The sequence below is a fragment of the Pseudomonas sp. IT-P171 genome (assembly GCF_949767765.1).
Lineage (GTDB): Bacteria > Pseudomonadota > Gammaproteobacteria > Pseudomonadales > Pseudomonadaceae > Aquipseudomonas > Aquipseudomonas fluorescens_B.
The window spans coordinates 115,344-170,989 of the sequence record NZ_CATKQN010000004.1; the positions used below are offsets into that span (position 1 = coordinate 115,344).

Genomic DNA, 55,646 nt, shown 5'->3' on the forward strand with positions numbered 1-55,646 from the left:
ATTCGAGCCAGTTGCGTGCCTGGCCGACGAGGTCGAGGCCGACATTCATCAGCGCCAGTTCTTCTTCAAGCGCCGGGGCCTTGCCGCACCATTGGCACAGGCGCTGGCCCTGGATCAGGGCGCTGTCGCCGAGGCGCAACAGGTATTCGATCAGATCAGTCTTGGTGTTCATGGTCGACCTCACATGTGCCCGACTTCGGCCGGCAGCTCGTAGAAGCTGGCGTGGCGGTAGACCTTGTCGTCCGAGGGGTCGAACAGCGGGTCTTTTTCATCCGGCGATGAGGCGGTGATCAGCGCCGATGGCACCACCCACAGGCTCACGCCTTCGCTGCGACGGGTGTACAACTCGCGCGCGTTTTCGATGGCCATGGTGGTGTCGGCGGCGTGCACGCTGCCCACATGCTTGTGGTTGAGGCCGTGCTTGCTGCGCACGAAGACTTCGAAAAGGGTCCATTCGGACATGGCGGTGTCTCCAGATCAGGTGGTCGAATCAGGCGGCGTTCTTGTTGTGTTTTTTGCGAGCGTGTGCGACCGCGGCTTCACGGACCCAGGCGCCGTCTTCGATCGCCTTGCGGCGGGTGGCGACGCGTTCCTGGTTGCACGGGCCGTTGCCCTTGAGCACTTCGTAGAACTCGCTCCACTGAATTTCGCCGAAGTCGTAGTGACCGCGCTCGGCGTTCCACTTCAGGTCCGGGTCGGGGCAGGTGCAACCGAGCAATTCGAGTTGCGGGATGGTCTGGTCGATAAAGCGCTGGCGCAGTTCGTCGTTGCTCTGGCGCTTGATTTTCCAGGCCATGGACTGGGCGCTGTTGGGGGAGTGTTCGTCGCTTGGACCGAACATCATCAGTGACGGCCACCACAGGCGGTTGATCGCGTCCTGGACCATGTCTTTTTGTGCCTGATTGCCGTGGCGCATCATGGTCAGGAGGATTTCGTAGCCCTGGCGCTGGTGGAAACTTTCTTCCTTGCAGATGCGCACCATGGCCCGGGAGTAGGGGCCATACGAGGTGCGCTGCAATACGACCTGGTTGACGATCGCTGCGCCATCCACCAGCCAGCCCACAGCGCCCATGTCGGCCCAGTTCAAGGTCGGGTAGTTGAAGATGCTCGAGTACTTGGCCTTGCCGCTGTGCAGCTTGGCGATTTTCTCGTCACGGTCGGCGCCGAGGGTTTCCATGGCGCTGTACAGGTACAGGCCGTGGCCCGCTTCGTCCTGAATCTTGGCCATCAGTTGCAGTTTGCGTTTGAGCGATGGCGCGCGGGTGACCCAGTTGCCTTCGGGCAGCATGCCGACGATTTCGGAGTGGGCATGCTGGGAGATCTGGCGGATCAGGGTCTGGCGATAGGCATCAGGCATCCAGTTTTTCGCTTCGATCTTGATTTCTGAATCGATTTTTTCCTGGAAGGCACGTTCCTGTTCGGACATCTCCGAGAGGTCTTTGATGCGCTTTACGCCGGTTTCTACGAGCTGTGCGTACATGGGGGTCTCCCGCCTTGAATCTGAATCGAGGGCATGGAGAACTTTATAAGCGATACAGAATTTAATATCAAACAGAAAATATAGTGTCGTATTATTTTTTGTATCGCTTTGGGGGGGAGGGGGTGGGTGTACATATCCGTTTCTTCGGTAACGGCGGCTATTGGTTTCGCCCTTACGGCGAGTCACTTGGAGAAGCGCCAAGTAACCAAGCGCTTTTGCCCCTTTCGTTCGGTGCCTCGCTTAGGCTCGGCATGCCCTCCTTCCGGTCCTGCTCCGTGGGCCCACCGCCCATGCAACCGAGGCGGCCTCCCGGCCGGCCAGGCTCTTCGGATGTGTACATTCCCTGTGGGAGCTAGCCTGCTAGCGATGGTCGCCAACGATAACGCGTGCTGTCTGAATGAACGCAGTGTCTGAGCCTCCATCGCTAGCAGGCTAGCTCCCACAGGGGATTGTTGGCGGGCATGACATGGGCGTTCACCGCCGATGATTCTGAAGAGCTGCAGGCCGGCTATCAGGCCGTCATCGCTGGCAAGCCAGCTCCCACAGAGCCCGAGTACACCCAAAAAAAAGCCCCGCAAAAGCGGGGCCAAAAAGGGTGCAGCAGTCATGCCTTCGGGCGCTTGTCCATCACGTGACAAGCCTTGCCCTCAGAGCGCTTGATCGAATGCATCGGCTGCAAGACGATCCGCGAACTGATCCCGATATACGTCTTGATATGCCGACTCAACTCGCCACAAACAGCCTTCTGCTGTTCATCGTTCAGGTGCTGGTGTTCAGCCTTGAGCTCGACATGCACATCAACGCTGTCCAGGTTCCCATTGCGATACAGGTGAATCTCGTAACACTCTGAAAGCTGTTTGGTTTTCAGCACCTGCTCTTCGATCTGCGTCGGGAACACGTTCACCCCGCGAATGATCAACATGTCATCGCTGCGCCCGGTGATCTTGTCGATCCGCCGCATCGGCCGCGCAGTCCCCGGCAGCAAGCGCGTCAGGTCGCGGGTGCGATAGCGGATCATCGGCAGGGCTTCTTTGCTCAGCGACGTGAACACGAGCTCGCCCATCTGCCCGTCCGGCAGCACTTCACCGGTGACCGGGTCGATGATTTCCGGGTAGAAGTGGTCTTCCCAGATCGTCGGCCCGTCCTTGGATTCCGCGCACTCCATGGCGACACCCGGCCCCATGATTTCCGAGAGGCCGTAGATGTCCAGTGCGGTAATGCCCAAACGGTTTTCGATGGCGCTGCGCAGTTCGCCGGTCCAGGGTTCGGCGCCGAAGATGCCCAGGCGCAGGGCCAGTTTGTGCGGGTCGATGCCCTGGCGCTCGATTTCATCGGCGATGTTGAGCATGTAGGACGGGGTGACCATGATGATGTCCGGCTGGAAATCCTTGATCAGTTGCACTTGCTTTTCAGTCTGGCCACCGGACATCGGAATCACCGTGCAGCCCAGGCGTTCGGCACCGTAGTGCGCGCCGAGGCCGCCCGTGAACAGGCCGTAGCCATAGGAAATATGCACTTTGTCGCCCCGTCGGCCACCCGCTGCGCGGATCGATCGAGCGACTACGTTGGCCCAGGTGTCGATGTCGTTCTGGGTATAACCGACGACGGTCGGTTTGCCCGTGGTGCCGCTGGACGCGTGCAGGCGCACCACGTCGTGCATCGGCACGGCGAACATGCCGTAGGGGTAGTTGTCGCGCAGGTCGGATTTGGTGGTGAACGGAAACTTCGCCAGATCTTCCAGGCATTTGATGTCATCCGGGTGTACGCCCAGCGCATCGAAGCGTTGCCGATACAGCGGCACATTGTTGTAGGCGTGGTTCAGGCTCCAGCGCAGGCGATCCAGCTGGAGCTGACGAAGTTCGTCGATGCTGGCGGTTTCAATCGGGTCCAGCACTGGATCAAGCACGGCTTTGGCAATTGGCATGTTCATAACTTCACTCGAATTATTTTTGTGTTCCAGCCCGGCCTCAGCCGGGCTTTGAGTGCATGCCCCAAGGATACCTCTCGGCTCCCCGGGAATCGCGATTCTTTAGTCGGACAGACGCTCGATGATCAGCGCGATGCCCTGGCCGACGCCGATGCACATGGTGCACAAGGCGTAGCGGCCTTGACGTTCTTCCAGTTCGTGCAGGGCGGTGGTCACCAGGCGTGCGCCGCTCATGCCCAACGGATGGCCGAGGGCAATCGCGCCGCCGTTCGGGTTGACCCGCGGATCGGTGTCGCTCAGGCCGAGCTCACGCAACACCGCCAGGCCTTGCGCGGCGAAGGCTTCGTTGAGTTCGATCACGTCCATGTCCGCCAGGCTCAGGTTGGCCAGTTCCAGCACCTTGCGCGTGGCCGGCAGCGGGCCGATGCCCATGATTCGCGGCTCGACGCCGGCAGTGGCCATGGCGACGACCCTGCCACGTGCTTTCAAACCATGGCGCTTGGCGATTTCCGGACTGGCGAGCAACAGTGCACAGGCGCCGTCATTGACCCCGGAGGCGTTGCCGGCAGTGACGCTGCCCCCTTCACGAAACGGTGTGCCGAGCTTCTGCAGTTGCTCAAGCGTGGTGTCGCCGCGCGGGTGTTCGTCGTGCTCGACGACTTTGGCCGGGCCTTTGCGCTGGGGGATCTCGACTGCGACGATTTCCCTGGCCAGACGCCCGCTGGCCTGTGCCGCGCTGGCACGCTGCTGGCTGCGCAGGGCGAAAGCGTCCTGGTCGGCGCGGGAGATGTTGAACTGCTCGGCGACGTTCTCGGCGGTCTCCGGCATCGAGTCGATGCCGTAGGCTTTTTTCATCAGCGGATTGACGAAGCGCCAGCCGATGGTGGTGTCGTAGAGCTGCGCGTCCCGGGAGAACGCCTGCTCGGCCTTGCCCATCACCAACGGTGCGCGGGACATCGATTCGACGCCGCCGACCAGCATCAGCCCGGCCTCGCCGCAACGAATCGCCCGCGCCGCCGTGCCGATCGCATCCAGCCCGGAACCGCACAAACGGTTGAGTGTGGTGCCCGGCACGCTGACCGGCAGTCCGGCCAGCAGCGCCGACATGCGCGCGACGTTGCGGTTGTCTTCGCCGGCCTGGTTGGCGCAGCCGTAGATCACATCGTCGACCGCGTTCCAGTCGACCTGCGGGTGACGGCGCAGCAATTCACGCAACGGCACCGCGCCGAGGTCGTCGGCGCGCACGCCGCTCAAGGCGCCGGCATAGCGGCCGATCGGGGTCCGCACCGCATCGATGATCAAGGCGTCATTCATTCGGGGTCTCCTGCGCGAGCACTGTGCCGCGCACTTTGTAGGATTTGCCATGGAACAGGGCAATCAGCTGGCCCAGTTGGTTTTCAATGCGCACGTCGTAGTTGCCGGTGCGACCGGAGCGGCTTTGCTCGGTGCAATCGGCGGTCAAGGTGTCGCCCAGGCGTGCCGGGGCGATGTAGTCGATGCTGCAACCGATGGCCACCGTGGCTTCGTTGTAGCTGTTGCAGGCAAAGGCGAACGCCGAGTCGGCGAGGGCGAACAGGTAGCCGCCGTGGCAGGTGCCGTGGCCTTGAATCATGTCGGCGCGCACGCTCATGCCGACGCGGGCGCAACCCGGAGCGGTCGAGAGTAGGCGCATGCCCATCGCCTGGCTGGCGGTGTCGCGCTTGAACAGCGTTTGCGCGCAGGTGCTGGCCAGATTCATCGCTTCATGGTTAGTCATGGAAAGTCCTCCCTTCGGCAACGCGGCGGCGCAACAGCAGCGACGGTCGATAGCGTTCTTCGCCGTAACTGGCTTGCAGGTATTCCAGCACGTTGAGGATGTGCGCAGGGCCGATGGCATCGGCCCAGGCCAGCGGGCCTTGCGGGTAATTGACCCCGGCGCGCATCGCCAGATCGATGTCGGTGGCCGAGGCCACGCCTTGCAGCACGGCGTCGGCGGCTTCATTGGCGAGCATCGCCACTGTGCGCAAGACGGCGAGTGCCGGGCTGTCGCTGAGTAAGCTGACGGTGAATCCGCCCTGTTGCAGCAGCGCAACGCCGTGTTCGAGCGCATCGGGGCTGATGCCGGCCGAGCAACTGATCGCTATTCGAGTCGACTGGCCGAAGTCGGCTACGAGGTCGAGCAGGATCAGATTGCGCAAGCCATCTTCTTTAGCGCGCTGGCCGGCCATGCGCCCGTCGCTCAATGCGAGCACGGCATCACCGACTCGCAGCAAGCCTTGTCCATCGCGCTGAATGACGTCGATCCGGTGTTTGCGCAATCGCTGGATCAGCGCGTTGGCGATGCCCAGATCACCTTCGGCCGTGCAGGTTGCGACGGTCTGTTTGCTGCTGATGAATGTCGGCAGTGGACGCTCCGCACCTTCGGCATAGTTGTAGAAACCATGACCGCTTTTGCGACCGAGACGCCCGGCCTCCACCAATTCCTTCTGAATCAACGACGGCAGGAATCGCGTGTCGCCGTAATAGGCGTCGAACACCGAACAGGTCACGGCATAGTTGACGTCATGGCCAATCAGATCAGTCAGTTCAAACGCGCCCATCGCAAAGCCCCCGGCTTCGCGCATCAACGCATCCAGCGTCGCACAATCGGCCACGCCCTCCTGCAGCAGGCGCAGGCTTTCGGCGTAGAACGGGCGAGCGACGCGGTTGACGATGAAGCCCGGTGTCGAGCGGGTGTGTACCGGTTTCTTGCCCCAGGCGTTGGCGGTGTCGTAAAGACACTCGGCCAGCGCCGGGTCGCTGGCCAGACCCGAGACAATTTCCACCAGCGCCATGACCGGCGCCGGGTTGAAGAAGTGCAGGCCTAGCAAGCGTTGCGGATGACTCAGCTGCGCAGCGATGCTGGTGATCGACAGCGAAGAAGTGTTGCTGGCCAGAATGCAGTGCTCACCGCAGATGCCTTCCAGCTGACGAAAAAGAGCGCGCTTGACCTCGAGGTTTTCGACGATGGCTTCGATGATCAGCTCGCAATCGGCCAGCGCTTCGATGGCTTCCACCGCCTCTAAACGCGAGACCGTTGCCTTCCGTGCTTCGTCCGACAGCTTGCCTTTCTCGACACGCTTGACCAGTTGCCGGTCAATGCCGTCGATGGCCTGAGCGGCAGCGCCCGGACGGTTGTCGAGCAACAGCACCGGATGACCGGCCTGTGCCGCGACCTGAGCGATGCCTGCGCCCATGGCCCCGGCGCCGATCACCGCGATGCGCGCGTTGGTGTTCAGTGCGGTCATGACTCAGCGCCCCTTGAAGCTTGGGCTGCGTTTTTCCATGAAGGCGCTGACGCCTTCACGGTAATCCTCGCTGCGCCCGGCCAAGCGTTGCAGGTCTTTTTCCAGCTCCAGTTGTTCGTCGAACGTGTTGCTCAGGCTGGCGTTCAGGCTGCGCTTGATCAGCGCCAACCCATACGTCGGTTGTGTGGCCAGATGGCGGGCAAGCGTCAGGGCTTCATGGCGCAGGTCGGCATCGTCGACCACGCGATAGATCAGCCCCCATTGCTCAGCCTGCTCCGCCGTCAGGCGATTGCCCAGCAGGGCCAGTGCCTTGGCGCGGGCCATGCCGACCAGGCGTGGCAGGGTCCAGGTACCGCCGGAATCGGGGATCAAGCCGATCTTGCAGAAAGCCTGGATGAAGCTCGCCGAACGCGCCGCCACTACCAGGTCGCACGCCAGCGGAATGTTCGCGCCAGCCCCGGCCGCCACGCCGTTGACCGCGCAGATCACCGGCAGCGGCAAGTCACGCAACTGGCGGATCAGCGGGTTGTAGAACTTCTCGATCGACTCGCCCAGATCCGGCACGGCACTGCCCGGCGCGACATTGCGGTCGCTGAGGTCTTGGCCGGCGCAGAAGCCGCGACCTTCACCGGTCAGCAGCAAGACGCGCACGTCCGGGTTCTGCCGGACCTGTTTCAGCGCTTCTTTCACTTCGCCATGCATCTGCGCATTGAAGCTGTTGAGCTGGTCTGGCCGATTGAGGCTGAGCAGGGCGACGCCGGCCTCGATGGAAAACAGGATGTGTTCGAAGTTCATGGTCTTGGCGCTCTCTGAGAGGTCGTTCGAATTCATTGGCTGACCGGGTTACTGCCCGGTGAAGGTCGGTGTGCGTTTTTCCTGAAAGGCCCGAATGCCTTCGTCGCGGTCACGGGTGCCGGCGAGCACGGTGAAGGCGTGGCGTTCGAAACGCAGGCCGCTGGCGAGGTCGGTGTCCATGGCCTTGAGCAACGCCTCCTTGGCCAGGCGCACGGCCAGCGGCGCTTTTGCGGCGATGCTGCGGGCGACCTGCAGGGCGCGTTCGACAGTGAATTCCGGTTGCGTCACTTCGCTGATCAGACCGGCGCGTTGGGCCTGGCGGGCATCGATCGGTTCGCCGGTCAGGACCATCTGCATGGCCATGGATTTGCCCACGGCGCGCAACAGGCGTTGGGTGCCGCCAGCGCCAGGCATGATCCCGAGGTTGATTTCCGGCTGGCCGAAGCGGGCGTCTTCACCGGCAATGATGATGTCGGCGTGCATCGCCAGTTCGCAGCCACCGCCGAGGGCGAAGCCGTTGACGGCAGCGATCAGCGGTTTGTTGAAACGGGTGATGGTTTGCCACGACGCCTGGCGCGGGTCGTCGAGGATGCCGACCAGATCGCGCTCGGCCATTTCCTTGATGTCGGCGCCAGCGGCGAAGGCCTTGCGGCTACCGGTCAGGACCACGACGCGGGTGTCGGGATCGGCTTGGGCGGTGCTCAGTTCATCGGCCAGTTCACCGAGCAATTCGGTGGTCAGGGCATTCAGCGCTTGCGGACGCAGCAGGGTAATCAGGCGAACGCCCGGCTCGATGATCTCGACAGCAAGGGTTAGAGGCATGGCGGATGCCCTCACGGTGCACGCTCGGCTGTAATGCCGGCTCATTATTGGATCGGCGCGGTAGGCCGGTTTTGCTCGAGTATACCCGCAACGTGATACGCAAATGCAATAGTAATGTCTAATTAATGTGTCTTGTTTGGGGTGGTTTGATTTGCCAGTTAAGGTTTTGATTAAATTCTAAACTCGCTGAAGTCGCCGTTTTTATTGGCTTCAGCTTTGGTTTTTGCGCGTGCGGGAGCGCCTCGCATCGCGGGATTAATAAGTGATACGGTTTTTGTGCTTTGTTAAGGTAAAAGCGATGTGATACAAACTGATCCAGTATCTGCATCGCTTTATGAAAAGGAACGTCCCATGACCTGCTACAGCCTCGATGGCTTGACCCCGGTGGTTGATCCCACTGCTTACGTTCATCCGTCAGCCGTTTTGATCGGTGATGTGATTGTCGGTCCCCAGTGCTACGTCGGGCCGCTGGCCAGCCTGCGCGGGGACTTCGGCCGGATCGTGCTGGAGGAGGGCGCCAATCTGCAGGACACCTGCGTGATGCACGGTTTCCCGGACAGCGACACCGTGGTCGAACGCAACGGTCACATTGGTCACGGCGCGGTGTTGCACGGGTGCCGGATTGGCGCAGATGCACTGGTGGGGATGAATGCGGTGGTGATGGACAATGCGCGCATCGGTGCTCGCTCATTCGTCTCGGCGGCCGCGTTCGTCAAGGCGGGATTCGAATGCCCCGAGCAGTCGCTGATCATGGGCGCGCCGGCCAGTGTCAAGCGCAGCCTCAGCGATGAAGAGGTGTCGTGGAAACAGGCGGGTACTCGCGAATATCAGCAACTGGCCAGGCGTTGCCTTGAGCAGATGCGCGTCTGCGAGCCGCTGACCGAACCGGAACCCGACCGCCCGCGCATAAGCGACAGCGGCCTGCGGCCCAAGGGCAGCGTCTCTTGAACGCTGATCCCCTTGTGGGAGCGAGCCTGCTCGCGATTGCGGAGTGTCAGTCACCATCATTGTTATCTGGCACAGCGCAATCGCGAGCAGGCTCGCTCCCACAGGGAGAGGCGCATTCGGTATATTCCTTTTCTTTTTTCAGCTCGGTACGCCCATGTCGTCCCTGACACCCTTGAACCACCTGATTACCCGCTTCCAGGAACAGACGCCGATCCGCGCCAGCTCCTTGATCATCACGCTGTACGGGGATGCCATCGAACCCCACGGCGGCACGGTGTGGCTGGGCAGTCTGATTCAGTTGCTCGAACCCATCGGCATCAACGAACGGCTGATCCGCACCTCGATTTTTCGCCTGACCAAGGAAGGCTGGCTGACCGCCGAGAAAGTCGGGCGTCGCAGCTACTACAGCCTGACCGGCACCGGTCGCCGGCGTTTCGACAAGGCCTTCAAGCGCGTCTACAACTCCACCGTTCCGGCATGGGACGGTTCGTGGTGCCTGGTGATGCTCACGCAACTGACCCAGGACAAGCGCAAACAAGTGCGCGAAGAACTGGAGTGGCAAGGTTTTGGTGCGATCTCGCCGGCGGTGCTGGCCTGTCCGCGCAGTGATCGGGCCGATGTCAACGCGACCTTGCTCGACCTTGGCGCCCAGGAAGACACCATCGTTTTCGAAACCACCGCGCAAGACGTGCTGGCCTCCAAGGCCCTGCGTCTGCAGGTACGCGAGAGCTGGAACATCGAGGAGCTGGCGGCCCATTACAGCGAGTTCATCCAGCTGTTCCGACCGCTCTGGCAAGCGCTTCGCGAGCAGGAAAACCTGCAGCCGTCCGACTGCTTCCTGGCACGGGTCCTGCTTATTCATGAGTACCGCAAACTGCTGTTGCGCGACCCGCAGCTGCCGGACGAATTGTTGCCCGGCGATTGGGAAGGGCGCGCCGCCCGGCAGTTGTGCCGCAATATTTACCGGCTGATCTACGCCAAGGCCGAGGAATGGTTGAACAGCGCACTGGAGACCGCCGATGGTCCGTTGCCGGATGTGGGCGAAAGCTTCTATCGGCGTTTTGGCGGGCTTAAATAACCCGCTTGTTGTCGAAGGAGCGTCCCTGTTCAGGAGAACCCGTGGATTGGCGTAGATAATAAAAACAAGCCTGCGTGAGGCCCGACATGATTTCTTCAATTGCACAGCGCCGTGATGGCTTCGATCAGTGGATTCATCAGATCAACCAGATCTGTGGCGCCTTCAACGCGCAGCCTCTGGGTGACGAGTTTGCCGGACACATTCGCGAGCACCAGGACGGCGCGCTGAAGCTCAGTTTTGTCGATGCCCGCCAGGCTCGGCTGTACCGCACGCCTCAGGAAGTCGCGGCGGGCGAGGGTGGCAAATACTTTGCGGTGTTCCAGCTCGATGGCACCGCCGGTATGGCCCAGGGCGACAGCAAGGTGTTGCTGTCGGCCGGGGATATCACGCTGATCGACGCCTCGCGCCCCAGCGACTTTACCTACAGTGAAAACTCGCGGCAGTTGTCCTTGATTCTTCCCTCGCAACTGGTCGAGCAAACCCTGCGCTTCAGTCAGGTCAAGTGCGGCCACCGGATTGCCGCGACATCGCCCATCGCGATGCTGTCGCACCGTCTGATTCTGGACGCCACGCACCAGCAATGCCTGAGCCGGGCAGAAAGCGAAGCGACGCTGGAGGCGATTGTCAGCCTGCTGCGTCCGGCCATCAGCCACAGTGAAGCGTGCACGGATGTGCAGGAGCGCCTCTTTCGCAAGACCCTGGGCTTTATTGATGAGCACATCCGCTCGGAAGACCTTTGCCCCGAATGGCTGGCGCGAGAAGTGGGCATGTCGACGCGTGGGCTGTACCGGATGTTCGCCAGGAAGGGCCTGGTGGTGGCGCGGTACATCAAGAATCGTCGGCTGGATTTGTGCGCGGAGTCCCTGCGCCAATCGCGCACGGAGCAGAAGTTGTCGGTGCTGGGGTATTCGTGGGGCTTTTCCGATTCGAGCTACTTTTCCACGGCGTTCAAATCGCGGTTCGGCATTTCGCCCGGTGAATACCGCAAAAAACACGCCTGAGATCCAATTGAATAAACACCTAACCCCTGTGGGAGCGAGCAAGCCCGCCCCCACAGGGTTGTGTGTGTCTTATTTCGGCGCGTTGAGGTTCAACGTCGGCGTCTCATCAAAGAAATTCCACGGCTTCAACAGCACATGCACCCACTCGGTCGGCATGATCGGCCATTCTTCCGCGCGGGCGATGTGCGTGGTGCCGGTGGTCAACCAGACCACATCATCGGCGTTTTCGATGGACTGATTGTCGTGGGTGAACTGCCCAAGTCCCGCGTCCTTGTCCGAACGGTTCGGGTATTTGCCTTCCGGGTACTTTTCTTCCGGGTTGTAGCGGGTCACCCACAGTTGTTTGTCCATGAAGCTCAGGCGGTGATAGAGCCATTCATCCTTGCCGAAGTTAGCACCCTTGGCCACCGGGTGCGTGCCGCCCGCATACGGAATCAACTGATAGGAAACCGGGTTGCCGACTTTGTTTTCCTTGCTGAAGTTGGTCAGCAGGCGAACGGTCGAGGGGTCGAATTTCTGCGCGGCCTGCTGTTCAGTGCCGACCACTTGTTGCTCGGTCTGCATGGTGCTGGTCCGCGGTCCGCCACGGTCGTTCGGGGCCACCACCGGGTTCACTTCCACCAGTGAGTTGTTTTCACCGTCGACGTCCATGTCGAGGCGGAAGTTGTAGATGTGCTGGTGCGTGGTGCCGACGATGTTGTGGTCCAGCAGCGTGCCGTAGCGCGTGTCTTCCTTGGCCGTGGCTTCATGCATGGTTTTCGATTTAACTCCCTTGACCGCTTCGATCCCGGTGGCGCCGGCGTCGATGCCGATGGTGCCGTTCTGCTGGAAAACCCAGTCGAAGATGTAGTCGTAGTTGCCGACGGTGCTGATCCAGCGCACCACCAGTTCTCGCCGTTCGGTGCTGAGGTTGGGCTGGCCCATTTCCTGGTGTTTGTATTCCGGGCCGGCGTAACGCTCGAACACCGCCATGGCGCGGGGAATCGAGGTGGGTGCGCCGGTGTAGTCGGCAATCGTGGCGTCCAGCAGCACGGCGTTTTCCGGCGCGTCCTTGCCGCGCGCAATCGGCGAGGTCAGTGTGCCCATGCCGTAATCGCCCGAGTCGAGATAGGCCTTGAAGTACCACCCGCCATCGGGGTCGCCGTAGGGCACGATCATGCCGCCGAGCGAACCTTCGTACATGATTTTGCGTTTCTTGCCCTTGTCGTCATACGTGACCGTGGACAGGATCGGACCGACCCGGGAATCGAGGCGAACGTGGAAATCCCAGTTTTGCCAGTGAATGCTGTTGCCGGTGATGGTGTAGTTTTTCCCCTCGGGCTCGGTAATTTCCAGCGGCTTGACCGACGTGCCCTTGCGCCCGCGCCCGTCATACGGCGTGGGTTTCATCGGCACCGGAATGACCGCGTCGTCTTCGATCTTGATCAGCTTCTTCTGTTCCAGGTCGACAATCGCCACCAGACCCTCGATCGGGTGCGCCCAGTAGTTACCGTCACCGGTATTCAGATAGCTGACGATTTTCAGCAACCGCTTGTCCTGCGCCAGGCCGTCCTTGCCGTCGAAGTAACCGACCGTCAACGGCGTCGCCACGACCTTTTTCACGTCGGTGATCCCGCGTTTGGCCAGCGCCTGCGCATAGTCGGGGCTCGCTTCGATGGCGGATTGCACCGTCGCGAAGTCATCCAGCAGGACCATGCCGTGGGCGCCTTCGACGGGTTTCCACGACTTGAGCGTCTTGCTGTCGAGATCGACCAGGCCCTCGATCACATGCTTGCCGTCGAGCACCACGATGTTGGCCTGACGCGGCTGGGCGACGTTCTGCCCGGTGTAGACGAAATTCCACACCTGCTCCTTCGGCGGCTCGTTGACCGAGACTTCGGTGAAACGGAAACCGGGTTTGTAGTGCTCCGATTGCCTGATGATCTCGACAGCGGTCTTGATCTCGTCCGCGCTCAGCGGGTTGAGCGGGTTGGGGCGTGTCTCGACGACAAACGTCTTGTCCAGACCGGACTGGAACACCTGATTGATAAAGTCCTTGGACATGAAGGCGATCTTGCCCTTGAACACCACCGGCACGCTCAGCTCCATCCGTTTACCGTTGAGCACCGCCACTTTGCTGCCCGGCTTGACCTTGAGATAAACGCCGTCCTTGGCAATCACGAACAGATCGGCGTAGTCGTCCCATTTGACGGTTGCGCCAAACTCTTCAAGACCCGATTGCAACGGCACCATTTCAGCGGCGCCACCGTGGGCACTGGCCTGGTTGACCCAACACGGCAGGCCGAGCGTGGCAAGGCTGATGGCCAGCGCGAGGCGGGCGAGGGGTTTTCTTTTCAGTGAGGCAAAGGAGGTGAACATGTCTGGGGTTCCTGGACGAAAGCCGATGACTGGCATTAGCACACTTTGCTACAGCCAGTGACTGGCTTCTTTTGGATGCCTGCCAGAATCCTTTGGCTCCGTGCCTAAATCAACTTTCCCGTTGATCTGCCTCGGATTGGAATCCATTGCTTCCAGTTAATAGGAAGCATTACTATTCACGCCCCATCTCCACAGCACACCGCAATGTCCCCCAAGCTGCCCCGCAGACACGGCTTTTTCGAGCATTACGAAGAGTTGGTTGGCACCTGGACCCGTCGCCTGAGAAATCGACAGCAGGCCGAGGATCTGGCCCACGACACCTTCGTGCGGTTGCTTGAGTCGGATTCGGCGGTGGTGGCGCAGCCTCGGGCGTATTTGCACCAGACTGCGCGCAATATCGCGGTGGATGGTTATCGGCGTGAGGATCGACGGGGTGCCATGGAGTCGGAGGCGATCGATCACAGTGTGTCGTCGTCCGGCGACCCGGAGCATTTCATGCAGGCGATCCAATTGGCTGATTGCATCGAACGGGCGCTGGCCGAGCTGCCGGTCAATTGTCGCAAGGTGTTTGTCTGGCAGAAGATCGAAGGCCTGACCCAGGCCGAAATCGCCGAACGCCTGGGACTGTCCAAGAACATGGTGGAAAAGTATATGATCCGCACCCTGCGGCATCTGCGCGACCGCCTCGACGGACTGCAATCATGATGTGCGTTGGCTTTTGCAGGAGCTGGCGAAGCCTGCGATCCTTTGATGTTCGGCGATTTCAACACCGCCATAAGATCGCAGCCTTCGGCAGCTCCTGCACGAAACAAAGGCGCCGCGCCTTCTCACCCCCAGCCAAACAGGAACTTCCATAATGGATACTCGTGATTGTGCGTGCGGGCAAACAACGGTTCGCGATGAGGCGGCGCAGTGGTTTGTGCGTTTGCAGGAACCGGCCGTCGACGTCGAAGAGCGTCGACGTTTTGAGCTTTGGCTGAACGAGCACTCTCAGCACCGCGATGAATTTCAATTGCTTCAGGGCCTGTGGACCGCCGCAGACCTGGTGCCACGTGCGCGACTGCAAGCCTTGTGCGAAATCCCGCCGGTGCGCCGCAAACGTCATCCGCTGGTGCGTTATGCCGTGGCGGCCAGTGTACTGGCCGTGGCGCTCGGCCTGGGACTGTTCAGCGGCTTGAATCAACCCACGCCTTACACCGCCGAGTTTTCGACGGCCCTGGGCGAACGTCGCCAGGTGGCGTTGCCGGACGGTTCGGTGATCGATCTGAACAGCCGCAGCCGCCTTCAAGTGCGCTATGAAAAAGGCCATCGAGACATTGAGCTGATGGAAGGCGAGGCGATGTTCAGCGTCGCGCACGACAGCGATCGGCCGTTCGTGGTCGAGGCGGGCAGCGGCAAAGTCACGGTCACCGGCACCCGCTTCGATGTGCGTCGCGGCGTCAGCGACACCCGGGTCGTGGTGGAGCAAGGCACGGTCAAGGTTCAGGGGCGCGGTGCGCCCGACAACGAATTCATCAGCCTCACTGCCGGCCTCGGTACACGTGTCGACGCCCAGGGCACCGTCGCGGCGGCGTATGCCGTTAACCCGGCGGAACTGACCGCCTGGCGCAGCGGCAAACTGGTGTTCAACAACGCCAGCCTTGCCGAAGTGGCTGAGGAAGTGTCGCGCTATCGGGAGAAACCCCTCACCGTCGGCAACGACAAAGTCGGCAATCTGCGCCTGACCAGTGTGTTCAAGTCCGACAATACCGACGCGCTGCTCAAGGCCTTGCCGAACATCCTGCCGGTATCCGTGCGCACCCTCGATGACGGCAGTCAGGAAATAATTTCACAATAAATTCAGGTTTTTTTCGAGTTCATCGTCTTCTAGCCTAACTGCAACTGGTTTGCATTAACAAACGCATACTCTTGCGATCCACAGGGCTAGGTTCGACGTGAAAAAAAACACCGCTAAAAACAACGCTGCTCGAAACAACAAACGTCCTTGGTTGCCGCTGGCCCTTGCGCTGGCGGTCAACGTTGCGCTGCCTCAGGCCTTTGCCGCCGATGCCATTCACATTCCGGCGCAACCCTTGGGTCAGGCGCTCAGTGAACTCGGCCAGCAAACCTCGTTGCAGGTTTTTTTCAGTCCTGAACTGGTCGCCGGTAAGCAAGCCCCGGCGGTGGATGGCAACCTCTCGCCGGAACAGGCCTTGCGCCAGTTGTTGCAAGGCAGCGGCCTCGAGTATCAGATCGACGAGGGGGCGGTGACCCTGACCCAGGCGTCGACTCCCGCCGCCAACGGCCCGCTGGAACTGGGCGTGACCGACATCAAGGTGGTCGGCGACTGGCTCGGCGACGCCGATGCCGCCGTGGTGCAAAACCACCCCGGCGCGCGTACGGTGATCCGCCGCGAAGCCATGGTCGAGCAGGGTGCGATGAACGTCGGTGACGTGCTCAAGCGTGTGCCCGGTGTGCAAGTGCAGGAAGCCAACGGCACCGGCGGCAGCGACATTTCCCTGAACGTCGGCGTACGGGGCCTGACGTCGCGCCTGTCGCCACGCTCCACGGTGCTGATCGACGGCGTGCCGGCAGCGTTTGCCCCTTACGGCCAGCCGCAGCTGTCCATGGCGCCGATCTCCTCGGGCAACCTTGAAAGCATCGACGTGGTTCGCGGCGCCGGTTCCGTGCGCTACGGGCCGCAAAACGTCGGCGGTGTGATCAACTTCGTGACCCGCGCCATCCCGGAAAAAGCTTCCGCCGAAATCGGCACTACCCTGGAAACCTCCCGACACGGTGGCTGGAAACACATCGATACGGCGTTCGTCGGCGGAACGGCGGACAACGGCATCGGCGTGGCGCTGTTGTACTCGGGCGTGAACGGCAACGGTTACCGTGAGCGCAACCAGGGCAACGACATCGACGACGTGATTCTCAAGACCCATTGGGCACCGACCGATGTCGACGATTTCAGCCTCAACCTGCATTACTACGACGCCAGCGCCGACATGCCCGGCGGCCTGACCCAGGCGCAATACGATGCCAATCCGTTTCAGTCCGACCGCAACAACGACAACTTCAGCGGACGTCGCAAGGACATTTCCTTCAAGTGGACGCGGCAGATCGATGACCGCACCCAGGCCGAAGTGTTGACCTACTACTCCGACAGCTTCCGTGGCAGCAACATCGCCGCCCGCGATCAGCAAACCCTTGGCTCGTTCCCGCGCACTTACTACACCCTCGGCATCGAACCGCGGGTGTCCCATGTGTTCGACGTCGGCCCGACCACCCAGGAAGTCAGCGTCGGTTATCGCTACCTCAAGGAAGCCATGCACGAAGAGGCCAGTCGTCTGGCGCTGGTCAACAACGAGCCGGTCGTGACCAAGGCCTCGGACGGCCATGTCTATCAGGACCGCACCGGCGGCACTGAAGCCAACTCGGTGTACATCGATAACAAAATCGACGTCGGCAACTGGACGATCACGCCCGGTATCCGTTTCGAACACATCAGCACCGACTGGCACGATCGCCCCGTGCTCGACACCGCCGGCAAGCGCGTGCAGGAAAAGAATCGCAGCATCGAAAGCAACGAGCCGCTGCCGGCCTTGAGCGTGATGTATCACCTCTCCGATGCCTGGAAGCTGTTCGCCAACTACGAAACCTCGTTTGGCAGCCTGCAGTATTTCCAGCTCGGCCAGGGCGGCACGGGTGACGAACCCGCCAATGGCCTGGAGCCGGAGAAGGCCAAGACCTACGAGGTCGGCACGCGTTACAACGATGACGTGTGGGGCGGCGAAGTGACGCTGTTCTACATCGACTTCGATAAAGAGTTGCAGTACATCAGCAACGACGCAGGCTGGACCAACCTCGGCGCAACCACGCACCAGGGCATCGAGGCTTCGGTTCACTACGACATGGCGGCACTGGACCCACGGCTCGACGGCCTGACCGCCAACGCCGGGATCACCTACACCCGCGCCGTTTATGAAGGCGAGATTCCCGGCTTCAAGGGCCGCGACCTGCCGTTCTATTCGCGCCAGGTTGCGACTGCCGGCCTGCGCTACGACATCGACCGCTGGACCTATAACCTCGATGCGTTTGCCCAGTCCAGACAGCGTTCGCCGGGCGTAGCGGTGAATGCCAATGGCAGCTTCACCAACAACTACATCACCGAAGGCACTGCCGACGGCCAGTACGGCGACATTCCGGGTTACGTCACCTGGAACGTGCGGGGCGGTTATGACTTTGGCGCGCAACTGTCGAACCTGAAGGTCGGTGCCGGGGTGAAAAACATTTTCGACAAGCAGTACTTCACCCGCTCCAGCGACAACAACTCGGGCATGTACGTCGGCGCGCCACGCACGTTCTTTGTGCAGGCAAGCGTCGGCTTTTAATGCACGAGCGATGATTAACCTGTGGCGAGGGAGCTTGCTCCCGCTGGACTGTGCAGCAGTCCCATTTTTCGGGGCCGCTTCGCACTCCGGCGGGAGCAAGCTCCCTCGCCACAATTAATCGCAGTGCTTTTCAGACCTTCAACACTTTCCCGCCGATAGCGACGGCCACCAGCAACAGCGCCATCAACCCGAAGGCAAAACTCAAGCTGCTGCCGTGGGCGATGAACCCGATCACCGCAGGCCCTGCCAGAATTCCCGCATAACCCAGTGTTGTAATGGCCGGCACTGCCACGCTTTCCGGCATCACCGTCTGTTTGCCCACGGCGGTGTACAGCACTGGCACGATGTTCGAACAGCCAGCCCCCAGCAGTGCATAACCCACCAGCGCCAGCTCCCAGCTCGGTGCGAATGTCGCGAGAAACAGGCCGCCGGCGGCCGTCAGCCCACCCAACACGATCACCCGTGTCGCACCAAGGCGGTGGACAATCGCGTCTCCGGTCAACCGGCCCACGGTCATGGTCAACGCAAATGCGGCGTAGCCCAAGCCTGCGTACGCCGTGTCGATCCCGCGTTCCTGCGTCAGGAATACTGCGCTCCAGTCGAGCGCCGCGCCTTCGGCGAGGAACACGATGAAGCACATTCCGCCGATGAACAGCACGATGCCGTGGGGAACGGCAAACGCCGGCCCCGAACGTTCACTGCCATACGGCAACATGTGCGGCGCGGCTTTGCACAGCGCGATCAGCAGCAGCACGACCACCACCAGCATCGCCCCCAGCGGCGAAACCCCGAAGCCGAGCAAGGCGCTGACGCCCGCCGCACCGACAATCCCGCCCAGGCTGAACAGCCCATGGAAACCCGACATCATGGTCTTGCCGCTGGCCCGTTCGACGATCACCGCTTGCAGGTTCACCGTCGAATCCACCGTGCCCAGGCCCGCGCCGAACATGAACAACGCGGCGATCAGCGCCGGAATCGACGACACCGTCGCCAGCAGCGGCAGCGCCGCACAGATCAACAGGGTGCCACCGACCGCCACCCGCCGGCAGCCGAAGCGCGTGGCCAGAATCCCGGCCATCGGCATCGCCAGAATCGAGCCCACCCCCAGGCACAACAACAGCAGGCCGAGGGTTCCTTCATCCAGCCCGGCCCGCGCCTTGGCGTAAGGCACCAGCGGCGCCCACGCGGCAATCCCGAACCCGGCGATGAAAAAAGCCACGCGCGTGGACATTTGTTCCAGGCGTCCGGGCACGAAGGTGGTCTGGGTGTTGAGGTTGGTCATATCGATCCTTGGCAAAAAACGTCGCGTCCCCAAGGGACAGTGACTCACCGGTGAGGTTCGATCAGCGTCCGGACGGTTACGCGTTCAGGCAGGGTGACATCCTTGCACAGCTTGTCTCGGTTTCGCGATATGTTGCACGCCTGCGATGGTTATACGGGAGGCGTCATGACGCCGTTCTACGATGCTCGAGGCAACATCTATGCGGTAGTGGCGCCTGACGCGGTGCGTCGCGAAGGGATCGATTTACCGGAACAGGCCGGTCTGGCGGCGCAAACCCGCGCGGCATGGGCGAAGTCGGCCATCGAGGCATTCTGCGCCTGGGCGCCGGGCACGCAACCGGCCGGCAGCAAGGACCATCGCTGCGATGGGCTACTGGTGGGGCCGTTTCAATCAGCGCCGCCGTTCGATCTGTTGATCGTCAACACCGACGGCACATTGGCTGAGCGCAGTGGCAACGGGTTGACGATTTTCTCTCAGGCGCTCAGCGACCAAGGGCTTTTTCCGGACCGCGAAGCCTGTGTGCTCAGGGTTCATCACGACAAGGCCGATACGCCTTCACCGGGTGAAACGTCGGTGAGCGCCGCGCAGGTCGAGGGCGTTCAGGGTTTCTGGCTGGACCTGGGCAAACCGGCGTTCGGGCCTGAGGCGGTCAGTGCGCACGGGGTTGAAGGGGTGACAATGAACGGTCGTGAACTCAGCCAGGTTCAACCGCTGTCGGCACTGGAGCCGGCGTGGTCCCGCAGCCAGTTCGTGCGGGTCGGCAATCCGCACTGCGTGACGCTTGTGGAGGACGCGCAGGCATTGCCGTCCAATGAGCAGATGCGCGAGGGGAGATTGTCCGAAGGCTTGACGCAAATTGCCTACGCCATGCCGACGGGAGCAGGGCGGCCGTGCCCGGCGGGTATCAATTTGCAATGGGCGATGCGGGCGTCAGAAGGGCGAGTTGTCGCTCGAGTGTTTGAACGCGGGGAAGGCCCGACCGCGTCGTCCGGCACCAGTGCGAGCGCAGTAGCGTGTGCGGCGTGGCGGGTGGGCTGGGTGGCGGCGGGTGAGGTGAGCGTGGCGATGCCCGGTGGTACGGCGCCGATTTTGCTGGAGGAAATGGGCGGTGAATTGAGTCGGGTCAGCCTGTTCGGTACGGCGCGGTTGAAGCGGTGATCTCAGGGTCGCCTTCGCGAGCAAGTCCCCCACATTAGATCTCTGTCCGACACATAATTTATGTCCACTGAAGATCAAATGTGAGAGCGGGCTTGCTCGCGAAGGCGCCATTACTGTCGAAGCAAAATTCAGGGTTGCTCGCCAAAAAACTCCACCACCGGCATCTGCCGCTTCATCAATACCTTCCCGCCACGAACCGAATACAGCGGCAATCCCTGACTGCGGATCACCTCGTAATCGCTGTCCGCCGATAAAATCAGCAAATTCGCCGGCCGTCCGCGCTCCAGTCCATAACGCTCACCCAACGCCATGGCCTTGGCGCTGTTGTCGGTCACTAGGTCCAGCGCGCTTTGCAGGTTGCGATACCCCAGCATGTGACAGATGTGCAGACCCGCTTCGAGCACCCGAAGGATGTTGCCGTTGCCCAGCGGATACCAGGGATCGACGATCGAGTCCTGGCCGAAACACACGTTCATCCCCGCTTCGAGCAACTCGTTCACCCGGGTCACGCCGCGGCGTTTCGGAAAGTTGTCGAAGCGTCCTTGCAGGTGAATGCTTTCGGTCGGGCAGGAAACAAAACTGATCCCCGAATGCCCGAGCAGGCGAAACAGTTTGGCGCAGTAAGCGTTGTCGTAAGAACCCATGGCCGTGGTGTGGCTGGCCGTGACCCGCGAACCCATGTCGCGGCTGCGGGCTTCCTCTGCCAGCACTTCGAGGAAGCGCGAATGCGGGTCGTCGGTTTCATCGCAATGCACATCCACCAGGCAACCTGTGCGCTCAGCCAGGTCCATGAGGAATTTCACCGAGCTCACGCCCTGGTCGCGGGTGTATTCGAAATGCGGAATCCCGCCGACCACGTCCGCGCCCATGCGGATCGCTTCTTCCATCAGTTCGCGACCGTTGCGGTACGACTCGATGCCTTCCTGCGGGAACGCGACGATTTGCATGTCGACCAAGTGCCGACTTTCCTCGCGCACTTCGAGCATCGCCTTCAGCGCGGTGAGCTGCGGGTCGGTCACGTCGACGTGGGTGCGCACATGCTGGATGCCGTGGGCGGCGAGGGTCTGGATGGTTTTCTTGGCCCGGGTCTCGGTGTCCTCTTCGGTGATCGTGACCTTGCGCTCGCCCCAGCATTCGATGCCTTCGAACAGCGTGCCGCTCATGTTCCAGCGCGGTTCGCCGGCAGTCAGCGTGGCGTCGAGGTGGATGTGCGGTTCGACGAAGGGCGGCACCACCAGGTTGCCGCCGGCGTCCAGGTCATCGGGGCCCAGGGTCGGCGCTTCGGTCTGACGGGCAATGTTGCTGATCAGGCCGTTTTCCAGGTGCAATTCATGCAGGCCTTCTTGGTTGCGCAGGCGGGCGTTGATGATGTGCATCAGGTGAATCCTTTTAGAGATCTTGTAGTGGTGCGTTGGCGGCACGGGCACCGAGTACGCCAGTCAATATCACATACGTTAGCGCGGCAGCGGCAATCCCTACCAGCGGCGCGACCCATGGCGAACCGAACGCGGCAACCGTGCCGACCGCATAAGCGCTCAGACCCGGCCAGTTGAATGCCGGTAGCCGAGCATCGGCCAGTCGAGGATATTGACCACGGTAGCGAAAGAAAAAGTCCGCCATGATCACGCCACCGATCGGCGGAATCACGGTGCCCAGCAGAATCAGGTACGGCACCAACAGATCGTACATGCCCAGCAATGCCAGCAGCGTGCCGATCACCGCGCCGGACAGGGTCACGGTCTTGCGACGGCGGGTGCGCAGCAGGTTGCAGCCGGCGACGGCGAAGTTGTAGATGGTGTTGTCCTGGTGCTCCAGATGTTGAGCAGCAACATCGCCATCGCAGCCATGGCGAAGCCTTGCAACAGCAACACTTCGACGACATCGGGTTGCTGATAAACGATGGCCCCGTAGGCGCCGATCAGCACCATCAGTCCGTTGCCGATGAAGAAACCGATCAGGCTCGCCAGCACCGCGACCCGCGCCGAGCGGGAAAAACGCGTCCAGTTGGTGGCTTGCGTGGCGCCGCTGACGAAGGTGCCAAACACCAGGGTGATCGCGGTGGACCAGTCCAGCGTGCCGGTCGGGACGACGGCCAGCAAACCATCGAGTCCGCCGACTTTCACCGTCGCGACCCACATCGACAGCATCAGCAGCAACATCATGGCCGGCACTGCGATGTATGAAAGGATTTCCAGTCCGCGATAACCGACATAGGCCGTGGCGCAAAACGCCAGACCGAACAGCACCATCAGACCCAGCACGGTGCCTTCGCTCAACTCGAAATACTTGCCCAGCACCACGGCCGCCGTGGCGGTGCCCCAGGCGTACCAGCCGATCTGGGTGAAACCGAGGATCAGGTCGCTGAGCTTGCTGCCCACTTCCCCGAAGCAGAAACGCCCCATCAGCACTGAGTTGAGCCCGCTCTTGAAGGCGATGTAGCCCAGCGCTGCGGCGTAGATCCCCAGCAGCAGATTGCCGACGATGATCACCGCCATCATTTCGCCGAAACTGAACGCCACACCGAGCTTGCCGCCGGCAAACATGGTGGCCGTGAAGAAGGTGAAACCCAGCAGCACCATGGCCGTGGAGGCCAGGCCTTTGCGGGCGTGCATCGGCACTTCGCTGAGGGGGTAGTCGTTACCGGGATCATTTTGCGTCATGGGGCGTTCCTTGCTGAGTGGGTGACGCGGAAGGGTTGCAGTGGTCGTGCCAAGCGGGTGGATGCCGTTATGTATAGACGAGCGGAGAGGATTGGGGCGGGGGAAGGGCACGAAACCGGTGCAGCTGAATGAACACAGGAACCATGTGGGAGCGAGCTTGCTCCCACAGGGGGATATTCGTTTTTTCAGAAAGAGGGCAAGAACCGCAACAACGCCGCGACGATGGCTTCAGGCGCATCCTCCTGAACCAGATGCCCGGCATTGGGGATCGGGTGAAACTGCGCCCCCGGAATCATCTGCTGCAACGCCTGCCCCCGCTCGATGGGAATCCACTGGTCATCTTCACCCCAGAGAATCTGCACCGGGCAGCGAATGGTCGGGTACAGTCCCTCAACTTCGCGGGTATAGCGCTCATCCATTTGCGCGATCTGCCGGTAAAACCCCGCTTGCCCCGGATCGCCCAGCCACGGCTGGACGTAATGGGCGAGTTCCTCGTCGGGGATTTCCCGCTTGATCGCCCCACGAATGTAGGCCGGCACGATCGCCCGCTGAATGTAATCAGGCAGTCCGCTGAACGCCGCCTCATGCTGGCGCACATGCTGCACAAACGGCGAACCCCAGGGCGACAGCGCCACCGGGTCGATCAGCGTCAGGCTGCGGTAATTCTTGCCGTTCAGCAGATGCGCGCGCAGCACCGTGGCGCCGCCGAAATCGTGGGCCACCACATCCGGGCAGTCCAGGCCCCAGTGCTCCAGCAGTTGCGCCAATAGCTCGTTCTGTACACCAAGGGACACATCACCCTCGACCTTCTCGGACAGGCCATAACCCAACAGGTCGAAGTAATGCACCCGGTGTGACGTGATGAAGTGCGGCGCAATCCGGTGCCACACATACGAAGAGAAGGGTGTGCCATGCACAAACACCAGCGGCGGGCCGTCCCCCCGAACGGCGTAGCGAACGGAGTGCCCGTTGAAGCGGTAGGTCTGAGCGAGCGGCCAGTCAGTCATGGGTGCGTCCTCTTGGCGGGTACCAGCCAAAAAGCATAGGCATAAAAAAACAGCCAGTCCCGGCAGTTTTTTTGATCTGTCGGATCAGCGGGATGAATACCTGTGATTTGTGACAGTAGACGGCTTTTGGGCGCAGATGCTATCCAGAGTCCATGGACAATTTCAGCCTGCATCACGGAACACCGAAGCTGGCGGTCATCGACCCGCGCAGCCTCGCTGTGCGCGGCGTGACGTACTGGCGTGGGGAGAGCGGGCAAACGCCGCAGGCGCGGGTGACGCGGCAGGGGTTCGATGCGGCGGGGCGTGGAGTTGAGCAGTGGGATGCGCGGTTGTCCGCACCGGCATTGAGGCATTGTTTCAGCCTGACCGGCAGGGTGGTGGCGACTGACAGTGTCGATGCCGGTTGGCGGGTGGCTTTGTTTGGGCAGGCCGCTCAGGTGTTGAGCGGGCGGGACGGTCGGGGTACTCGGCAAGAGACTGAGTACGACACGTTGCTGCGTCCTCTTGTCGTGATGGAACAGGCACGGGTTGTGGAGCGCTTCGAGTACGGAACCTGTGGTCCCGAAGCGAATCCGGGAAACCAATGCGGCCGGTTGATCCGCCATGATGACCCGGCCGGTACACGGCATATGCCGGAGTACGATTTGCTGGGGCTGGCGCTGAATGAAATCAGCCACTTTCTGGCCGCTCTCGATCCACCGGACTGGCCGCAGGAGAGCTCCGTACGCGATGGGTTGCTTGAACCCGCCCCCGGCTTCGAAAGCCGCTGGACCTACAATCCGCTCGGCGATCTGCTGAACCTCACCGACGCCAAAGCCCATCGTCGCCACTTCACCTACACCGTGGCCGGCCAGCTCAAGGACGGCTGGTTGCAACCGGCGAACACCGCCTCGCCCGGACAATGCCTGGTGCACGACATCCGTTATAACCCTGGTGGCAAAGTCGAGCGGGAAACCGCTGGCAATGGCGTGGTCACCGAGGCGCAGTACGCGCTCGATGATGGCCGTCTGCTGCGCTTGTGCGCCGGGTTGCCGAACGCCGCTCCAGTGCAAGACCTTCGCTACACCGTCGACCCGGGTGGCAACATTGTCCAGATCGACGATCACGCACTGCCAATCCGTTACTACAAAAACCAGCGTATCGACGCTCAATGCACCTACGGCTACGACACCCTGGGACAGCTAACCCTCGCTACGGGTTGGGAAGCCGAAAAGTCATCCTTTTATCCCTTCGCGCCGTACCACCCCTCGACCAACCCTGATGCCGTGGTCAACTACCGCGAAGAATACGACTACGACGCGACGGGCAACATGATCGAACTGCGGCATCTCGGTGCTCAACCGTTTACCCGCCGATGGGCCGTGGCCACGAACAGCAACCGCAGCCTGCTTGAGGGCGATCAGCCACCGGATTTCGTCAGTCATTTCGACGCCAACGGCAACCTGCAGTTTTTGCAGCGTGGCCAAACCCTGGCCTGGGACCTGCGCAACCAGTTGTCCCGCGTATCGCCAGTGGTGCGCGAAGGCGAAGACGATGACACTGAAATTTATGTGTACGGCGGCGGGGGCAAACGCCTGCGCAAGGTCCGCACCGCACTGGCCGCCGCCCACACCGTGATCGCCGAAGTGCGCTACCTGCCGGGGCTGGAGATCCATCATCGTCCGGGCGGCAAGCAGCATGAAGTGCTCGACCTGGAGGCCGGACGCAATCGGGTGAACTGGTTGCACGGCGCCGATGTGCCGGAGCATTCGTTGCGCTACCACCCGACCGACCACCTCGGTTCCGGGACGCTGGAACTCGGTGAACAGGCCAAGGTGCAAAGCCGGGAAGTGTATTACCCGTTTGGGGGGACAGCCTGGGAGGATCACAGCGATCAGAGCGGTGCGTACAAAACCATTCGTTATTCAGGCAAGGAACGCGATGCGACCGGGTTGTATTACTACGGTTATCGGTACTTTGCGCCGTGGCTGAGTCGCTGGATCAACCCCGATCCGGCGGGGGCGGTGGATGGGTTGAATGTGTATTGCTTTGTGGGGAATTCGCCGGTGGGGAGGGTGGATCGAGACGGGAGAGTGGGTACTTCGGTTGATCGAAACGCTATAGCGCTGGATGTAGATGAAATTCTAGCGAGGTCAATAAATCCGGATGAGGTGGCTAAAGTAAACGAGTTGGTAAAAGAGCTTGATTCCCCCAAAGCAGGGAGGACCCCATCATTCCTGTCATTGGACCTGGATAAAATACTCGCGCATCCGAGGCCTGAAGATGAGGCAGAACTGCGTAAAAATTGGGGGGTGGCGGTTAACACCTCAGGATCATCGTCGAAGCAAACCTCTTCCCAACATTTTTCCTGTCCGACATGCAACAAGGTGCTTTCGAGTTCTATTGCACTTGTTCGGCATGTACGTATTCATACCCAGGAAAAGCCATACGGCTGCTTTGATCCCTCATGCAAAAAAAGATTTTCTGTTTCTGGTGATCGTGCCCGGCATATGAAAATGCATGCTGGTGAGAAACATTTTAGTTGCACTGTCTGTGGCAAAGAATTTGCTGATAATCAGAAACTAACAGAGCATCGGTTAACACATAACAACGAAAAACTATTCACTTGTGATGTGTGTGACAAAAAATTTACTCAACTGAGAGGTTTGCAAGTGCACAGGCAAACACATAGTGATGAGCGTCCTTATAAGTGCGATTGGTCCGGGTGTGGAAGTTTATTTTCGAATGCGAGTAGTGCAGCCAGGCATAAACGAACACATATGAGCGAAAAGCTTCATTCCTGCAATCAAGAAGGTTGTGGTCGAGAGTTTTCGCGTAGGGACCATCTAAAAAGACATATGCTGACGCATACTCGTAATTAGGTGGTCCTGAAATCGAGCACAGTTAATTATTGGCTATGAAAAACCACCCTGTTGGATAGTCATTTATCAGTCCAACACTTACTCGCCGCGATAGATACAGCCGCTAGTGCACGTCTCATGAATCCGTATCGCACTAAGTTCCGGCAGCAAAGGCTTGAGTTCAGCCCAGATGAATTTGGCCAGCACTTCACTGGTCGGATTCTCCAACCCCGGAATGTCATTCAAATAGTTGTGATCCAAGCGCTCATACAGCGGCTTGAAGATCGCCTTGATCTCCGAGAAGTCACGAATCCAGCCGGTATGCGGATCAAGATCGCCACTCAGATGAATCGCCACTTTGAACGAGTGACCGTGCAGGCGGCCGCACTTGTGGCCTTCCGGGACGTGGGGCAGGCGGTGGGCGGATTCGAAGGTAAATTCTTTGAAGATTTCCACAGTGGTTTCAGCTCTGTCAGGTGGCGATCGCCGCGGCGATGTGGGCAGGCGGCGAGTTTAACAGTTTGTCCTGACTAAAGGGTCAGCAAGCGTTCGCCAAGTCGACCGTTGGCGGCCAGTTCGAGAAACTCATCGCCCAGCCTGCGACTTTCATCCATCGTCGCACGCCAGTATTTCTGCCGGCTCGGCGCATCGCCCATGAAGCGCTTGAAGTCGTTACGGTCCGGCAGTTTGCCGTAGGGCAGGCGTGCCAGGTATTCCTTCGACGGTGCCAGCAGCAGGACATCCTGCAAGCGCGTGGTGCACGCGCGGCGCCACGGCAGGGTTTTGTCGAACCAGCCGGGGATCACCCGGTCGGTGAAGTGCGGGTACAGCACGATGTCGTTGCCGCTGTAGGGCAAGTCGAGGTGATAGTCCAGCAGACCGCCATCGCGGAAGGTTCCGGCGCCAGCGCCGGGCAGGTCACGCACGCCTTCCATCACCATCGGGATCGAACCCGAGGCGAGCAGGGCCTGACGCAGGTTGCCGACATTCAGCGCGACGAAGCGTGACGGGAAGTCGTTCAGCGCATCGACCGGTGGCGCCAGGCGTGGGTCGTGGAGGATCAGCCGCTCGAAATGCCGCGATAGCCGTGCGCGACTGCGCAGGTTGTCGGCGATTACCGACGACAGGCCCAGCCCGAGGCGACCGCGATGATCATCCGCGAGCAGGCCGTGGCTTTTGACCACCATGATGTTCAGTCGGTAATGGGCGTTGTCCAGAATCGAGGCGTCGCGGCCGTCGAGCAGGTCATCGAGCATGCGCTGCGAGCTCTGGCTGATCTGCGCCATGGTCACGCCCTTGGCGAAATTCTGCTCGGTGTAGAGATGACCGAGACGGCGGATGCCTTCGGCGGCATCGGGCAGGCAGGCGCTCGCGAAGCGCCAGGAGCCGACCGATGCGCCGATCAGCGACCGTTCGCGTGGCGCGGCGGGCAGCCATTCGCCGAACAACGCCAGGTCCAGGCCTTGAATTCCCAACGCCTTGGGCCCGCCAGCAGCGCCCGGCAATGTGCCGACATCGGCGGCGTTCAAACCGTGTTCTCGGATGCGCGCGAAGGCGCGGGGACCGGCCTTGAGGGTCAGGGAAGGGAACTTGATGTGGATGGCGGTCATACCGGTCTCGATGTCTGGCAAGCGGGGGATTATAAGCGTGTCGCAATCAATCAATGTAGGCGCTGCCGAAGGCTGCGATCTGTTGATCTTGCTTGTTGGCGCCTATGAAGCCGCCAAAAATCAAAAGATCGCAGCCTTCGGCACGAGGGGGGCGTCAGTGATATCGTGCTGCAATCATCGATGATGGCAATTCAGTTTCAATTAAGTTCGAATCGCTAAGGTGACTGCCGTACGCAACACATAAAAAATACGGAGACACCCCATGAAAACCCTGACTGCCCTGATCACCGCCTCCCTCATTGCCATCACCGCCAGCCTCGCCCATGCCCGTGATTTGGGCCCCGACGAAGCTCTGCGGCTGCGCGACGCTGGTACCATTGTGTCTTTCGAGAAGCTCAACGCCACGGCACTGGCCAAACACCCTGGCTCGACAATTACCGAAACCGAGCTGGAAGAAGAGTACGGCAAGTACATCTATCAGGTGGAGCTGCGCGACCCACAAGGCATTGAATGGGACCTGGAATTGGACGCTGTCAGCGGGCAGGTTCTCAAGGATCATCAGGATACGTAATGAAGGTGTGTTCATTTTCACGCATGGCGCTGGTGCTCCTGGCGTTTTGCTCGGTGGTCATGGCCCGCGACCTGGATCAGGACGAAGCCCTGCGCCTGCGTCAGCGGGGCGTGATCATGCCGCTCGAACAGTTGTTGAAGCAGGCAATGGACCGCTATCCCGGGTCGAAACTGCTGGAAGCCGAGCTCGAAGAGAAACACGACGTCTACATTTATGAAGTCGAGTTGCTGACCACCGAAGGCGTGGTCCGTGAGCTGGACGTCGACGCCATCACAGGCCAGTTACTGAAAGACAAGGAAGATTGACCGATGCGATTGCTGCTGGTGGAAGACCATGTGCCCCTGGCCGACGAACTGATCGCCGGCCTCAACCGTCAGGGTTACGCCGTGGACTGGCTGGCCGACGGCCGTGACGCGGTGTATCAGGGCAGCAGCGAACCCTATGACCTGATTATCCTCGACCTGGGTTTGCCGGGTTTGCCAGGGCTCGACGTGCTGGCGCAGTGGCGCAAGGGCGGGCTCGCCACGCCGGTGCTGATCCTGACGGCGCGCGGCTCCTGGGCCGAACGGATCGAAGGCCTCAAGGCCGGTGCCGATGATTACTTGACCAAACCTTTCCATCCTGAAGAACTGCACCTGCGCATCCAGGCGCTGTTGCGCCGCTCCCATGGCAAGGTCAATCAACCGACGCTGCAATCGGCGGGCTTGCACCTGGACGAGGGGCGCCAATGCGTGACCCGCGATGGCGCCGACATCCAGCTCACCGCCGCGGAATTCCGCCTGCTGCGTTATTTCATGTTGCACCCCGAGCAGATCCTCTCCAAAAGCCACCTCGCCGAACACCTCTACGACGGCGAAACCGAGCGCGACTCCAACGTGCTGGAAGTCCACGTGAATCACCTGCGGCGCAAGCTTGGGCGCAGCGTGATCGAAACCCGTCGCGGCCAGGGTTATCTGTTTGGCGGTCAAGCGCAGTGAGGTCGATCCAGCGCCGCTTGAGCCTGGGACTGATCAGCGTGATGGTGGTCGTCGGCCTGGTGCTGGCGCAAACCAGTCTGTGGCTGTTCGAAGTGGGTTTGCAGCGTTACCTCGAGGCGGGGCTGCGCAACGACAGCGAAGACTTGCTGGTGGCGCTGGTGCGCGGACCACAGGGCTTGCAACTGGATGAGCGGCACCTGTCACCGGCCTATCAGCGCCCGTTTTCCGGGCATTACTTTCGCATCGATTTTGCCGACAGCCATTGGCGCTCGCGTTCGTTGTGGGATCAGGAATTGCCGCGTCTCGACCATCCCGGCCTGCACAGCAACCTGCAACTGGGGCCGGAAGGCCAGCAATTGCTGGTTTTGCGTTCGGACTATCGCCGTTTGGGCCAGTCGATTTCCATCAGTGTCGCCCAGGACTACACCCCGGTGCGCGACAGCTTCAAGCGCATGCAGCAAGTGGGGCTGGGCCTGGGATTGGCGGGGCTGTTGCTGATTCTGCTGTTGCAGCGGATCACCGTGCGCCGCGCCTTGCGCCCACTGGAAAGGGCTCGCGAGCAGATTGCCCAGTTGCAGCAGGGGCAGCGTTCGCAACTGGATGATCAGGTGCCGGTGGAGCTTGAACCGCTGGTGGCGCAGATCAACCATTTGCTCGCCCACACCGAAGACAGCCTCAAGCGTTCGCGCAATGCGCTCGGCAATCTCGGGCATGCCTTGAAAACCCCGCTGGCGGTGTTGTTGAGCCTGGCGTCCAGCGAAAAACTCGACGCCCATCCCGAGCTGCGCAAGATCCTCAAGGCACAACTGGAACAGGTTCAGCAGCGACTCAACCGCGAACTCAATCGTGCCCGGCTGTCCGGCGATGCGCTGCCGGGGGCGCTGTTTGATTGCGATGCGGAACTGCCGGGATTGCTCGCCACGTTGAACCTGATCCACGGCGAACACCTCGACCTGAGCTATCGCGCACCGGCCGGTTTGCAGTTGCCATGGGATCGCGAAGACCTGCTGGAACTGCTGGGCAACCTGCTCGACAACGCCTGCAAATGGGCGGATGCCGAGGTGCGGTTGAGCGTGGTCGAGACGGCTGAAGGATTTCAGTTGAGTGTGGAAGATGATGGGCCGGGGATTCCCGAGGACCAGCGCGATCAGGTGTTCAGCCGGGGGACGCGGCTGGATGAACAAACGGATGGGCATGGGTTGGGGCTGGGAATTGTGCGCGACATCGTCGATACGTGGGGCGGGGGGCTGCGGCTGGAGGAGAGCGAGTGGGGTGGGTTGAGCGTTGTCATCGAACTCCCCAAGCGCTGACAGCGATCCGAAGCCAACCGATAACCCTGTGGGCGCAGGCTTGTGTGGCGAGGGGATTTATCCCCGTTGGGTGGCGAAGCCGCCCCAAACACTTGGGCCTGCTTCGCAGTCCAACGGGGATAACTCCCCTCGCCACAAGTCGCTCCCATTGGATTGGCGTTAAACCCGGAACTGATCCATCAGACTCTGCTGCTGATTCGCCAGGCTATTCAACGACTGGCTCACCCGCGCCGACTCATTCGCCTGCCCCGACAACGACTCGGTCACGTCCCGAATCGTCGCCACGTTGTTGTTGATCTCTTCCGCCACCGCGCTTTGCTCCTCCGCCGCGCTGGCGATCTGCAGGTTCATGTCGCTGATCACCGTGACTGCGTCGCCAATCTGCCGCAACGCCGTGACCGCCTGGCTGACCTGCTCGACACTGCCCTGGGCCTGACGATGGCTGTTGTTCATCGACCCCACCACATCCTGGGTGCCGCTTTGCAATTGCTCGATCACCAGACGGGTTTCTTCGACAGACTCCTGAGTGCGTCGCGCCAGGTTGCGCACTTCGTCGGCCACCACGGCAAAACCACGGCCGGCTTCACCGGCACGGGCGGCTTCGATGGCTGCGTTGAGGGCCAGCAGGTTGGTCTGCTCGGCGATGGCACGAATCACTTCCAGCACTGAACCGATCTTCTCGCTGTTCGCCGCCAGGCCTTCGACCTGCACCATGGCCGCGCTCATGTCGGCGGCGAGGTTGTCGATGCTGCTGGTGGTCTGGTCGATCACCGTCAATCCGCGGCGAGTCGCCTGGTCCGCGTCCTTTGCAGCCTGTGCCGCTTGCGCAGCGCTGCGGGCGACGTCCTGGGCGGTGGCGCTCATTTCGTGGGAGGCGGTGGCCACCTGATCGACCTGGCGGTATTGCTGCTCCATGCCGGCACTGGTTTGCGTGGCGATGGCGGAAGACTGATCCGCCGTGCTGCGCGCGTCCTGCACCGAGCGTTTCACTTCGGCGATGATCGGTTGCAGCTTGTCGAGGAAACGGTTGAACCAGCCAGCCAGTTGGCCCAATTCATCCTTTTTGTCGTAAGCCAGACGCCGGGTCAGGTCGCCTTCACCGCTGGCGATGTCTTCGAGCATGTGCGCGACGCCAAGGATCGGCCTGGTCACGCTGCGCGCCATCAACCACACCAGCAACAGGCCGATCAACGCCGCCAGCACACCGAGGCCGAGTTCGACCAGCGTGCCGGCGGTATTGCTGTCGTCGAGTTGTTTCTTCAGCGCCTCGGCCGGGCCGATCAGGACTTTTTCCGGCACGTCGAGCAACACGCCCCACGACTTGCCACCGGGGATCGGCTGGAACGGCGAGAGCACTTTCAACTGCTGGTCGCTGTGCAGGCTGGTGGTTTTGCTGCTGTTGGCGAGCAGGCGGATCAGCTCGGCGCCGTTGGTTTTATCCACGGCATCCAGGCGCTGGCTGAGTTTGCTGGCGTCCGGGCTGTAGCCGGCGAGCAAACCGGCCGGGCTGATGATGCTGACGTGGGTCTGGCCGTCATAGAGCTTTTTGCTCGCGCCCTGACTGACCGCTTGCAGGCTGTTGAGGTTGATGTCCACCGACAGCGAAGCGATGACTTTACCGTTGAGCATCAGCGGGAACACGATGCTGGTCATCAGCACGTTCTGGCCGTCGATCACGTAGAAGTAGGGTTCAATCACGCAAGGTTTGAGCGAGGTGCGCGGGCAGGTGAACCAGGCGTTGGCGGGCTCGCCGCTGGGGCCGGTGCGGGTGTCGGCCATGTCCGTTTCGGGCAGCGCCATCGACGTCACCTTGCCGGGTGTCGGTTGCGACCAGTACAGCGCGAAACGGCCCTTGTCGTTACTGCCCAGTTCCGACTGGCCGGCGAACAGTTCGTCCTTGCCGTCCAGCGCATTGGGCTCGAACACGAGGGACAGGCCGAGCAATTCTGGATTGGCTTGCAGCGCGGACTTGACCTGGCGGGTCAGGTCTTCGCGCAGGTCGAAGGCATCGAGAAAGCGCTTTTCGGCCTGATCACGCAGGAACAACACCTGACGTGAAAAGCCGTGGCCATATTGATAGGCGTCCATGAACTGCTGGCGAATCCCCAGCGCCTGGTTTTCGCCCTGGGACTCGATCCGGGCCTGGGCAGCTTCGGTGAGCATCTCCATGCTCGAGGCTTTCACCAGCTCGGAGCTGTGCTCCATGCGGTACAGCGAAAGACCTACCAGCAAGGTCACGATACCCGCCAGGCAAAGCCCGGCCAGCAGGGTGATTTTCCATTGAATGGAAAGTTGTCTGAGCGACATGGAGACGTCCTTATTCGATAAATATCTGAGACTTTGCACTGTAACGGCCGCGAATCCGCTTTCTTTATTCGGTGTGCGGAGCTTTTGTGGCGAGGGAGCTTGCTCCCGCTGGGTTGCGAAGCGACCCCTGCATTCTTTCAGTCGCACCCCATAGTCAGGTTTTGCGACTGCTTCGCAGCCGAGCGGGAGCAAGCTCCCTCGCCACAGGGGTATCACTGGCCGTTACATGTTCGTTGGCACCACTCGCTTTGACACCGGCCCCACTCTGCGGCACAGTGCGCGCCGTCTAATAAAACCCATTCCTTGTCCCGCTGGCGTCTCTTCGCAGACTGCCGGCCGGGTCCATTTCGCTTGCCTTGAGGTAACGATGATTAATGCTGTAATTGCCGCGGTCGGCGTCATGCTGGTGCTCAGCCTGTCCCGCGTGCACGTTGTGATCGCGCTGATTATCGGCGCGCTGGTGGGCGGCCTGACCGGTGGCCTGGGCATCGACGCCACCCTGAAAGCGTTCAACAGCGGCCTCGGCGGCGGGGCCACGGTGGCCTTGTCCTATGCCTTGCTCGGCGCCTTCGCGGTGGCGATTGCCAAGTCCGGCCTCGCCCATGCGCTGGCGGACAAGGCCCTGGCCATGGTCGATCGCCAGCACGCCAACGGTGGTGGCTCGGTCAAGTGGCTGTTGATCGGTTTGCTCTGGGTGGTGGCCATCGCTTCACAGAATATTCTGCCGATACATATCGCGTTTATTCCGTTGCTGGTGCCGCCGCTGTTGTATGTGCTGACCAAGCTTCAACTGGATCGCCGCTTGATCGCCTGTGTCATGACCTTCGGCCTGATCACGCCGTACATGTTCCTGCCGGTGGGTTTCGGCAACATCTTCCTCAATGAAATCCTCCTGGCCAACGTGGCCCGCAGTGGCGTGGACATCAGCGGCATCAACGTTACCCATGCCATGGGCATTCCGGCGCTGGGCATGGTCGTGGGGCTGGCGGCAGCGTTCATCAGCTACCGCAAGAAACGCGTCTACAACCTGGAAAAGATCGAGCAGGTCGAACAGGTTGCGGTCCAGTACAACCCGTTGAGCCTGATGGTCGCGGGTGTGGCCATCGCGGCGGCGTTCATCATTCAGCTACTGCTGGATTCGATGATTATCGGTGCGCTGGCGGGTTTCCTGATCTTCTCGGTGTCGGGCATCGTCAAGTGGCGCGACACCGACGACCTGTTCACCGAAGGCATGAAGATGATGGCGATGATCGGCTTCATCATGATCGCCGCCTCGGGGTTTGCCGAAGTGATGAAAGCCACTGGTCAGGTGCAGACGCTGGTTGAAACGTCGGCGTCGTGGATCGGCCACAGCAAGGGCATCGGCGCGCTGTTGATGTTGCTGGTCGGCTTGCTGGTGACCATGGGCATCGGCTCATCGTTTTCCACCGTGCCGATTCTGGCGGCGATTTTCGTGCCGCTGTGTGTGCAACTGGGTTTCAGCCCGATCGCCATCGTGTGCATCGTTGGCACCGCCGGCGCGTTGGGCGATGCCGGTTCGCCGGCTTCGGACTCGACACTGGGCCCGACCTCCGGCCTGAACATCGACGGCCAGCATCACCACATCTGGGACACCGTGGTGCCGACCTTCCTGCATTACAACCTGCCGCTGCTGGCGTTCGGTTGGGTGGCGGCGATGGTGCTCTGATTCAGGATCAAAAGATCGCAGCCTTCGGCAGCCCTACAAAGGAATGGCACACACCCTGTAGGCGCTGCCGAAGGCTGCGATCTTTTTTGAGCATTCAACTTTTGATCCGGCGTGCCGTTAAAGCCTTTAACCACGCCAACAAAAATCAAAAAGAGTGAACCGTCATGCGCATGAGCCTGAAGGCTAAAGTCCTGTCCCTTGCCGTACTCCCGGTGTTGCTCTTTGCGCTGGTCATCAGTTTGACCACGTTGTTCGTGCTGCAGGAGCAGGCCCGCAAGGAAGTCGAGGAGACGCGCCAACGCCTGCTCAGCGATGCCAAGGCCACCCTGCAAAGTTACGTGGCCGTGGCGATGACTACGATCAAACCGCTCTACGACGCCGCAGCCCCCGGTGACGACGCGGCGCGGGCCCAGGTGATCAAATTGCTGTCGAGCGTCAGCTACGGCAAGGAAGGTTACTTCTTCGGCTACGACTCCAACACCGTGCGCCTGTTCAAGGCCAACAGCCCTGAAGGCGTGGGCCAAAGCTTCAAGGACAACCGTGATCCGAACGGCGTCTACGTCAACCGCGACCTGGTGAAAGTCGCCAAGGACGGTACGCATTACCTGCAATACAGCTCGCCATTGCCCGGCAATACCAAGGTGCTGGTGCCGAAACTCGGCTACACCGAATACCTGCCGAAGTGGGACATGGCCGTCGGCACCTCGGTCAACCTCGACGGCATCGAAGCGCAGGTGGCGGTGGTCGAGGCCAAGGTTCAGGAGCGCATGGAAGGCGTGTTGCTGAGCATCATCGGCATCGCCGTAGTGGTGCTGTTGGTGATCGCCGCCGCCGGCATGCTGCTGGCCAACACCATCCTGCGTCCGCTGAACCTGATGAAAGCCAACCTCGATGACATCGCGGCAGGCGAGGGCGACCTGACCCGGCGCCTGACCATCACCAGCCAGGACGAACTCGGCCAGCTCGCCGGTTCGTTCAACCGTTTTGTCGACAAGATCCACGGCCTGGTGCGCCAGATCACTGAAATGACCTCGCAACTGACCGGGCTGGTGAATCAGGTGTCCGATCAGGCTCAGCGCTCGGATCAGGCGATGGAGCGTCAGCGTCACGAGACCGATCAGGTCGCCACGGCGATCAACGAAATGTCGGCCGCCGCGCAGGAAGTTGCCAAAAGTGCTCAGAACGCCGCCGTCGCCGCGCAACAGACCGACGAAGAAGGCCAGACCGCTAAGCGTGTGGTGGCGGGCAGCATCGTCAAGATTCATGCATTGGTCGACGATATTCGCAGCAGCGGCGTGTCCCTCGACAGCCTGCAAAAGGACGTGTCGTCGATTGTCAGTGTGCTTGGGGTGATCCGTTCGATTGCCGAACAGACCAACCTGTTGGCGCTCAACGCTGCGATCGAAGCGGCCCGTGCCGGTGAGGCCGGTCGCGGTTTTGCGGTGGTGGCCGACGAAGTCCGCGCACTGGCCAGCCGCACGCAAATCAGCACCCAGGAAATCCAGGGCATGATCGATCGCCTGCAGGCGGGTACTCAATCGGCGGTGGAAGCGATGCGCCGTTCCAGCGAGGCTGGCGACGGTACGTCCGCACAGGCGAACGAAGCGGGCGCGTCCCTCGACACCATGGCCCAGCTGATCGGCACCATCAACTCGATGAACGCACAGATCGCCAGCGCCGCCGAAGAGCAGACCGCCGTGGCCGAAGAGATCAACCGCAGCGTGCATCAGATCGCGGTGGCTGTGGACAACGTGGCTGACGAAACCCAGCTCGGCGCCCAGACCTCCCGCAGCCTCGCGGATCTGGGTCAGCGCCTGGGCAGTCTGGTCGGACAGTTCCGTATCTGATTTGATGATGCTCTTGTGGCGAGCGAGCGAGCTTGCTCGCGCTCGGCTGCGCAGCGGCCCTGAAAATTTGTGAGCGCTGCGCACTCAAGCGGGAGCAAGCTCCCTCGCCACACTCGCGTGTTCGACTCAGGTTCTAGGGCCTGTCCCAATACGGCACCGGCCCAAAGCATTCGACAAAGAAATCAATCACCGTGCGCACCTTCACGGATAACCGTCGGCTGCCGGGCCAGAGCACGGCGATCTGCTGCGGCTCAAGGCTGTTGGACACCTGATAGTCCCCCAGCACCGGCACCAGCGTGCCGTTGCGCACGGCCTCACCAATCAGCCATGACGGAAACATCACCAGCCCCAGGCCCTGTTCGGCGGCCTGGGTGAGTGTGTCGGCGTGGTTGCCGGTGAGCGGTCCCTTCACCGAATAGGGCGACCAGTCCTGCCGACCCTGGCGGAAAAACCAGCGCTGCTGGCCGGTTACACCTTTGTAGGCCAGGCATTGATGCGCCGCCAGGTCCTGGGGATGTTGCGGGATGCCATGGCGCTCAAGGTAGGCCGGGCTTGCCGCGACCTGAAAGCGGTGGGGCGCCAGAATGCGCGCCTGCATGCTCGAATCGTGCAGCGGGCCGATGCGGAACAACAGGTCGGCGCCTTCCTGCAACGGGTCGATGTAGCTGTCGGTCTGTTGGATGTCCAGTTGCAGTTTCGGATAGCGCTCGCACAACTGCCCGAGCCACGGTGTCAGGTGCCGTTGCCCGAACACCACGGGGGCATTGATCCGCACCAACCCGCTGGGCTCGCTTTGCTGTTCCTGCAGGGCTTGTTCGGCTTCTTCCAGTTGCACCAGCACCAGCCGCGCATGGTGGCCGAGCATTCGTCCTGCTTCGGTGGGCGAGACGGCGCGGGTGTGACGGTAGAGCAATTGCTGGCTCAGGGCTTGTTCCATCAACTGGATCTGTCGGGAAATCGAGGAGGGCGCCAGGCCTTCTCGGCGGGCTACCTCGGAAAAGCTGCCGTGATCGAGCACCGCGACAAATAGCCGAAGCGCCTTGAATCCCAATTCGTTGAGGCCGTGCATGGCGGTTCCTGCTGTGCGAGTTGCGCAAAAGTGTTGTCAGTATGATCCCGTTTATCGCAAAGCAGCACCCGCCGATAATGCGCGCCTGTTCCACTGACTACTCAAAACCCATGTGGAAGCGAGCCTGCTCGCGATAGCGGCCAGACATCCAACATCAAGGTGACTGACAAATCGCTATCGCGAGCAGGCTCGATCCCACAAGGGAAGGTGTTTTTTCTGATAAATGGCAGGTGTTCATTCATGCAATCTTCTTCAATCGACGTGGGCGTTGCCACAACGCCAACCACCAAACCAGGGTTACGGCTCTTGTTGTTGCCCCTGGTCATCCTCGCCGGCATGGGCCTTTCCGTAGAGGCCGGTCTGCTCGGCCCCCTCGGCGTCCAGGTCGGGCACTTGTGGGCGACGCTGAGCATCTTCGGGGTTGGCTCGGCGATTCTGTTCCTGCTGCTGTTGTTCAGCGGCCCGCAACGTGGCCCGGCCTTGAACGCATTGCCGCGCTGGCAGTTGATCGGCGGTTTCCTCGGGCCGATGTACGTGGTGGTGCTGACCCTGGCCACGCCGCACATCGGCATTGCGATGACGATGATCGCGATTCTGTCCGGGCAGGTCGGCAAAAGCGTGCTGATCGACCACTTCGGCTGGTTCGGCACCACCCGCAAAAAGGTCAACGGTGAACGCTGGCTGGCCTTGCTGCTGATTGTCGCGGCACTTGTTCTGATTGCTCGGGGTTGATGATGAATCTGATTATTTTGTTGGCGGTGGTCGTGGCCGCCGGTGCGGTGTTGAGTGTGCAGGCGGCGATCAACGGACGTCTGGGCGAAACGGTCGGTGTGTTGCGCAGCAGTTTGCTGACGTTCGTGGTGGGCGCGGTGAGCACCGGGTTGCTGATCCTGTTTTTCGAACCGGCCCATGCCGTGAGCCTGTTGGACGTGCCGAAATGGCAACTCAGCGGCGCGTTGTTCGGCGTGGTGTACATGATGGTCATGGTGGGGGCGGTGCCGCGGGTTGGCACGGCGGTCGCGACGGTCGCGGTGATCGTCGGGCAACTGGGTATGGGGATGCTGATCGACAACTTCGGCTGGCTGGGCAACCCGGCGATCGAGCTGTCCGGGAGCCGGGTATTGGCGATGGTGTTGCTCGGGTTGGCCTTGGTGTTCATGTATCGCAGCAGTACGCGGCAGGCCTGACGCCAGCTCCTACACTGGTGAGACGGATCGTATTCGCGAGTCCGGACGACCACCACCCATGGAGTCAGACTTATGATCGACAGTGAAAGTAAATGCGACTGCCCGAAATGCGCGTGCAAACTGGGCCAGCATCCGATTGCTCGCCACGGCAAACACTACTGTTGCGAAGCCTGCGCCAAGCACCACGAACACGGTGAAGAATGCACAAGCAAGGGCTGCAAGTGCGCCCATGGCTGAGATCAGCCACGCGCAAAAAAGTGGAGCCTATTCGGGCTCCACTTCCAGTTTCAGACTTTGATCTTCCAGCCGTTCGGTATGGCGGACGATGCCATTGAGTCGCCGTCCCTCCACCCGTACCAATAGGGTTTTCGCCTGCTCCAGATCGGGCGGCAAGGGTGGCTGGACGCGGAGTGCGAAGCGGGTCGGATCATGCTCGACCTGTTCGAGGCCGACCTGACACTCGGCGCTTTTGGTGACTCGGCCGAACAGCGTATCGAGGCCGTAGTCGATGTGTGCCGTGCTGGTAAGTTGTGTCGCTGTCATGCGCCCGATTCCTCCAGATCCTGCCCTTCGGTTAGTTCGCTGGCCGCCACGTGACGTTTTCCACACCGAACTTCTCTGCCATCGGTTTAGTGGTCTTTTGCACTTTTTCCCGACCAAACCGCGGGATGCGACCCACGCCGGCGTCACAGCTCGCCCAATGCCAGGCCTCCGCATTATCCATCTTGTCCAGACGGATAATGAAAGACTTGGGGGCGCCATGAAGGGTGTATTCAATGACGAAAAGTTTTGCGTTGTTCATAAAGCCCGTATTCCTCCCTGTGGTATTAGAGGGATCGTCGCGGCTGCGGAAAATTCAGTCGGATTGTCAGACGGTGGCCGCCAGTGGCGACAAGGCGTGCGGCTGGTTACCATGCATTTCCTGAAACCCCCAATGATTGCTGCCCATGGCCCTTGCCGCGCCCCCTGACCTGAGTGACACCGATGTGCCCGTGCAACCGCTGGCGCGCACTTACCCGCGCGGGTTGTATATCGAGCCTCACGAGCATGTCTGGGGCCAGTTGTTATATGCGATGAGCGGGGTGATGTGGGTCGAAACGCCCCACGAAGCGCTGGTGGTGCCGCCGCAACGGGCGGTGTGGCTGCCGCCAGGCGTGCCTCACGGCATTCGAGTGGTCTCGGACCTGCAGATGCGCAACATCTACCTGCGGCCCTCGCTGGCAGCAACGCTGGACGCGACGGTTCAAGTGATCGAAGTGGGCGGGTTGCTGCGAGAGCTGATCATCGGCCTGGTGGAACAGGGTGACGACGGCGCGCCGGAGTACTACGAAGCGCTGGTGGGGCTGGCGCTGCTGGAACTCAAACGTGCCCGGCGCTCGCTGCTGAAGATCCCCTTGCCGGACGATTCCGACCGGCGCCTGATGAACCTGTGTCAGGCGGTCATGGCCGCGCCGTCGCTGGACATTCCCTTCGAACAACACGCCGAAAACGCCGGCGCCAGCGTGCGCACCCTGGCGCGGCTGTTCAAGGACGGCCTGGGCATGGGCTTCGCCGAGTGGCGACGGCAAGTGCAACTGGCGACGGCGGCGGCCGAGTTGATACAGGGCGTCGCCGTCAGCACGATTGCCCGGGAACTGGGCTATTCGCCGAGCAGCTTCAGCGACATGTTCCGTCGCGAGCTGGGCGTTGCGCCGTCGCAATTTGCCGCGAGCCTGTAGGCGCTGCCGCAGGTTCGCGTTGCGGCCGACATCAAGTGCTTTGGCCGAAATTCAGAAGCACTTGGCCGATGCTCGCCGTTGCCCACCTTTAGACTTCAGGCATACCTCAATTGCCCACGGAGTCTGCCATGAGCTACCTCATCTCGCTGGTCATCGGTCTGGGCGTCGGTTTGCTCTACGGCGCACTGGATTTTCGTTCCCCCGCACCACCGGCCATCGCGCTGGTGGGCCTGCTGGGCATGCTCGCCGGTGAAAAATTGTGGCCGATGGGCCGACAACTGGTCACTGGCTGGATCTCCTGAATTTCTCCCCTCTGTTCGATGGACGTTCCCATGAAAGCATTGCAGTTCGATAAAACCGGCGACCTCTCGGCCCTGCGCTACGTCGAAGTGCCGACCCCCGTTCCCGGCGCCGATGAAGTGCTGGTGCAGATCAAGGCCGCCGGCCTCAACCCCAGCGATGTGAAGAACGTGCTGGGGCGGTTTCCCTACACCACGCTGCCGCGGATTCCCGGTCGTGATTTCGCCGGGGTCGTGGTTGAAGGTCCGCAAGCATTGATCGGTCAGGAGGTCTGGGGCACCGGCCGGGAACTGGGCTTTTTCGCTGACGGCTCCCATGCACAGTTCGTCAAATTGCCGGCCAACGGCGTGGCACTCAAGCCGACCCACTTGAGCTTCGCGCAGGCCGCCAGCCTCGGCGTGCCTTACACCACGGCGTGGGATGCGCTGGAACGCAGCCTGGTGACCGCGCAAACACGGTTGCTGGTGATCGGCGGCGGCGCAGTCGGCAGTGCGGCGCTGGCGCTGGCCAAGGTGCGCGGCGCCCAGGTGCTGGCGGCGGCGCGACGGCCGGAGCAGGTGAAGGACTTGCAGGATCAGGGTTATCAGACCCTGCAACTGGATAAACCCGAAGAGCTGGGCGTACAGGTGAACGGGGTTTATGCCGGAGGCGCCGACGTGATTTTCGACACCACCGGGTTCTGGCTGCCGGCCTCGGTCGCCGCGTTGGCACCGTTCGGCCGCATCGCGATCATCGCCGCGCCGGTGGATGGTCTGGTGCAATTGCCGGCCCTGGCGTTGTATCGCAAGGGTGGTTCGGTGGTGGGGATCAACTCGCTTCTGTACGGGGTACAGGCGTGCGCGGCGATGCTCGATCAGTTCGGCCGGTTCTTCGATCAGGACCTGTTGCCATTGCCGCAAGGGTTGTTTGAGTCGCCGTTGGCAGAGGGGTTGGAGCGCTATGCCGAGGTGAATCAGGGCAGTGGCGACAAGGTAATCCTGCTGCCGTAACCCGACCACTGTGGAAGCTAGCCTGCTGGCGATGGTGTATCAGCTGCATTGATGGCGGCTGACACCCCATCGCCAGCAGGCTGGCTCCCACAGGTTTTGTGTTGTTCGTTAAAGCCCCTGAAAATAACCTTGCTGTAGACTCATCGGCACTGACTTCACGAGATGCCCCCATGAGCGAGCCGATTCGTCTGACCCAATACAGCCACGGCGCAGGCTGTGGCTGCAAAATTTCCCCCCAGGTGCTGGAAGTGATTCTGGCCGGCAGCGGGGCGCAGAACCTTGACCCCAAACTCTGGGTCGGCAATGCCTCGCGCGATGACGCGGCGGTGTATGCCATCGATGAAGAACGCGGCGTGGTCTCGACCACCGACTTCTTCATGCCCATCGTCGACGACCCGTTCGATTTCGGCCGCATCGCCGCCACCAATGCCATCAGCGACATCTACGCCATGGGCGGCGATCCGTTGATGGCCATCGCGATCCTTGGCTGGCCGGTGAATGTGCTGGCGCCGGAGATTGCCCGGGAAGTGATTCGCGGCGGGCGCTCGGTGTGCGATGAAGCCGGGATCCCGTTGGCGGGCGGGCACTCCATCGATGCGCCGGAGCCGATCTTCGGCCTGGCTGTCACCGGGCTGGTGGAAAAGCGCCATATGAAGCGCAACGACACGGCCACTGCCGGTTGCCTGCTCTATCTCACCAAACCCCTGGGCATCGGCATCCTCACCACCGCCGAGAAAAAGGGCAAGTTGCGCCACGCCGACATCGGCCTGGCCCGCGACTGGATGTGCACCCTCAACAAGCCCGGCAGCCGTTTCGGCAAGCTCGACGGCGTGACCGCGATGACCGATGTCACCGGTTTCGGCCTGCTCGGGCACCTGGTGGAAATGGCCGACGGCAGCAACCTCACAGCACGCATCGAATATGACCGCGTGCCGCGTCTGCCGGGCGTCGAGTATTACCTCGACCAGGGTTGCGTGCCGGGCGGGACGCTGCGCAACTTCGACAGCTACGCCAGCAAACTCGGGCGACTGCAGGAAATGCACAAACGCGTGCTCTGCGATCCGCAAACCAGTGGCGGTCTGTTGGTGGCGGTCACTCCCGAAGGCAACGATCAATTCCTCAGAGTCGCTGCCGAACTGGGCCTGACTCTGGCGCCGATCGGTGAACTGGTCGAGCGACAGACGAACGCGGTCGAGGTGTTCTGATGGCAAGCGAATTCACCGATTACCGCGACATTTTCCTCAATGACCGGCCGATGATGGATGCGCGCGCGCCGGTCGAATTCATCAAGGGTTCCTTCCCCGGTGTGATCAACCTGCCGCTGATGAATGATAACGAGCGGCAACGGGTCGGCACCTGCTACAAGCAAGAGGGTCAGCAGGCGGCTATAACGTTGGGGCATCAGTTGGTGTCAGGCGAGATCAAGGCCGCGCGAATCCAGGCCTGGGCCGAGTTTGCCCGGGCTCATCCCGAAGGGCTTTTGTATTGTTTTCGCGGTGGCTTGCGCTCGCAGATCGTTCAGCAATGGCTGAAGAGTGAGGCGGGTATCGATTATCCGCGGGTCGGCGGCGGCTACAAGGCCCTGCGTAGCTTCCTGTTGGAGACGATCGATCAGGCGATGGCTCAGTGTGATTTTGTCCTGCTGGGCGGCATGACGGGCACCGGCAAGACCGAAGTGCTCACGCAACTGCGCAACGGCCTGGACCTTGAAGGCCATGCCAACCATCGCGGTTCCAGTTTCGGCAAACGCGCCACGGGCCAGCCGTCCAACATCGATTTTGAAAACCGCCTGGCCGTGGACGTGCTGAAGAAACGCAGCCGCGGTATCGAACAGTTTGTGCTGGAAGATGAAAGCCGCGCGATCGGCAGTTGCGCGCTGCCGTTGCCGCTGTATCAGGGCATGCAGCAATTTCCGATGGTCTGGCTCGAAGACAGCCTTGAAGGACGGGTCGAACGAATCCTGCGTGATTACGTGGTGGACTTGAGTGCCGAGTTCAGCGACGTGCATGGCGAGGAAGGTTTCGGGCTGTTTGCCGAACGCTTGCTGGCGAGCCTGAACAACGTACAGAAGCGGCTGGGCGGCGAGCGTCATCGGCGGATGCTGATCCTGATGGAGGATGCGCTGGCGGAGCAGGCGCGCAGCGGGGCGGTGGATTTGCACCGGGGCTGGATCGAAGGGTTGCTGCGTGAATATTACGACCCGATGTATGCGTTCCAGCGGGAGAAGAAAGGGGCGCGGATCGAGTTTGCCGGGGAGCGGGGGGCGGTTATCGAATACCTGCAAGCGCGTGGCCATCGCCCGGGGTGATGTGTTGATTTTTCCGGCCTCATCGCGAGCAGGCTCGCTCCCACATTGGATCTTCAGTGGACATGAATTAAGTGTCCGACAGAAATCAAAGGTGGGAGCGAGCCTGCTCGCGATAGGGCCCTGACAGCCGCTACAAGATTTGAACCATCAGCCTCAAGTCGGACAGGTTTCCCGACCGTTATCCAGCCCTTGCTTGTAACTGTGGCTCTGCAGACTGGCCTTGCCGTTGTGCCAGGTCAGGGTCAGCACGAACAACGAGTCGTAATCGCTGGACTCCCAGTCTTCAGTGATCTTCTGTTTCTTGCCGACGGCTTCGCCAGCGACCTTGTTGATCAGTTCGGGCAGGTAGCCGTGGGACCAGGCGGTGTAGATCACTGCGTTGTGGTACTTGTCGTGGAGCAGCTCATCGGCCAGGTCGCTGGTGTCATTGGCCGAGAAATTGATGTTTACCGGCAAACCGAGCTTGATCGCACTGGGGCTGATTGTCATCAGTGGGCGAATGTAACTGTAGGAATTGTCCAGTTCGCCTTCCTCGACATTGCGCGTCGGGTTGGCCGCAAACACGTAATTGGCCTTGCCGAATTTTTCCGGGAGCAGGGTCGCCAGGTCGATGGCGCGGTTCAGGCCCTGGCAGTTGAGCTGGCCCAGGCCGCCGGCAGGTTTCTCGGCGTGACGCAGGAACACCAGGGTCTGGGTGCCGTCAACCGGCTGGGCGCGGCTTTCGCTGGATTCCAGTGACAGGAAGAGCGCACTGGCCGCCAACAGGGAGGGCAGCACGACATACGCGCGATGCTTGAAGCGTTGGACGAATTTCAGAAAGTTCATCATGGAAATAGGGAGTCTTCAGCGCATTCGGTTAAGGCTGACAAACCTTTACACCCCGCGCTCCCAGCGTCGGGTGTTTTCCATGTCGTTAAGCCGGTCCGTTTCCGAAAGGGCAACACTCAGAGTCCACTGAAGCCCGTTTGGTTCGATTCCGGCGGAGCAGCAATCCACCGACAACCTTGAACGGGTTGGAACACAGGTTACCGGCAGGATGTTGCGGATTTATGGACACGGTACACGGGGATGGCCGCGCAGAGCGCTGCATTGCATTGATCTTGCTAATCATCAATATCGATACCCAGACATCGCACCCTTCGGCTGCTCACACTATGATCGTCTTCCTCAATCTCATCGTGGATCCTTCCCATGACCGATCTGTCTGCGTTCCCCATCACCCGGAAATGGCCGGCCCAGTACCCCGAGTGGATTCAGCTCTACTCCTTGCCGACCCCCAACGGCGTCAAGGTGTCGATCATGCTCGAAGAGATCGGTCTGCCCTACGAACCGCATCGTGTGGGCTTCGATACCAACGACCAGCTGTCTCCCGAGTTTCTTTCGCTGAACCCCAACAACAAGATCCCGGCGATCCTCGACCCCCACGGCCCGGACGACAAGCCGCTGCCGCTGTTCGAATCCGGGGCGATTCTGATCTACCTCGCGGACAAGAGCGGGCAATTGCTGGCCCAGGAATCGGCGGCGCGTTACGAGACGATCCAGTGGCTGATGTTTCAGATGGGGGGTATCGGACCGATGTTTGGCCAGCTCGGTTTTTTCAACAAATTCGCCGGCAAGGACTACGAAGACAAACGTCCTCGGGATCGCTATGTCGAGGAAAGTAAACGTTTGTTAAAAGTTCTTGATGGACGCCTGCAAGGCCGCGACTGGATCATGGGCGAGCGCTACACCATCGCCGACATCGCGACATTCCCGTGGGTGCGCAACCTGATCGGTTTCTATGAGGCGGGCGATCTGGTGGGCATCAAGGATTTCCCGAACGTAACGCGGGTGCTGGAGCGCTTCCTCGCACGTCCAGCAGTGATGCGCGGGCTGGAAATTCCCAAATAGGACGTTTCGATTTCATCAGGACCAGGGCAGGCCATGCATTCATTCGATTTCAAGCAAGTAGATGTCTTCAGTCGCGTCGCCCTCAAAGGCAATCCGTTGGCCGTGGTGTTCGGCGCGGACGAGCTCAGCGATGAGCGCATGGCGGCATTCGCCACGTGGACCAACCTCAGTGAAACCACGTTCATCCTCGCGCCGCAGGATCCCCGGGCCGATTACCGGGTGAGGATTTTCACCACGCAGAGCGAGTTGCCGTTCGCCGGGCACCCGACGCTGGGCACTTGTCATGCCTGGCTCGAAGCCGGTGGCGTGCCCAGGGGCGAGGAGATCATTCAGGAATGCGGCGTCGGCCTGGTGCGGGTGCGTCGACAAGGTGCGGAACTGGCTTTTCTCGCGCCGCCACTGCTCAGGACCGGGCCGGTGGAGGCCGATGTCATGGAGCGCGTCCGTCGCGGGCTCAGGCTGCAACCGGGTGCCATTGTGCGGGCGCAGTGGGTTGATAACGGTGCGGGCTGGCTGGCGGTGATGGTCGAGGATCGCCAGCAGGTGCTGGACCTGCAACCGGATCACACGCACATGCTTGGCCTCGCGGTCGGCGTGATCGCGCCGTGGCGTCCGGAGCGTGACGGCGATGATGCCCAGTTCGAAGTACGTGCATTCATCTCCGGCGACGGCATGCCGGAAGACCCTGCCACCGGCAGCCTGAATGCCGGGATTGCCCAGTGGTTGCTCGGCGAGGGGCTGGCGCCGGCGTCCTACGTGGTCAGCCAGGGCCTGACCATGGGGCGCGCGGGGCGTATTCAGGTCGAGCGGATCGGCGATGAGATCTGGATTGGCGGTTCCGTTGTGACCTGCATTACCGGCACGCTGAACCTCTGAAACCTGTGGGACCAGGAATTGTTGCCGAAGCGGTAAGGGTTTTTACTCCGCTGAGGTTTGTCACTGATAGTGCACAGGGCATAAGCTTCCGGCCCTTACGACTTTCGTCTCTTCCTCCGAATTCAGGAACCCCCATGTCCAGCCAGTTCCCCGAAGCACGTCCACGCCGTCTGCGCCGCAATGCGAGCCTGCGCAGCCTGTTCCAGGAAACCGAATTCACCCTGAACGACCTGGTGCTGCCGATTTTCGTCGAGGAAGAAATCGACGACTTCGTACCGATCAAGAGCATGCCCGGCGTGATGCGAATTCCGGAGTCGAAACTGGCCGGCGAGATCGAGCGTTATGCCCGGGCCGGGATCAAGTCGGTGATGACCTTCGGCGTGTCGCATCACCTGGACAGCAGCGGCAGTGACACCTGGAACGACAATGGCCTGGTCTCGCGCATGTCGCGCATCGCCAAGGACGCAGTGCCGGACATGATCGTGATGTCCGACACCTGCTTTTGTGAGTACACCAATCACGGTCATTGCGGCGTGCTGCACAACCACGAAGTCGACAACGACCAGACCCTGATCAACCTCGGCAGGCAAGCCGTTGCGGCGGCCCGTGCCGGTGCCGATGTGATTGCACCGTCGGCGGCCATGGACGGGCAGGTCCAGGCGATTCGCCGGGCGCTGGACGACGCCGGTTTCACCCAGACCGCGATCATGGCCTATTCGACCAAATTCGCCTCCGCGCTCTACGGCCCGTTCCGCGAGGCCGGCGGCAGCGCGCTCAAGGGCGACCGCAAAAGCTATCAGATGAACCCGATGAACCGCCGCGAAGCGGTGCGTGAGTCGCTGATGGACGAGCAGGAAGGCGCCGACGCGCTGATGGTCAAACCGGCCGGTGCGTACCTGGACATCATCCGCGACATCCGCGAAGTCTCGCGCCTGCCGCTGTCGGCGTATCAGGTGAGCGGCGAGTACGCGATGATCAAGTTCGGCGCACAGGCCGGGGCGATCGATGAAGACCGCGTGGTACGCGAGAGCCTTGGCGCGATCAAGCGGGCGGGGGCGGATTTGATCTTTACCTACTTTGCGATGGACCTGGCCCTGGCCGGGATCTGAAAAATACACAACACCCAATGTGTGAATCAGAGAGGGCCAAAAAACGGCCGTATCCCGCGATCCCGGAAATACCGCTCGATCACTTTCGGGTCCGAGCACGTCTCGGCAATCGCCACATAGGTATCCGGCCGCAACAGGTAAAACCCGTTACGCCCCAGGCCTGCCGCTTCAAACGCCGGCCGCCAGTCGAACACATGCAACGGCAAGTGATGTTCGTTGCACCAGGCGATCATTTCGTCGCTGGTGTCGCCGTACACATGCACCTGCCAGCTAAGGCATTTCAGCGGCCTGAAATTATCCCCTTCACCGTCGTGCGCCCAAGGCAGGCGGTCGCCGCCATGCACGTGTCCGGCAACGCCGGTGCTCAATGGCATCCCGCGATAATTGAGGGTGATCTGCGACACCGTGCGGAACAGGAATTCGCGGGAGGTCTCGAACGCGGTCATTTTCGGCAGCAGGAACGGTGCCAGACGGGTGCGCAGCAAATCGGCCACGCGCCCTTCGGCGGTGACGAAGCTGAACACCCGGTCGGTGGTGGCGACCAATTTGCGGGCAAACGCAATGCGTTCGGTTTCATAGGTGTCGAGCAAATGCGGCGCGGCACCACCGCTCAACACGGCGGCGAGTTTCCACGCGAGGTTGATGGCATCGCCAATCCCGGTGTTCATGCCCTGGCCGCCCGCGGGGCTGTGGACGTGCGCCGCGTCGCCCAATAGAAACGCGCGGCCGCTGCGAAAGTGGTCAGCTACCCGATGATGCACGCGGTAGGTCGAGAACCAGTTCACCTGTTCGATCTGCACCTTCAGATGCTCGATGGCCCGGCTGCTGACGTCTTCAAATTGCAGGGTTTCCGCGTGCTCGGCGCGTTCGTCGCGCACCGTTCCGATGAGCCGCGCGCGGCCTTCGCCGGCCAATGGAAACACCGCGAGAAAGTCCGCCTCATCGAGATCCACGTGCAGTTCGCCATTGAACGTCGGCCCGCGGGCCTGCACGTCGGCCACATAGAAAATCTGCTGGTATGTTCCGCCGGGAAATCCGGTGTCCAGGGTTTTGCGCACGATCGAGCGGGCACCGTCGCATCCGGCGAGGTAACAGGCCTGACAGGTTTCCTGTTGGCCATCCGGCAAGCGCAGGCGTGCGGTGATGCCGTCGCCGGTTTCCTCGAAACCCTCCAGCTCGGTATTGCGCTCGACCCGGATACCAAAGGCTTCCAGGCGTTCGATCAGCAAACGCTCGTGCTCGTCCTGAGGAAATATTTCGAGGAACGCGTAGGGCGTCAACCCTTCGCCCACCCGGCTCAACGGCAAGCGCGCTACCGGTTCGCCCTTGACCCAGAAGTTGGCCGCTGCCACGCGATGACCGCCCTGTATCACGGCGTCGACAAGGTCGAGCTGGCGGTACAGCTCCAGCGTCCGCGCCTGCACCGCCAGCGCCCGGGATGTGGTGCCGGGTGCCGATGTTTTGTCGAGAATCCGCACGCGGATCCCCAGTTTGCTCAGCCACAGTGCGAGCACCAGCCCGGTGGGACCGGCGCCGATGATCAATACATCGCTACGGTTCATGCGCCTGTCCTCCCCGGGCGTTTGGCTCAAGTATGGTTCAGGCGAGGAGGGCCGCCAGACGGACTGCCCAACGGAAAAGGCCCTCCAGCCGTGGAGTGGAATCCAAGGGTTGAACCTGTGCAGGGAACAGTGTGTCGTCAGTACAGTCATAGCCTGCGTCATGGGATTGATCGTATGGTTACCCCGGCCCAACGGATTTGATGGAGCAGCATGCAAGCCAATCGATTGATCACGAGCGTCGCGACGCTCTTGGTGCTGGCCGGTTGCGGAACGCAACGCAGCCAGGAAGCCCCGGCCCGACCATCTGCCGAAGTCAAGGCAGAGATCGTGCGCCTGCTGCCAGCCAAAACCGCGGACCGCCAAGGCTGGGCCACGGATATTTACGCCGCCTTTGTCGCGCAGGACATTTATCCGTCCACACAAAACCTGTGTTCCGTTCTGGCCGTCACCGAGCAGGAATCGACCTTTCAGGTTGATCCGTCGGTGCCGGGCCTGGGCAAGATCGCCCGGGATGAAATCGACCGGCGTGCCGCGAAGGTCCACATTCCCGGCCTGCTGGTGAGCGGGGCGTTGCAGGTGAGTTCGAGCAACGGCAAAAGCTACAGCGACCGATTGAATGCCGCGCGCAGTGAAAAGGAGCTGAGCGCGATCTTCGATGACTTCATCGGCATGGTGCCCATGGGGCGGACGCTGTTCGGCGGCTTCAACCCGGTGCACACCGGTGGCCCGATGCAGGTCAGCATCGACTTCGCCGAGCAACAGGCACGGAATTACCCCTACCCGGTGGACGGCACGATTCGGCATGAAGTGTTCAGCCGTCGCGGCGGCATGTATTTCGGCATCGCTCACCTGCTCGGTTATCCGGTGAGCTACAAACAGCCGCTGTACCGCTTCGCCGATTTCAACGCTGGCTGGTACGCGAGCCGCAATGCCGCGTTTCAGAATGCTGTGAGCCGTGCCTCGGGCATCCCGCTGGCGCTGGACGGCGATCTGGTGCGCTACGACTCGATCATGCCCGGCACCACGGAACTGGCCGTGCGTACCCTCGGCAAGCGCCTGGGCATGCGCAACACGACCATCAGGGATCAACTGGAGGAGGGCAAAAGCCTTGAATTCGAGGACACCCGGTTGTATCAGCGGGTCTTCGAGCTGGCCGAACAAGCCGAAGGCCGTTCATTGCCGCGTGCGGTGTTGCCGGGGATCGTGCTGCAGAGCCCGAAAATAACCCGCAAACTCACGACAGCGTGGTTTGCCAAGCGGGTCGACGAACGTTATCAGCGCTGCATGGCGCGGGCAGGGAAGTGACCGGTTTCAAAAAAGCGTAAAAAAACCCGGCTGATGAGGCCGGGTTTTTTGTCGAGTCTTGCGGTAACGCCATTCATTCACACCGCACGGCTTTCGATCAGACGATCAGAGCCACCTTCGGCGACGCGGTTTTCGATCAGACGATCAGAGCCACCTTCGGCGACGCGGTTTTCGATCAGACGATCCGAACCACCCTCAGCCACACGACTTTCAATCAGACGATCCGAGCCGCCTTCAGCGACAACCGGGTGAGCAGAAGAAGCGGCGAAAGCGTTAACTGCAAAAACCGAGAAAGCGATGCTGAGGAGGATTTGGCGTTTCATGAGTGTGTGCTCCGGGGTGTAGTTGTTTGGTATGGAGCCGATGTTACGCCGCAGAATTTTTAAGAGAACTTCATTGACGTGATGGTGAACATCGACGGCAATGATGGATCGGGTAACTCCCCGTGCGTGGGCGTGATGGTTCATTCGTCGGCTGGCTGAGGTCAGTTGACCGACGCTTCTACACGGGGGCAGGCGCGTGACGTTCAGATCACCTTCACCGCCCGCCCGATGAACTGAATCGGCCCTGTAGGCTTGCCGATCGGCGAGCCGGTGCGGTTTTCCAGGGTCAGTTCGAACAATTGGTCGGGTTGCAGCGGCGGAAGTTTATCCACAGGCACCGACAGCGTTTGCCCCGGTTTGACCAAGCCCAGCGACACCGGCCCTTGCCAGCCTTCGGCCTTGGTCCAGAACTCCAGCACCTTGTCTTCCGGAACCTGCGCGACCCCCAGCGGAATCAACTGGATTTCCCTGGGATTGCTGGCAGAAATCACCCAGCCCGGTGATTTGTCCTGTGGCGCGACCAGCACCACCAGGTAGGTCGGCTTGACCGTGGTTTGCGTGAGCAGCAGCGTGCCGAGCAGCAACGTGGCCGCCAGCCCCGCACCGGCGAGCCCGCGCCACAGCGGTAACCGATTCCACCAGGATGACGGTTCGACCTTTGGCGCTCGGGTCAGGGCGGTGACGCTGCGCTCGATGCGCTGCCACAGCGCGGGCGAGGGCGTCTCGGGTTGGGCAAAGTCAGTCAGGCCCAACAAGCGACGCTCCCAGGTGTCGACCGCCTGGCGCAGTTCGGCATCGTCGGGCAGGCGTCGCTGTACCGTGCGGCGTCGTTCGTCCGAGAGCGTACCCAGCACATACTCGCTGGCCAGTTCGTCGAGTTGCTCCGGGGTCTCATCCACAGGCCTGATCGTCATCCCATGCACTCCCGCAATGCCGTCATGCTCCTTTTGATCCACGCTTTGACAGTGCCCAGCGGGGTGCCGAGTTTGCGTGAAATTTGTGCATGGGAATAACCGTCGACGTAGGCGTGCAGGATGCAGCTGCGCCGCGCAGGGTCCAACTGCTCCAGGCACATATGAATGCGCGAGGAGTGCACCTGGGCATCGAAGGTTTCAGCGTCGTTCTGCACGTCGATATCGCCCTGGATTTCGCGGCTGTTGTCACGGATGAAGTTGAGCGCCAGATGCCGGGTCACGCTGAACATCCAGCCCCGTGCCGACCCCCGCGTCGGGTCGAAACCCGCAGCGCCGGCCCAGATCTTGAGGAACGCATCGTGGACGATGTCTTCGGCCAACGCGGTGTCGCGCACCAGGCGCCTGGCCACGCCGAGCAGGCGCGGACTCTCCTGCACATACAAATCGCGCAAGGCCTGACGCTCGCCCCGACCACACGCGGCGAGGTGAGCTTCATAGTCGAAAATGGGTTCGGGCAAGGACACAGATCTCAGCCGTAATGTGGGGCAGTCCAAATGCAATCTAGCAAACAATCCCCATTCCTGTAGGAACCGCTCGCAGCAAGCCGGCTCCTGCACAGGATTGCGTCAGGCCGGGGGTTAGCTGGCCGCCCAGAAAATGTAATCCGCCTGATACTTCACCACTTCCTGCTTGCCCTTGTTAGCCGCCGTGCACTCGGCGCTCGGGGCGACCCCCCCTTTGAGGGCCACGCGCTGGATGTAACTGACGCCGCTCATCGCACCTTTGCCCTCGGCCGGATTGGCCTTGACCAGTTGATAGGGCAGATTGCCCGGGCTCGACGGTGCGACGGCCAGTTGGGTGCCGGTGACTTTCGAGCCATCCTTCGCTTGCCAGGTCGCCGGGGGGCCGAAGTAGGTGCCGACTTGCTTGCCAGCGCGATCATTGAGCACCGCCTTGGGCCCGACAAACACCCACTCTGTCTGGCCGGCCATGTTGGCCTTGTCACGGCATTCGTAGGTGATCTCACCGACGCCGGTGGTTTCCATGGCAACCTTGTGCCCGTCTGGAACCTTGATGGTGTCGGGCAGACCGGTCTGGGCAAAGGCCGCAGGCGCTGCGGTGAACAAAGCAGCAAGGCAAATCAGGTGTCTGGCGTTCATGACATTCTCTCCGTTAATGAGTCATCCGCTGTGCAGCAACAAGGGCTGCTACAAGGACTACCCGGCGAAAAGCGATTTGGATGCAGTGGCAAAAAAAAATAATTGAATGCCGTTGGCGCCCGCCCGACTCATGTCCGACGCCGAACAAATTTGCGCCACAACCAGACCCACAGCATGAACAGCGGGAACGCGAGGATCAGGAAGGGCAGTGCGTAGCTGGTTTTTTCCAGCGCATCGGCGGCGCCGTCGGCGAGGTTGTCGAGCAAATTGCTGAACGCCTGGCTCAGGTGCGACGAGCGACTGCTGGCGCCCGTTGGCAGGAACGATAGCGTGACCCGATTGGTGTCCAGACGCCGCTGGTGCCCGGCGGCAATCTGCGCCAGGGCTTGCAGATCGTTCTCGATCCCGGCCTGTTCCTTGCTCAGGGTGATCAGGTCAGTGACGCTGATGTCCTTGCGGGTCGCCAGTTCATCCAGACGCTGCTGTTGGGCCTTGAGTCGTTCCTGACGTCGGCGGGTGTCGTCCACGACATCGGCCAGGTCTTCGGCACTGGTGATCCGCTGACCCAGTTCTCCGCCCTCGGCGGCCATGGCCACCAGCGGTTCGACGCCGGCCGGTGCGATGCGCAAGGTGATGTCGGCACGGCCTGCGCCTTGCTCGATGCGTAACACGTTGCAGGCGCCGAAACGCGCGGTTTCGCACGCCTCACGTGTGGCCTGCAAGCGCGGGGCGATGAGTGCCTGGGGCAGCAACAGCTGCAGTTCGTGTTCATAGGCGAGCATGGCCCCGCCGCGCCCTTGTTCACCGGCTAGACTGGCCGATGACGAATGGTCGCTCGGCGAGCAGGCACTTATCGCCAGGCAGGCCAGAATGAACCCGAAGGTACGAAAAAGTGAGGCGCGCTGGCCATCCTGTTGGCGCATGGTCTTTCCTTGAAGAGTGCTGCGGGGGTACTGAAAGAGAGCCCCGGGATCGCGCATCTTACCTGCATCGATCCGCCAAATGGCAGGGAACGTGACCTGTACCCGCTCGTCTACTGACTATCTGTTCGTCTCGCCAGGAGCGCGATATGTATCAGCTATACGGACACCAGAACTCCGGCGCCGCCGCCATCGAAGCCGCGCTGGAACTCTGCGAGATTCCTTACCGCTTCATCGACGTCGAGGTCTCCACGGAGGCGGCCCACGCCCTGGAGAAACTCAACCCGCTCAAGCAGATTCCGACCTTGCAGCTGCCCGACGGCAGCGTTCTCACGGAAAGTGCGGCGATCCTAATTCATCTCGGGCTCACGTTTCCCAAGTCGAACCTGCTGCCGGATAACGCCGTCGAACGCGACCAGGCGATCCGTGGTCTGGTGTATATCGTCAGCAATTGTTATGCGGCGATCGGCATCATCGACTATCCGGAACGGTGGCTGGCCGTGGCGGACAAGCCCTCCAGAGACAACCTCATGGCGGGCGCTCGCGACCGACTGCACTGGAGTTGGGAGGTGTTCGCCGATCAGTTCTCGGGCGAGTTGTATCTGGGCGATGAGTCGCCCGGGGCGCTTGATGTGTTGGCGGCGGTAATTACGCGTTGGGCGGGCAGCCGGGAACATTTGCGCAGCGCCCGACCGGGGTTTTTCGCCTGGCT

The 55,646-nt window shown here is 61.3% G+C and carries 52 protein-coding genes and 4 pseudogenes (2 of these 56 cut by a window edge); 28 read left to right on the top strand and 28 right to left on the bottom strand.

The window, feature by feature from the left end:
• From paaC to paaF, 9 genes are all read right to left on the bottom strand, one after another.
• Positions 1–172 carry the 5' end (the start) of a 1,2-phenylacetyl-CoA epoxidase subunit PaaC gene (gene paaC / locus ACM6I5_RS03725; RefSeq protein ID WP_414883221.1) on the bottom strand. Its footprint begins 590 nt before the window's first position, so only the first 172 of its 762 coding nucleotides appear in the window; it begins with the start codon at positions 170–172; the stop codon falls past the left edge of the window.
• Positions 173–180: 8 nt separating this feature from the next.
• On the bottom strand, positions 181–462 hold the full coding sequence (gene paaB / locus ACM6I5_RS03730; RefSeq protein ID WP_007943393.1) for a 1,2-phenylacetyl-CoA epoxidase subunit PaaB: 282 nt from the start codon (positions 460–462) through the stop codon (positions 181–183).
• A 28-nt stretch (positions 463–490) separates the two neighbouring features.
• Positions 491–1,480 (bottom strand): 1,2-phenylacetyl-CoA epoxidase subunit PaaA, encoded by a 990-nt coding sequence (paaA, locus tag ACM6I5_RS03735; RefSeq protein ID WP_414883222.1) that lies wholly within the window; start codon positions 1,478–1,480, stop codon positions 491–493.
• Positions 1,481–2,084: 604 nt separating this feature from the next.
• Positions 2,085–3,410 (bottom strand): phenylacetate--CoA ligase PaaK, encoded by a 1,326-nt coding sequence (gene paaK / locus ACM6I5_RS03740; protein ID WP_414883223.1) that lies wholly within the window; start codon positions 3,408–3,410, stop codon positions 2,085–2,087.
• Positions 3,411–3,509: 99 nt separating this feature from the next.
• Positions 3,510–4,721, bottom strand: coding sequence for a 3-oxoadipyl-CoA thiolase (gene pcaF / locus ACM6I5_RS03745; protein ID WP_414878007.1), 1,212 nt, complete (start codon positions 4,719–4,721; stop codon positions 3,510–3,512).
• Positions 4,714–5,163 carry a hydroxyphenylacetyl-CoA thioesterase PaaI gene (gene paaI, locus ACM6I5_RS03750; RefSeq protein ID WP_017339741.1) on the bottom strand — a complete coding sequence of 150 codons (450 nt, stop codon included), beginning with the start codon at positions 5,161–5,163 and terminating at the stop codon, positions 4,714–4,716. The genes pcaF and paaI overlap by 8 nt, the downstream gene beginning before the upstream one ends.
• The gene (gene paaH / locus ACM6I5_RS03755) at positions 5,156–6,673 is read right to left on the bottom strand and encodes a 3-hydroxyacyl-CoA dehydrogenase PaaH (RefSeq protein ID WP_414883224.1); all 1,518 of its coding nucleotides are present in this window, start codon (positions 6,671–6,673) and stop codon (positions 5,156–5,158) included. Before paaH ends, paaI begins: the two co-directional genes overlap by 8 nt.
• A 3-nt stretch (positions 6,674–6,676) precedes the next feature.
• Positions 6,677–7,468, bottom strand: coding sequence for a 2-(1,2-epoxy-1,2-dihydrophenyl)acetyl-CoA isomerase PaaG (paaG, locus tag ACM6I5_RS03760; RefSeq protein WP_017339739.1), 792 nt, complete (start codon positions 7,466–7,468; stop codon positions 6,677–6,679).
• A gap of 48 nt (positions 7,469–7,516) precedes the next feature.
• Positions 7,517–8,290 (bottom strand): 2,3-dehydroadipyl-CoA hydratase PaaF, encoded by a 774-nt coding sequence (gene paaF, locus ACM6I5_RS03765; protein WP_017339738.1) that lies wholly within the window; start codon positions 8,288–8,290, stop codon positions 7,517–7,519.
• 351 nt (positions 8,291–8,641) lie between these two features.
• Here paaF and paaY point away from each other — a divergent pair, with 351 nt between their 5' ends.
• From paaY to feaR, 3 genes are all read left to right on the top strand, one after another.
• A complete protein-coding gene (paaY, locus tag ACM6I5_RS03770; protein WP_017339737.1) occupies positions 8,642–9,238 on the top strand; it encodes a phenylacetic acid degradation protein PaaY in 597 nt (198 codons plus the stop codon).
• Between the two features lie 154 nt (positions 9,239–9,392).
• Complete coding sequence (paaX, locus tag ACM6I5_RS03775) at positions 9,393–10,316, top strand: phenylacetic acid degradation operon negative regulatory protein PaaX (protein ID WP_414883225.1); 924 nt, start codon at positions 9,393–9,395, stop codon at positions 10,314–10,316.
• Positions 10,317–10,402: 86 nt separating this feature from the next.
• On the top strand, positions 10,403–11,317 hold the full coding sequence (feaR, locus tag ACM6I5_RS03780; RefSeq protein ID WP_017339735.1) for a transcriptional regulator FeaR: 915 nt from the start codon (positions 10,403–10,405) through the stop codon (positions 11,315–11,317).
• 69 nt (positions 11,318–11,386) lie between these two features.
• Here the strand turns inward: feaR and tynA are convergent, their stop codons facing one another.
• A complete protein-coding gene (gene tynA, locus ACM6I5_RS03785) occupies positions 11,387–13,675 on the bottom strand; it encodes a primary-amine oxidase (protein ID WP_414878004.1) in 2,289 nt (762 codons plus the stop codon).
• A 204-nt stretch (positions 13,676–13,879) separates the two neighbouring features.
• Here tynA and ACM6I5_RS03790 point away from each other — a divergent pair, with 204 nt between their 5' ends.
• The 3 genes from ACM6I5_RS03790 to ACM6I5_RS03800 all read left to right on the top strand — a co-directional run bounded on the left by ACM6I5_RS03790 (position 13,880) and on the right by ACM6I5_RS03800 (position 18,048).
• Positions 13,880–14,380 (top strand): sigma-70 family RNA polymerase sigma factor, encoded by a 501-nt coding sequence (locus ACM6I5_RS03790; protein WP_017339733.1) that lies wholly within the window; start codon positions 13,880–13,882, stop codon positions 14,378–14,380.
• 148 nt (positions 14,381–14,528) lie between these two features.
• Positions 14,529–15,512 carry a FecR family protein gene (locus ACM6I5_RS03795; RefSeq protein WP_414883247.1) on the top strand — a complete coding sequence of 328 codons (984 nt, stop codon included), beginning with the start codon at positions 14,529–14,531 and terminating at the stop codon, positions 15,510–15,512.
• Between the two features lie 97 nt (positions 15,513–15,609).
• Positions 15,610–18,048, top strand: coding sequence for a TonB-dependent siderophore receptor (locus ACM6I5_RS03800; protein ID WP_414883226.1), 2,439 nt, complete (start codon positions 15,610–15,612; stop codon positions 18,046–18,048).
• Between the two features lie 130 nt (positions 18,049–18,178).
• Here the strand turns inward: ACM6I5_RS03800 and ACM6I5_RS03805 are convergent, their stop codons facing one another.
• Positions 18,179–19,330, bottom strand: coding sequence for an MFS transporter (locus tag ACM6I5_RS03805; RefSeq protein ID WP_017339730.1), 1,152 nt, complete (start codon positions 19,328–19,330; stop codon positions 18,179–18,181).
• Between the two features lie 165 nt (positions 19,331–19,495).
• Here ACM6I5_RS03805 and ACM6I5_RS03810 point away from each other — a divergent pair, with 165 nt between their 5' ends.
• The gene (locus tag ACM6I5_RS03810) at positions 19,496–20,488 is read left to right on the top strand and encodes a diaminopimelate epimerase (RefSeq protein ID WP_414883227.1); all 993 of its coding nucleotides are present in this window, start codon (positions 19,496–19,498) and stop codon (positions 20,486–20,488) included.
• Positions 20,489–20,616: 128 nt separating this feature from the next.
• Here ACM6I5_RS03810 and codA read toward each other — a convergent pair whose 3' ends face one another.
• The 3 genes and pseudogenes from codA to ACM6I5_RS03825 form a co-directional block, all read right to left on the bottom strand.
• Complete coding sequence (codA, locus tag ACM6I5_RS03815) at positions 20,617–21,864, bottom strand: cytosine deaminase (protein ID WP_414883228.1); 1,248 nt, start codon at positions 21,862–21,864, stop codon at positions 20,617–20,619.
• A gap of 13 nt (positions 21,865–21,877) precedes the next feature.
• Positions 21,878–23,148, bottom strand: a pseudogene (codB, locus tag ACM6I5_RS03820) (cytosine permease).
• Between the two features lie 185 nt (positions 23,149–23,333).
• The gene (locus ACM6I5_RS03825) at positions 23,334–24,155 is read right to left on the bottom strand and encodes an alpha/beta fold hydrolase (protein ID WP_414878000.1); all 822 of its coding nucleotides are present in this window, start codon (positions 24,153–24,155) and stop codon (positions 23,334–23,336) included.
• A 152-nt stretch (positions 24,156–24,307) separates the two neighbouring features.
• Between ACM6I5_RS03825 and ACM6I5_RS03830 the strand changes: the two genes are divergently transcribed.
• Positions 24,308–27,016, top strand: coding sequence for a C2H2-type zinc finger protein (locus ACM6I5_RS03830; protein ID WP_414883229.1), 2,709 nt, complete (start codon positions 24,308–24,310; stop codon positions 27,014–27,016).
• Between the two features lie 78 nt (positions 27,017–27,094).
• On the opposite strand, the gene queD is transcribed toward ACM6I5_RS03830, so the two are convergent.
• Together queD and ACM6I5_RS03840 are read right to left on the bottom strand one after the other, a co-directional pair.
• Entirely contained in the window at positions 27,095–27,451 is a 357-nt protein-coding gene (queD, locus tag ACM6I5_RS03835; protein ID WP_414883230.1) for a 6-carboxytetrahydropterin synthase QueD, read from the bottom strand.
• A 74-nt stretch (positions 27,452–27,525) separates the two neighbouring features.
• Entirely contained in the window at positions 27,526–28,605 is a 1,080-nt protein-coding gene (locus tag ACM6I5_RS03840; protein WP_414883231.1) for a patatin-like phospholipase family protein, read from the bottom strand.
• A 262-nt stretch (positions 28,606–28,867) separates the two neighbouring features.
• Here ACM6I5_RS03840 and ACM6I5_RS03845 point away from each other — a divergent pair, with 262 nt between their 5' ends.
• The 4 genes from ACM6I5_RS03845 to ACM6I5_RS03860 are packed head-to-tail and all read left to right on the top strand — an operon-like array spanning position 28,868 to position 31,463.
• On the top strand, positions 28,868–29,176 hold the full coding sequence (locus tag ACM6I5_RS03845) for a PepSY domain-containing protein (protein ID WP_414877998.1): 309 nt from the start codon (positions 28,868–28,870) through the stop codon (positions 29,174–29,176).
• Complete coding sequence (locus ACM6I5_RS03850) at positions 29,176–29,481, top strand: PepSY domain-containing protein (protein ID WP_414883232.1); 306 nt, start codon at positions 29,176–29,178, stop codon at positions 29,479–29,481. Before ACM6I5_RS03845 ends, ACM6I5_RS03850 begins: the two co-directional genes overlap by 1 nt.
• A gap of 3 nt (positions 29,482–29,484) precedes the next feature.
• Positions 29,485–30,153 carry a response regulator transcription factor gene (locus tag ACM6I5_RS03855; protein ID WP_414877997.1) on the top strand — a complete coding sequence of 223 codons (669 nt, stop codon included), beginning with the start codon at positions 29,485–29,487 and terminating at the stop codon, positions 30,151–30,153.
• On the top strand, positions 30,150–31,463 hold the full coding sequence (locus ACM6I5_RS03860) for a sensor histidine kinase (RefSeq protein WP_017339719.1): 1,314 nt from the start codon (positions 30,150–30,152) through the stop codon (positions 31,461–31,463). Before ACM6I5_RS03855 ends, ACM6I5_RS03860 begins: the two co-directional genes overlap by 4 nt.
• 159 nt (positions 31,464–31,622) lie before the next feature.
• Here the strand turns inward: ACM6I5_RS03860 and ACM6I5_RS03865 are convergent, their stop codons facing one another.
• Both ACM6I5_RS03865 and ACM6I5_RS03870 read right to left on the bottom strand, forming a co-directional pair.
• Positions 31,623–32,378, bottom strand: a complete 756-nt coding sequence (locus ACM6I5_RS03865; RefSeq protein ID WP_414883248.1) for a methyl-accepting chemotaxis protein — start codon at positions 32,376–32,378, stop codon at positions 31,623–31,625.
• 102 nt (positions 32,379–32,480) lie between these two features.
• Positions 32,481–33,770, bottom strand: a pseudogene (locus ACM6I5_RS03870) (HAMP domain-containing protein); the annotation flags it as partial.
• A gap of 370 nt (positions 33,771–34,140) precedes the next feature.
• Between ACM6I5_RS03870 and ACM6I5_RS03875 the strand changes: the two are divergent.
• From ACM6I5_RS03875 to ACM6I5_RS03885, 3 genes and pseudogenes are all read left to right on the top strand, one after another.
• Positions 34,141–35,457 (top strand): Na+/H+ antiporter family protein, encoded by a 1,317-nt coding sequence (locus ACM6I5_RS03875; RefSeq protein WP_162491081.1) that lies wholly within the window; start codon positions 34,141–34,143, stop codon positions 35,455–35,457.
• A 170-nt stretch (positions 35,458–35,627) separates the two neighbouring features.
• Positions 35,628–36,446: pseudogene (locus tag ACM6I5_RS03880) on the top strand (cache domain-containing protein); the annotation flags it as partial.
• Positions 36,447–36,548: 102 nt separating this feature from the next.
• Positions 36,549–37,304 (top strand): methyl-accepting chemotaxis protein, encoded by a 756-nt coding sequence (locus tag ACM6I5_RS03885; protein ID WP_414883249.1) that lies wholly within the window; start codon positions 36,549–36,551, stop codon positions 37,302–37,304.
• Positions 37,305–37,437: 133 nt separating this feature from the next.
• On the opposite strand, the gene ACM6I5_RS03890 is transcribed toward ACM6I5_RS03885, so the two are convergent.
• Entirely contained in the window at positions 37,438–38,373 is a 936-nt protein-coding gene (locus tag ACM6I5_RS03890) for a LysR family transcriptional regulator (RefSeq protein ID WP_017339715.1), read from the bottom strand.
• A gap of 240 nt (positions 38,374–38,613) precedes the next feature.
• Between ACM6I5_RS03890 and ACM6I5_RS03895 the strand changes: the two genes are divergently transcribed.
• The 3 genes from ACM6I5_RS03895 (at position 38,614) to ACM6I5_RS03905 (ending at position 39,797) form a co-directional block, all read left to right on the top strand.
• Positions 38,614–39,105 carry a DMT family transporter gene (locus tag ACM6I5_RS03895; protein WP_017339714.1) on the top strand — a complete coding sequence of 164 codons (492 nt, stop codon included), beginning with the start codon at positions 38,614–38,616 and terminating at the stop codon, positions 39,103–39,105.
• Positions 39,105–39,560 carry a DMT family transporter gene (locus tag ACM6I5_RS03900; RefSeq protein WP_017339713.1) on the top strand — a complete coding sequence of 152 codons (456 nt, stop codon included), beginning with the start codon at positions 39,105–39,107 and terminating at the stop codon, positions 39,558–39,560. The genes ACM6I5_RS03895 and ACM6I5_RS03900 overlap by 1 nt, the downstream gene beginning before the upstream one ends.
• 72 nt (positions 39,561–39,632) lie before the next feature.
• Positions 39,633–39,797 carry a metallothionein gene (locus tag ACM6I5_RS03905; RefSeq protein WP_017339712.1) on the top strand — a complete coding sequence of 55 codons (165 nt, stop codon included), beginning with the start codon at positions 39,633–39,635 and terminating at the stop codon, positions 39,795–39,797.
• A 27-nt stretch (positions 39,798–39,824) separates the two neighbouring features.
• Here the strand turns inward: ACM6I5_RS03905 and ACM6I5_RS03910 are convergent, their stop codons facing one another.
• Entirely contained in the window at positions 39,825–40,103 is a 279-nt protein-coding gene (locus tag ACM6I5_RS03910) for a hypothetical protein (RefSeq protein ID WP_017339711.1), read from the bottom strand.
• Between the two features lie 31 nt (positions 40,104–40,134).
• Positions 40,135–40,362: a DUF6555 family protein gene (locus tag ACM6I5_RS03915; RefSeq protein WP_017339710.1), complete on the bottom strand. Its 228-nt coding sequence runs from the start codon at positions 40,360–40,362 to the stop codon at positions 40,135–40,137.
• A 145-nt stretch (positions 40,363–40,507) separates the two neighbouring features.
• Between ACM6I5_RS03915 and ACM6I5_RS03920 the strand changes: the two genes are divergently transcribed.
• The 5 genes from ACM6I5_RS03920 (at position 40,508) to mnmH (ending at position 44,875) form a co-directional block, all read left to right on the top strand.
• Positions 40,508–41,278 carry an AraC family transcriptional regulator gene (locus ACM6I5_RS03920; RefSeq protein WP_017339709.1) on the top strand — a complete coding sequence of 257 codons (771 nt, stop codon included), beginning with the start codon at positions 40,508–40,510 and terminating at the stop codon, positions 41,276–41,278.
• A gap of 128 nt (positions 41,279–41,406) precedes the next feature.
• The gene (locus tag ACM6I5_RS03925) at positions 41,407–41,580 is read left to right on the top strand and encodes a DUF1427 family protein (protein WP_008035179.1); all 174 of its coding nucleotides are present in this window, start codon (positions 41,407–41,409) and stop codon (positions 41,578–41,580) included.
• Positions 41,581–41,610: 30 nt separating this feature from the next.
• Entirely contained in the window at positions 41,611–42,567 is a 957-nt protein-coding gene (locus ACM6I5_RS03930; protein WP_414883233.1) for a quinone oxidoreductase family protein, read from the top strand.
• 170 nt (positions 42,568–42,737) lie between these two features.
• Positions 42,738–43,772, top strand: coding sequence for a selenide, water dikinase SelD (selD, locus tag ACM6I5_RS03935; protein WP_414883234.1), 1,035 nt, complete (start codon positions 42,738–42,740; stop codon positions 43,770–43,772).
• Positions 43,772–44,875, top strand: coding sequence for a tRNA 2-selenouridine(34) synthase MnmH (gene mnmH, locus ACM6I5_RS03940; protein ID WP_414883235.1), 1,104 nt, complete (start codon positions 43,772–43,774; stop codon positions 44,873–44,875). The genes selD and mnmH overlap by 1 nt, the downstream gene beginning before the upstream one ends.
• A 153-nt stretch (positions 44,876–45,028) precedes the next feature.
• Here mnmH and ACM6I5_RS03945 read toward each other — a convergent pair whose 3' ends face one another.
• Complete coding sequence (locus tag ACM6I5_RS03945) at positions 45,029–45,703, bottom strand: hypothetical protein (protein WP_017339705.1); 675 nt, start codon at positions 45,701–45,703, stop codon at positions 45,029–45,031.
• A 363-nt stretch (positions 45,704–46,066) separates the two neighbouring features.
• On the opposite strand from ACM6I5_RS03945, the gene ACM6I5_RS03950 reads away from it, so the two are divergent.
• The 3 genes from ACM6I5_RS03950 (at position 46,067) to hemB (ending at position 48,750) form a co-directional block, all read left to right on the top strand.
• On the top strand, positions 46,067–46,765 hold the full coding sequence (locus ACM6I5_RS03950) for a glutathione binding-like protein (RefSeq protein WP_017339704.1): 699 nt from the start codon (positions 46,067–46,069) through the stop codon (positions 46,763–46,765).
• Positions 46,766–46,798: 33 nt separating this feature from the next.
• Positions 46,799–47,641 carry a PhzF family phenazine biosynthesis protein gene (locus ACM6I5_RS03955; protein WP_017339703.1) on the top strand — a complete coding sequence of 281 codons (843 nt, stop codon included), beginning with the start codon at positions 46,799–46,801 and terminating at the stop codon, positions 47,639–47,641.
• A gap of 134 nt (positions 47,642–47,775) precedes the next feature.
• Entirely contained in the window at positions 47,776–48,750 is a 975-nt protein-coding gene (hemB, locus tag ACM6I5_RS03960) for a porphobilinogen synthase (RefSeq protein WP_017339702.1), read from the top strand.
• A gap of 26 nt (positions 48,751–48,776) precedes the next feature.
• Here hemB and ACM6I5_RS03965 read toward each other — a convergent pair whose 3' ends face one another.
• On the bottom strand, positions 48,777–50,312 hold the full coding sequence (locus ACM6I5_RS03965) for an FAD-dependent oxidoreductase (protein WP_017339701.1): 1,536 nt from the start codon (positions 50,310–50,312) through the stop codon (positions 48,777–48,779).
• Positions 50,313–50,522: 210 nt separating this feature from the next.
• Here ACM6I5_RS03965 and ACM6I5_RS03970 point away from each other — a divergent pair, with 210 nt between their 5' ends.
• Positions 50,523–51,617: a DUF1615 domain-containing protein gene (locus ACM6I5_RS03970; RefSeq protein ID WP_017339700.1), complete on the top strand. Its 1,095-nt coding sequence runs from the start codon at positions 50,523–50,525 to the stop codon at positions 51,615–51,617.
• A gap of 86 nt (positions 51,618–51,703) precedes the next feature.
• On the opposite strand, the pseudogene ACM6I5_RS03975 reads toward ACM6I5_RS03970, so the two are convergent.
• The 5 genes and pseudogenes from ACM6I5_RS03975 to ACM6I5_RS03995 form a co-directional block, all read right to left on the bottom strand.
• Positions 51,704–51,940, bottom strand: a pseudogene (locus tag ACM6I5_RS03975) (phage infection protein); the annotation flags it as partial.
• Between the two features lie 203 nt (positions 51,941–52,143).
• The gene (locus ACM6I5_RS03980; protein ID WP_414883236.1) at positions 52,144–52,854 is read right to left on the bottom strand and encodes an anti-sigma factor domain-containing protein; all 711 of its coding nucleotides are present in this window, start codon (positions 52,852–52,854) and stop codon (positions 52,144–52,146) included.
• Positions 52,851–53,378: a sigma-70 family RNA polymerase sigma factor gene (locus tag ACM6I5_RS03985; protein WP_414883237.1), complete on the bottom strand. Its 528-nt coding sequence runs from the start codon at positions 53,376–53,378 to the stop codon at positions 52,851–52,853. Before ACM6I5_RS03985 ends, ACM6I5_RS03980 begins: the two co-directional genes overlap by 4 nt.
• 114 nt (positions 53,379–53,492) lie before the next feature.
• Positions 53,493–54,014 (bottom strand): DUF3455 domain-containing protein, encoded by a 522-nt coding sequence (locus tag ACM6I5_RS03990; protein WP_017339907.1) that lies wholly within the window; start codon positions 54,012–54,014, stop codon positions 53,493–53,495.
• A 128-nt stretch (positions 54,015–54,142) separates the two neighbouring features.
• Complete coding sequence (locus tag ACM6I5_RS03995) at positions 54,143–54,937, bottom strand: DUF4349 domain-containing protein (protein WP_017339906.1); 795 nt, start codon at positions 54,935–54,937, stop codon at positions 54,143–54,145.
• A gap of 146 nt (positions 54,938–55,083) precedes the next feature.
• Between ACM6I5_RS03995 and ACM6I5_RS04000 the strand changes: the two genes are divergently transcribed.
• On the top strand, positions 55,084–55,646 hold the 5' portion of the coding sequence (locus tag ACM6I5_RS04000; protein WP_017339905.1) for a glutathione S-transferase. Its footprint extends 61 nt past the window's final position; only the first 563 of its 624 coding nucleotides appear in the window; its start codon is at positions 55,084–55,086; its stop codon lies beyond the right edge, outside the window.

Coding starts and splice junctions, on each gene's coding strand:
- ACM6I5_RS03810 (WP_414883227.1), top strand. CDS start 19,496: ATGACGCCGTTCTACGATGCTCGAGGCAACATCTATGCGGTAGTGGCG.
- ACM6I5_RS03920 (WP_017339709.1), top strand. CDS start 40,508: ATGGCCCTTGCCGCGCCCCCTGACCTGAGTGACACCGATGTGCCCGTG.
- ACM6I5_RS03895 (WP_017339714.1), top strand. CDS start 38,614: ATGCAATCTTCTTCAATCGACGTGGGCGTTGCCACAACGCCAACCACC.
- ACM6I5_RS03950 (WP_017339704.1), top strand. CDS start 46,067: ATGACCGATCTGTCTGCGTTCCCCATCACCCGGAAATGGCCGGCCCAG.
- paaG (WP_017339739.1), bottom strand. CDS start 7,468: ATGAACTTCGAACACATCCTGTTTTCCATCGAGGCCGGCGTCGCCCTG.
- ACM6I5_RS03925 (WP_008035179.1), top strand. CDS start 41,407: ATGAGCTACCTCATCTCGCTGGTCATCGGTCTGGGCGTCGGTTTGCTC.
- ACM6I5_RS03900 (WP_017339713.1), top strand. CDS start 39,105: ATGATGAATCTGATTATTTTGTTGGCGGTGGTCGTGGCCGCCGGTGCG.
- feaR (WP_017339735.1), top strand. CDS start 10,403: ATGATTTCTTCAATTGCACAGCGCCGTGATGGCTTCGATCAGTGGATT.
- ACM6I5_RS03945 (WP_017339705.1), bottom strand. CDS start 45,703: ATGATGAACTTTCTGAAATTCGTCCAACGCTTCAAGCATCGCGCGTAT.
- tynA (WP_414878004.1), bottom strand. CDS start 13,675: ATGTTCACCTCCTTTGCCTCACTGAAAAGAAAACCCCTCGCCCGCCTC.
- paaI (WP_017339741.1), bottom strand. CDS start 5,163: ATGACTAACCATGAAGCGATGAATCTGGCCAGCACCTGCGCGCAAACG.
- ACM6I5_RS03805 (WP_017339730.1), bottom strand. CDS start 19,330: ATGACCAACCTCAACACCCAGACCACCTTCGTGCCCGGACGCCTGGAA.
- ACM6I5_RS03855 (WP_414877997.1), top strand. CDS start 29,485: ATGCGATTGCTGCTGGTGGAAGACCATGTGCCCCTGGCCGACGAACTG.
- codA (WP_414883228.1), bottom strand. CDS start 21,864: ATGCACATCATCAACGCCCGCCTGCGCAACCAAGAAGGCCTGCATGAA.
- ACM6I5_RS03970 (WP_017339700.1), top strand. CDS start 50,523: ATGCAAGCCAATCGATTGATCACGAGCGTCGCGACGCTCTTGGTGCTG.
- paaH (WP_414883224.1), bottom strand. CDS start 6,673: ATGACCGCACTGAACACCAACGCGCGCATCGCGGTGATCGGCGCCGGG.
- paaK (WP_414883223.1), bottom strand. CDS start 3,410: ATGAACATGCCAATTGCCAAAGCCGTGCTTGATCCAGTGCTGGACCCG.
- ACM6I5_RS03955 (WP_017339703.1), top strand. CDS start 46,799: ATGCATTCATTCGATTTCAAGCAAGTAGATGTCTTCAGTCGCGTCGCC.
- ACM6I5_RS03845 (WP_414877998.1), top strand. CDS start 28,868: ATGAAAACCCTGACTGCCCTGATCACCGCCTCCCTCATTGCCATCACC.
- ACM6I5_RS03915 (WP_017339710.1), bottom strand. CDS start 40,362: ATGAACAACGCAAAACTTTTCGTCATTGAATACACCCTTCATGGCGCC.
- ACM6I5_RS03995 (WP_017339906.1), bottom strand. CDS start 54,937: ATGCGCCAACAGGATGGCCAGCGCGCCTCACTTTTTCGTACCTTCGGG.
- paaB (WP_007943393.1), bottom strand. CDS start 462: ATGTCCGAATGGACCCTTTTCGAAGTCTTCGTGCGCAGCAAGCACGGC.
- ACM6I5_RS03965 (WP_017339701.1), bottom strand. CDS start 50,312: ATGAACCGTAGCGATGTATTGATCATCGGCGCCGGTCCCACCGGGCTG.
- ACM6I5_RS03830 (WP_414883229.1), top strand. CDS start 24,308: ATGGACAATTTCAGCCTGCATCACGGAACACCGAAGCTGGCGGTCATC.
- ACM6I5_RS03865 (WP_414883248.1), bottom strand. CDS start 32,378: ATGGAGCAGCAATACCGCCAGGTCGATCAGGTGGCCACCGCCTCCCAC.
- pcaF (WP_414878007.1), bottom strand. CDS start 4,721: ATGAATGACGCCTTGATCATCGATGCGGTGCGGACCCCGATCGGCCGC.
- ACM6I5_RS03990 (WP_017339907.1), bottom strand. CDS start 54,014: ATGAACGCCAGACACCTGATTTGCCTTGCTGCTTTGTTCACCGCAGCG.
- paaA (WP_414883222.1), bottom strand. CDS start 1,480: ATGTACGCACAGCTCGTAGAAACCGGCGTAAAGCGCATCAAAGACCTC.
- paaY (WP_017339737.1), top strand. CDS start 8,642: ATGACCTGCTACAGCCTCGATGGCTTGACCCCGGTGGTTGATCCCACT.
- ACM6I5_RS03790 (WP_017339733.1), top strand. CDS start 13,880: ATGTCCCCCAAGCTGCCCCGCAGACACGGCTTTTTCGAGCATTACGAA.
- mnmH (WP_414883235.1), top strand. CDS start 43,772: ATGGCAAGCGAATTCACCGATTACCGCGACATTTTCCTCAATGACCGG.
- ACM6I5_RS03910 (WP_017339711.1), bottom strand. CDS start 40,103: ATGACAGCGACACAACTTACCAGCACGGCACACATCGACTACGGCCTC.
- ACM6I5_RS03850 (WP_414883232.1), top strand. CDS start 29,176: ATGAAGGTGTGTTCATTTTCACGCATGGCGCTGGTGCTCCTGGCGTTT.
- ACM6I5_RS03980 (WP_414883236.1), bottom strand. CDS start 52,854: ATGACGATCAGGCCTGTGGATGAGACCCCGGAGCAACTCGACGAACTG.
- hemB (WP_017339702.1), top strand. CDS start 47,776: ATGTCCAGCCAGTTCCCCGAAGCACGTCCACGCCGTCTGCGCCGCAAT.
- ACM6I5_RS03930 (WP_414883233.1), top strand. CDS start 41,611: ATGAAAGCATTGCAGTTCGATAAAACCGGCGACCTCTCGGCCCTGCGC.
- ACM6I5_RS03905 (WP_017339712.1), top strand. CDS start 39,633: ATGATCGACAGTGAAAGTAAATGCGACTGCCCGAAATGCGCGTGCAAA.
- ACM6I5_RS03825 (WP_414878000.1), bottom strand. CDS start 24,155: ATGACTGACTGGCCGCTCGCTCAGACCTACCGCTTCAACGGGCACTCC.
- paaX (WP_414883225.1), top strand. CDS start 9,393: ATGTCGTCCCTGACACCCTTGAACCACCTGATTACCCGCTTCCAGGAA.
- ACM6I5_RS03840 (WP_414883231.1), bottom strand. CDS start 28,605: ATGACCGCCATCCACATCAAGTTCCCTTCCCTGACCCTCAAGGCCGGT.
- selD (WP_414883234.1), top strand. CDS start 42,738: ATGAGCGAGCCGATTCGTCTGACCCAATACAGCCACGGCGCAGGCTGT.
- ACM6I5_RS03885 (WP_414883249.1), top strand. CDS start 36,549: ATGGAGCGTCAGCGTCACGAGACCGATCAGGTCGCCACGGCGATCAAC.
- paaF (WP_017339738.1), bottom strand. CDS start 8,290: ATGCCTCTAACCCTTGCTGTCGAGATCATCGAGCCGGGCGTTCGCCTG.
- ACM6I5_RS03890 (WP_017339715.1), bottom strand. CDS start 38,373: ATGCACGGCCTCAACGAATTGGGATTCAAGGCGCTTCGGCTATTTGTC.